Origin of the sequence: Streptomyces albus subsp. chlorinus (genome assembly GCF_013302895.1) — a bacterium.
GTDB classification, from domain to species: Bacteria; Actinomycetota; Actinomycetes; order Streptomycetales; family Streptomycetaceae; genus Streptomyces; species Streptomyces chlorinus.
In genome coordinates this window covers 4,544,336-4,598,615 of sequence record NZ_VJOK01000001.1, presented here as the reverse complement: position 1 = coordinate 4,598,615, position 54,280 = coordinate 4,544,336, and the positions used below count along the sequence as shown (strand labels likewise).

The window sequence follows — 54,280 nt, the reverse complement described above, 5'->3', positions numbered from 1 at the left end:
TGGTGGCTCCCGAAGTCATCGAGGAGAACGGCCGCCCGATCGACATCCAGCTCTCCTCCCTCCATCTTCTGACACCGGACGGGCAACCCACAGCCTTGGGCATGCTCACGATCGGGCTCGATCCGGGGAGTTTCATCCCCGGCGCATACCTCCAGTTCGTCCGCTACCAAGGCACCGATCTGGACGCCGCCATCGCGGACGAGCAGGAGTTGCGACAGAATCTGGTGGGCCTGGCATCCCGGCTCGAACCGCTGCTGCGGAGCAATCTGCGTACCCGTCTCGTCGAGGACGGGTTCCGCGAGACCCCACAGCCGGACTATCCGCTGGAGGCCCTGCGCGAGGTCTGTATGAATGCGCTGATGCACCGCAACTACGAGACCTCTCACGCCCCCGTCCGTATCGCCTGGTTCGACGACAGGATCGAGGTGACCAATCCTGGCGGGCCCTTCGGGCAGGTACGGGAAGACAACTTCGACCGTGTCACCGACTACCGCAACCCCTCCCTCGCAGCCGCGATGAAGGGGCTCGGATATGTGAACCGATTCGGCCGCGGCGTCGGACGGATCCAGGCCTCTCTCCAGCGCAACGGCAACCCGCCCGCCGAGTTCCAGGTGGACGACTGGTCCTGGGCAGTCACCATGCGGAGGGACGCATGACCTCGATCGCGCTGTTCAACAACAAAGGCGGAGTCGGGAAGACCACACTGGCCTACCACCTGGCGCACATGATCCGCCGCATGGGGTACAGCGTGCTGGCCATCGATCTGGATCCGCAGGCCAATCTCACCTCCATGTGCCTGGAGGAGACCGAGATCGAGGAACTGTGGGAGAACCCCTCCGAACTCATCAACCAAGGCGCGGCACTCCAGGGGCTGCCTGGTACAGGGAGAGTGCGCAGCGGCCAGACGATCGCTGACGCCGTGCGCCCGATCCTGGAGGGAACCGGCGACATCGCGGCGATCGAGCCCGCCTGCTTGCAGCCTGGTCTCTGGCTGCTGCCGGGCAGCCTCGACCTGAGCCGTTTCGAGGACAAGCTGTCCAACGAATGGTCGCGCGCGTACGCGGGGGACGTCGCCGCGATCCGCACGTCCACCGCGTTCCACCGGATCGTCGAGCAGGCGAGGGTGTCCGTCGAAGCGGATGTGGTCCTCATCGATGTCGGGCCGAACCTCGGTGCCATCAACCGCGCCGCACTCATCACGGGCGACACAGTGCTGATGCCGCTCGCTGCGGACCTCTTCTCGTTGAAGGGCTTGAGCAACCTGGGGCCGACACTGCGGGAATGGCGCCGGGACTGGCAGAGCCTGGTGCTGCCGAGGGTGCCCGCCGGTATCTCGGCGCCGCAGGCGGAGATGCGGCCACTCGGCTATGTGATCATGCAGCCCGAGATGCGGCTCGACCGGCCCGTCAAAGCATACGAGCGGTGGCTCGAACGCATCCCTTGGGTGTACTCCGCCATGGTTCTGGGCGAGTCCCCACCCTCCCGTGACGACAGCAGTCACCGCATCGCGACCCTGCGCAACTACAGGAGTCTGATGCCACTGGCGCACGACGCGCGCAAACCGATGTTCGACCTGAGACCTGCGGACGGCGCTCTGGGCAGCACCCAGCAGTACGTCAAGACCTGCTACCGGGAATTCCGCGGGCTGGCCGAGGCAGTACTCGCAAGAGTCGACGCTCGGTCATGAGAGGGATTGTCACGGTACGACGACGTCGGCCCCCGGCGCATGTCGGGCGGTGTACGGGGCGCCCTAAGATGCCCGCATGAGCTTTGGGCAGGGGGGACCGGAGTGGGGTTCCCAGGGCGGACCCGGCTGGAACGCCGGGGGTTCCACAGGGCCGACACCGGACTGGGCGGCACTGGCCGAACAGGCCGAGCGCCGGCGCGCCCGGCGCCGCCGCTGGCTGATGGCGGGCGGCGGCGCGCTGGCCACGGCCGCGGTCGCGGGCATCGTCGCGGTGGCCGTCGTCAACGAGGACGGCTCGCAGGGCGCCTCGGACAAGCCGTCGAACTCCCTCCCGCCGTCCGAGAGCATCCCGGACGGCAGCAGCAAGCCGCCGGAGCCCACCTTCAAGGACGACCCGCCGCCTCCGCCGCCGCCGAAGGACTTCATCTCCGACGCCAAGCGCGACAAGGCCCCGCTCAGCGCTGCCACGCTCTTCCCGAACAAGAAGGTCACGATCAACGGCCGCGCCTACAAGCTGGCCAGGACCGACACCAGCAAGAACTGCGCCGAGGCCGCCCACGCGGGCCTGGGCCCGGTGCTGACCCGCAACGGCTGCGACACCCTCTACCGCGCCACCTACACCCGCGACGGGCTCGCGGTGACGGTGGGCATCGCCGTGTTCGAGAACACCAGGACGGCGAGCAGGGTCAAGGAGGGCTACCAGCCCAACCTCGTCGCCCTCCCCGGCGGCGGCGTCCCCGATTTCTGCCGCACCGTCACCTGCCGCACCACGGCCAACTCCCTGGGCCGGTACGCCTACTTCACCATCGCGGGCCGCACCGACGGCCAGGCCTCCGGCGCCGGTGACAAACAGGCCCAGCAGACCGCACTCGACGGCTCCAACTACGCCTACGCCCGCGTCCTGCAGCGTGGCCGCGCCCAGTCATCGCAGGCCGCGAAGGAGCCGGCGGACGGCTGACCGCGGCGGCAGCGGGGGGTGAGCAGCAGCCCGGCAGCGGCGGCAGCGGCGGGTCAGCAGCAGCCCGGCAGCGGCGGCAGCGTGCGCTTGTTGCGGGAGGCACGGTTGCGGGCCGCCAGTTCCTCGTCCGGCGGGTAGGCGACCTGCTCCAGGGTGAGCCCGTGCGGCCGCACCACGTGCACGGCCGAGTCCCGCACCCGCGCGGCCAGCACCTTCGCGGGCCACTCGGGCGGGCGGTGGCCGTCGCCGACGAAGAGCATGGCGCCCACCAGGGAGCGGACCATGTTGTGGCAGAACGCGTCCGCCTGCACCGTCGCCTCCAGGATCCCGTCCTCGCGGCGCACCCACTCCAGCCGCTGGAGCGTACGGATCGTCGTGGCGCCCTCGCGCTTCTTGCAGTACGCGGCGAAGTCGTGCTCCCCCAGCAGGCCCCGCGCGGCCTCGTTCATGGCGTCCACGTCCAGCGGCCAGTTGTGCCACAGCACATGGCCGCGCAGCAGCGGATCGGCGCCGCCGGGATGGTCGGTGACCCGGTAGGAGTAGCGGCGCCAGACGGCCGAGAACCGGGCGTCGAAGTGCGGGGGCGCCTCGCTGAGCCGCAGGACGCGGACGTCCATGGGAAGCCGCCCGGCGAGGCGGCGCAGCAGGTGCGCGCGGTGCTCGGCCCACACCTCGTCCGGCAGGTCCACGTGCGCCACCTGACCACGCGCGTGCACGCCCGCGTCGGTCCGCCCCGCCACGGTCAGCTCCGGCGTCTCGTCCCGCCGCAGGACGACGCGCAGCGCGTCCTCGATCTCACCCTGGACCGTGCGCTGCCCTTCCTTCTGCCGGGCCCACCCGGAAAACTCCCGCCCGTCATAGGCCACATCCAGCCGAATCCGCACCACGGCGACACCTCTCCAGAAGGTTGTGGGCAAGCGTGCCGCTGGGCGGCACCGGGGGCATCTCCCGGCCGGAGGCCGGGGGAGGGCACGACCGGCCCGCCCGCAAACGACAACAGAACGGGCCCACCCCGAAGGGCGGGCCCGCTCATGCCGGGTCAGTCTTCCTTGGACTCGCCCTCGGCGCCCTCGGCGGACTCCGCGGACTCGGCCTTGGTGGCGGCCTCGTCCTTGGCAGCACGCTTGGTGGCGGCCTCCGCCTCGCCGACCGCGGCCTGCTGCACCGTCAGCGGCTCGACCAGCTCGATGACCGCCATCGGGGCGTTGTCGCCACGACGCGGACCGATCTTGGTGATGCGGGTGTAGCCACCGGGACGGTTCTCGTACCGCGGGCCGATCTCGGTGAAGAGGGTGTGCACGACGCTCTTGTCGAGGATCGTGCGCATGACCTGGCGACGGTTGTGCAGGTCGCCCTTCTTCGCCTTGGTGATCAGGCGCTCGGCGACCGGACGCAGGCGGCGGGCCTTCGCCTCGGTCGTCGTGATGCGGCCGTGCTCGAACAGCGCGGTCGCCAGGTTGCCCAGCATCGCCTTCTGGTGCGCGGCGCTGCCGCCCAGACGGGGACCCTTGGTGGGCTTCGGCATGGTGCTCCTCCTTCGTTGTCACTGCACCGGCCGTATCAGGCACCGGCGGCAGTCCCGGCCGTGTCAGGTACCGGGGGTACGGCCCCGCGCCCTTGCGGCACGGGGGTGCGCCCCGTCAGGGGCGCGGGACGGAACCGATCTTCGGCTCCGCCGCGTGGGCGCGCCCCGGCCGGAGCCGGGCCCGCGGTCACCACACAGCTGTCGGTACCGAGCTCTCAGTACTGCTCGGTCTCGACGAACCCGGCGTCCGTGTCGTCGTCGGCGCCGAAGGCGTCCGCGGCGGCGGTCGGGTCGAATCCGGGAGGCGAGTCCTTCAGCGCCAGGCCCATGCCGGCCAGCTTCGCCTTGACCTCGTCGATCGACTTGGCACCGAAGTTGCGGATGTCCAGCAGGTCCGCCTCGGAACGGGCCACCAGCTCGCCCACCGAGTGGATGCCCTCACGCTTGAGGCAGTTGTAGGAGCGGACCGTCAGCTCCAGCTCCTCGATCGGCAGGGCCAGGTCGGCGGCCAGCGCCGCGTCCGTCGGGGACGGGCCCATGTCGATGCCCTCGGCGTCGACGTTCAGCTCGCGGGCCAGACCGAACAGCTCGACCAGGGTCTTGCCGGCCGACGCCATGGCGTCACGCGGCCGCATGGCCTGCTTGGTCTCGACGTCGACGATCAGCTTGTCGAAGTCGGTGCGCTGCTCGACACGGGTGGCCTCGACCTTGTAGGTCACCTTGAGGACGGGCGAGTAGATGGAGTCGACCGGGATACGGCCGATCTCCTGGCCCACCTGCTTGTTCTGCACGGCGGAGACGTAGCCGCGACCGCGCTCGACGGTCAGCTCCATCTCCAGCTTGCCCTTGGCGTTGAGCGTGGCCAGGACCAGGTCCGGGTTGTGCACCTCGACACCGGCCGGCGGCGCGATGTCCGCGGCGGTGACCAGGCCCGGGCCCTGCTTGCGCAGGTACATCACGACCGGCTCGTCGTGCTCGGAGGAGACGACGAGGGACTTGATGTTGAGGATCAGGTCGGTGACGTCCTCCTTGACGCCCGGCACGGTGGAGAACTCGTGCAGAACGCCGTCGATCCGGATGCTGGTCACAGCAGCGCCGGGGATCGAGGAGAGGAGCGTGCGACGAAGGGAGTTACCGAGGGTGTAGCCGAAGCCCGGCTCCAGCGGCTCGATCACGAACCGTGAGCGGAACTCGTCGACGACCTCTTCGGTCAGAGAGGGACGCTGAGCGATCAGCATGGGATGTGTGCCTCCAGTTTTCGGCAACCGCTATTTGATGCCGGTACTGCAAGGGTACGGGCGGTCCGGCCGGAACACCGCCGGGACCGCCCGCCCCTCCTTCTGCGAGCCGCGCCCGGATCACTCCGGGCACGCCCCGACGCCCACCCGAATTACTTCGAGTACAGCTCGACGATCAGCTGCTCCTGCACCTGGGTGTCGATCACCTGGCGCTCGGGCAGCGAGTGGACAAGGATCCGCAGCTTCGACGGGATGGCCTCCAGCCACGCCGGAACCGTCTTCTCGCCGGCCTCCGCGGCCGCCACCTGGAAGGGGGTCAGGCTGCGGGAGGACTCGCGGACCTCGATGATGTCGTTGACGGACACCCGCGCGGAGGGGATGTCGGTCTTCCGGCCGTTCAGCGTGATGTGGCCGTGCTTGACCAGCTGGCGGGCGTGGTCGCGGGACTTGGCGAAGCCGGCCCGGTACACGACGTTGTCGAGCCGGGTCTCCAGGATGCGGAGCAGGTTGTCACCCGTCTTGCCCGACATCCGGTTGGCCTCGTTGTAGTACCCGCGGAACTGCTTCTCCAGGACGCCGTAGATACGAGCGGCCTTCTGCTTCTCACGCTTCTGCAGCAGGTACTCGGAGTCCTTGGTGCGCCCGCGTCCGTGCTCACCCGGGGGGTAAGGACGGATCTCGATCGGGCACTTCGCGCTCTCGCACTTAGCTCCCTTGAGGAAGAGCTTCTGCTTCTCCCGACGGCAACGCTTGCAGTCGGCCCCGGTGTAACGCGCCATAGTTCTGGTGATCTCCTACTTCAGTTCTCAGACCCGGCGACGCTTCGGCGGGCGGCAGCCGTTGTGCGGGGTGGGGGTGACGTCCTGGATGGAGCCGACCTCCAGCCCGGTGGCCTGGAGGGAGCGGATCGCGGTCTCACGGCCGGAGCCGGGACCCTTGACGAAGACGTCGACCTTCCGCATGCCGTGCTCCTGCGCGCGGCGCGCCGCGTTCTCGGCGGCCATCTGCGCGGCGAACGGCGTCGACTTGCGCGAGCCCTTGAAGCCGACGTGGCCGGCCGAGGCCCAGGAGATCACGTTGCCGGTGGGGTCGGTGATCGAGACGATGGTGTTGTTGAACGTGCTCTTGATGTGAGCGTGCCCGTGGGCGACGTTCTTCTTCTCCTTGCGGCGCACCTTCTTGGCGCCGGCCGTACGGCCCTTCGGAGGCATATGGAAACTCCCGTGAGGTGGTCGGTCCTACAACGCGGACCGCTTGCAGCGTGTCCGGTGCGGACTACTTCTTGCCCGGCTTCTTCTTGCCGGCGATGGCGCGACGCGGGCCCTTACGGGTGCGGGCGTTGGTCTTGGTGCGCTGGCCGTGGACCGGGAGACCGCGCCGGTGGCGCAGACCCTCGTAGCAGCCGATCTCCACCTTGCGGCGGATGTCGGCCTGGATCTCACGGCGGAGGTCACCCTCGACGCGCAGGTTGTTGTCCACGTACTCGCGGAGCTTGACCAGCTCGTCCTCGGCCAGGTCCCGGACGCGGGTGTCCGGGTTGACCCCGGTCTCGCGCAGGGTCTGCTGGGCAAGGGTGCGGCCGATGCCGAAGACGTAGGTGAGGGCGACCTCGACGCGCTTCTCGCGCGGGAGGTCGACGCCAGCGAGGCGTGCCATGGATGTGGCTCCTGAGGATTTCGTCGGAGGTCTGCAGCAGTGCCGTTCCCGTCCCTGGCCTCTTCGGCCGGGAGGTTCCCGCTCGAAGAGCTCGGGGAGGGTCCCCGGCCTCCGACCGGGGGTGTCGGCACCGTCGGCGGTGCCGGGCCCTGCTTATGTGACTGTTGCTCGCGTCGCGCGAAGGAACTGCGAAAGGCAGGTCGTGTACGTCAGCCCTGGCGCTGCTTGTGGCGCAGGTTCTCGCAAATGACCATGACCCGGCCGTGGCGGCGGATCACCTTGCACTTGTCGCAGATCTTCTTGACGCTCGGCTTGACCTTCATGGTGTTGAGGTTCTCCGGGTCAGGCCGTTTCCCCACGGGCCCCTCGGGGTGCGGGAAGCCGGCACGATCTGTCGATCTACTTGTAGCGGTAGACGATCCGTCCGCGCGTCAGGTCGTAGGGAGACAGCTCCACCACGACCCTGTCGTCGGGAAGGATACGGATGTAGTGCATCCGCATCTTGCCGCTGATGTGCGCGAGGACCTGGTGCCCGTTCTGGAGCTCCACCTTGAACATCGCGTTCGGGAGAGACTCGACGACGGTGCCCTCGATCTCGATGGCCCCTTGTTTTTTGGCCATGCTTGAGCGCTTCACCTTCCGGGATCGGCTACCTGGGAGGCCCTGACTTCCCGACTGGCATACGGGTACACCGGGGCCGACGAGCCAGTCTACGACACACCGCCCCGCATGGCGAATCAGGGAGTATCCCCTGCGAAAGAGATCTTTACTCCCCCGCGGCATCCCGGCGAGCGGAACAGCGGAGCACAGCGGCACGGAAGAGGAGCGGAAAGCCTCAGCCCAGCGGGTCCGGCGCCGCCTCCACGCCCAGCTCGGCCAGCTTCGCGCGGCCCCCGTCGCGGGCCGTCAGCACCAGCGGCCCCTGCTCCGTCAGGGCGACGGAGTGCTCCCAGTGGGAGGACCAGGTGCCGTCGTTCGTCTTGACCGTCCACTCGTCCGAAAGGACGTGCGTCTTCGCCGTGCCCAGGCTCACCATCGGTTCGATGGCCAGGCACATCCCGGGCACCAGCTTGGGCCCCCGCCCCCGCCGCCGCTCGACGTAGTTCAGCAGGTGGGGCTCCATGTGCATCTGGGAGCCGATGCCGTGGCCGCCGTAGTCCTCGATGATCCCGTACCTGCCGCCCGAGGGGCGCGGCTGCCGCCGGATGTAGCTCTCGATCGCCTTGGAGATGTCGACCAGCCGGTTGCCCTTGCGCATGGCGGCGATCCCCGCCCACATGGACTCCTCGGTCACCCGGCTCAGCTCGCGCAGCTCAGCCGAGTGGCCCTCCCCCACGAAGACGGTCAGCGCGGCGTCGCCGTGCCAGCCGTCCACGATGGCGCCGGCGTCGATGGAGAGCAGGTCACCCGCCTTGAGGACGGTCTCCTTGCTGGGGATGCCGTGGACGACGACGTCGTTGACGGAGGTGCAGATGTTGCCGGGGAAGCCGCCGTAGCCCAGGAAATTCGGCTTCGCACCGTGATCGGCCAGCACCTTGGCCGCGACCTCGTCCAGGTCCTTGGTCGTCGCCCCGGGGACGGCCGCTGCCGCGCAGGCCTCGTGCATGGCGGCGACGACCAGCCCCGCCTCGCGCATCTTCGCGATCTGGTCCGGGGTCTTGATCTCCACCATGACGGCTTCCGCCTTCCCTGACCGGCGACCCTCGCCGGTAACGCACCGACTGCTGTTACTGCCCCCTCAAGTCTGCCAGCCCCGCCCCGGGGCCGGAGGCCGCGCCCGGGTGCCGGGGACGAGGGCCGCGCCCGGGGCGGGGGCGGACCCGGGGCGCGATGAGGGGGCCGGGCATCAGCCCGGCCCCCATGATCTTCCGGCCGCGACGGCGTGCGGCCACGGCACCACGGGTCGGGCCGCGTCGGTGGCGACGCGGCACGAGGGACCCGTCGTCAGTCGCGCCGCAGCGCGCTCATCGCCCGCTGCGTCACCTCGTCGACAGCGCCCAGCGCGGAGATGGTGGTCACCAGTCCCTGCGCCTTGTAGTGGTCGATGATCGGCTCGGTCTCGCTGTGGTAGACCTCCAGCCGCTTGCGGACGGTCTCCTCGCGGTCGTCCTCACGCTGGTACAGCTCGCCGCCGCACACGTCGCAGACGCCCGGGGTCTTGGGGGCCTTGTACTCGACGTGGAAAACGTGGCTGCTGTCGTTCCGGCAGATGCGCCGTCCGGCGATCCGCCGGACGACCTCGTCCTCGGGGACCTCCAGGTCGAGAACCGCGTCCAGCTTCTGGCCGGTCTCTTCCAGGTGGGCGTCCAGTGCCTGCGCCTGCGCGATGTTCCGCGGGAAGCCGTCGAGCAGGAAGCCGCCGCTCGCGTCCGGCTCCGCCATACGGCTCTTGGCCATCCCGATGGTGATCTCGTCCGGCACGAGCTGGCCGGCGCTCATGTACTCCTTGGCCTGCTGGCCGAGCGCGGTGCCCTGGCTCATGTTGGCGCGGAAGAGGTCACCCGTGGCGATGTGCGGAACGGCGAGGTTCTTGGCGAGGAAAGCCGCCTGTGTTCCCTTGCCCGCACCAGGGGGTCCGACGAGGACGATACGCATCAGCGGAGGAACCCTTCGTAATGGCGCTGCTGAAGCTGGCTCTCGATCTGCTTCACGGTCTCGAGACCGACGCCCACGATGATCAGGATGCTCGTTCCGCCGAACGGGAAGTTCTGGTTGGCGTTGAACATGATCAGCGCGACGGTCGGCACCAGTGCGATCAGACCCAGGTACAGAGAGCCGGGCCACGTGATGCGGTTCAGCACGTAGCTCAGGTACTCCGCGGTGGGACGACCAGCCCGGATGCCCGGGATGAAGCCACCATACTTCTTCATGTTGTCGGCCACTTCTTCGGGGTTGAAGGAGATGGCCACATAGAAGAAGGCGAAGAAGACGATCAGCAGGAAATAGGTCGCGATGTAGAGAGGGTGGTCACCCTTGACGAAATGCGCCTGAATCCACTGCGCCCAGCCCGCTTGCGAGCCGCTGAACTGCACGATCAGCGCCGGAATGTAGAGCAGCGACGACGCGAAGATGACGGGAATCACACCCGCCTGGTTGACCTTCAGCGGAATGTAGGTCGAGGTTCCGCCGTAACTCCGGCGTCCGATCATCCGCTTCGCGTACTGCACCGGAATACGGCGCTGTGCCTGCTCCACGAAGACCACGAGGGCGACCATCGCCAGGCCGCAGACGATCACGGCGCCGAACTCGATCCAGCCGTCGGCCAGCTTGCCCTGCTTCTTGATGGCCCACAGCGCACCGGGGAAACCAGCCGCGATGGAGACGAACATCAGGATGGACATGCCGTTGCCGATGCCGCGGTCGGTGATCAGCTCACCGAGCCACATGATCAGACAGGTGCCGGCGGTCATGGTGATGACCATCACGATGGTCTTGAAGATCGACTGGTCGGGGATGATCTGGCTGGCGACGCTGCAGTTCTGGAAGAGGGTGCCGCTGCGTGCGGTGGCGACCAGGCCGGTGGCCTGGAGGATCGCGAGCGCGACGGTCAGATAGCGCGTGTACTGGGTGATCTTCGCCTGTCCGGCCTGCCCCTCCTTCTTCAGCGCCTCCAGTCGCGGAATGACCACGACCAGCAGCTGCAGGATGATGCTCGCCGTGATGTACGGCATGATCCCGAGCGCGAAGATGGTGATCTGGAGCAGCGCGCCGCCGCTGAACATGTTGACCAGGCCGAAGAGGCCCTGCGCGCCCTTGGCCTCGTCCATACAGGCTTGGACGTTCTCATAGCTGACGCCCGGCACCGGGACGTGCGCTCCGATACGGAAGAGCACCATGATGCCGAGCGTGAAGAGCAGCTTCTTGCGCAGGTCGGGCGTCTGGAACGCCCGGGCGAACGCGGTGAGCACGGTGCCTCCTGCGCCCCCCGCGGTCTACTGGCGCGAGAGGTGACGGTCTTGAGGTTCGACAGATATCAACAGTGGATGCCACCTTACCGGCGACTCCACCACCTAGAAACGACCAACCGGGCAAACGACCAGCCGGGGATGCCCCATTGGGACATCCCCGGCCTGTCGTTCACCTGGCCAACGAACTCAGAGGAGTTCGGTGACGGTGCCGCCGGCGGCGGTGATCTTCTCCTTGGCGGAGCCGGAGACCTTGTCGACGGTCACCGTCAGCGCCACCGAGATGTCACCGGAGCCGAGCACCTTGACCAGCTCGTTCTTGCGCACAGCGCCCTTGGCGACCAGGTCGGCCACCGTGACCTCGCCACCCTCGGGGTAGAGCGCGGCCAGCTTGTCCAGGTTCACCACCTGGAACTGCTTGTGCGCCGGGTTGTTGAAGCCCTTCAGCTTGGGCAGCCGCATGTGCAGCGGCATCTGCCCGCCCTCGAAGCGCTCCGGAACCTGGTACCGGGCCTTGGTGCCCTTGGTGCCACGGCCGGCCGTCTTGCCCTTGGAGGCCTCACCGCGACCCACACGGGTCTTGGCGGTCTTGGCGCCCGGGGCCGGACGGAGGTTGTGGACCTTCAGGGGGTTGGCCGAGGACTCAGCCATCTCAGTCGACCTCCTCGACCGTCACGAGGTGGCGCACGGTGTGCACCTGACCGCGCACGACGGCGCTGTCCTCGCGGACGGTCACATCGTTGACGCGCTTGAGACCCAGGGTCCGCAGCGTGTCACGGTGGTTCTGCTTGGTCCCGATGACGGAACGGGTCTGCGTGATCTTCAGGCGAGCCATTACGCGCTCACCCCTGCACGCGCCCGCAGCAGAGCGGCGGGAGCCACGTCCTCGAGCGGCAGACCACGGCGGGCCGCGATCTCCTCCGGGCGCTGGAGCCCGCGGAGCGCCGCCACCGTGGCGTGCACGATGTTGATCGGGTTCGACGAGCCGAGCGACTTGCTCAGCACGTCGTGGATGCCCGCGCACTCCAGCACGGCACGCACCGGGCCACCGGCGATCACACCGGTACCGGGCGAGGCCGGCTTGAGCAGCACGACACCCGCGGCCTCCTCACCCTGGATCGGGTGCGGAATGGTGCCCTGGATGCGCGGGACCTTGAAGAAGTGCTTCTTGGCCTCCTCCACACCCTTGGCGATGGCGGCCGGCACCTCCTTGGCCTTGCCGTATCCGACACCCACGGTGCCGTCGCCGTCGCCCACCACGACCAGCGCGGTGAAGCTGAAGCGACGACCACCCTTCACAACCTTGGCGACACGGTTGATCGCGACGACGCGCTCAACGTACGCGGTCTTCTCGGCGGCAGCGCCGCCGTCCCGGCCCTTACGGTCCCGCCGCTCGCCGCCACCGGCGCCGCCACCGCGGCGCTGGGGTCCAGCCATTGGAATTACCTCTCTCGTTTAACGTCCGCTTGCAGGACCGTTCTCAGAACTTGAGCCCGGCCTCGCGGGCGGCGTCGGCCAGAGCGGCAATCCGCCCTGCGTACTTGTTGCCACCGCGGTCGAACACGACAGCCTCGATGCCCGCGGCCTTGGCTCGCTCGGCGACCAGGGCGCCGACCCGCTGGGCCTGCGCGCTCTTGTCGCCCTCGCCACCGCGCACGGAGCTGTCCAGGTGGGACGCCGAGGCCAGCGTGTGGCCGACGGTGTCGTCGATCACCTGGGCGGTGATGCCGCGGTTGGTGCGCGTCACCACAAGACGGGGGCGCTCGGGGGTGCCCGAGACCTTCTTGCGGATGCGGATGTGACGGCGCTTGGCGGCGGCGCGCTTGTAGGCGTCGCCCTTAGCGATCTTCACGCCGTATGCCATGGCTTACTTACCAGCCTTTCCGACCTTGCGGCGGATGACCTCGCCCGCGTACTTCACGCCCTTGGCCTTGTAGGGGTCGGGCCTCCGCAGCTTGCGGATCTTCGCGGCGACCTCGCCGACCCGCTGCTTGTCGATGCCCTCGACCGTGAACTTGGTCGGGGACTCGACCTTGAAGGAGATGCCCTCGGGGGCCTCCACCAGGATCGGGTGGCTGTAGCCCAGGGAGAACTCCAGGTTGGAGCCCTTGGCCTGGACGCGGTAGCCGACACCGCTGATCTCGAGGTCCTTGCTGAATCCCTGGGTCACGCCAGTGATCATGTTCGCCACCAGCGTGCGGGACAGACCGTGCAGGGCCTTGTTCCGGCTCTCGTCGTTGGGGCGGGAGACGACGAGAACGCCGTCCTCGCCCTTGGCGATCTCGATGGGCGCGGCAACGGTGTGCGAAAGGGAACCCTTGGGGCCCTTCACCGCGACCGTCTGGCCATCGATGGTGACGTCCACACCGGCGGGAACCTGGATGGGGAGCTTGCCGATACGCGACATTGCTTTACCTCCGTTCCCTTCCGTTACCAGACGTAGGCGAGGACTTCCCCGCCCACGCCCTTCTTCTGCGCCTGCTTGTCGGTGAGCAGACCGTGCGACGTGGAGATGATCGCCACGCCGAGGCCGCCGAGCACCTTCGGCAGGTTGGTGGACTTTGCGTAGACCCGCAGACCCGGCTTCGAGATCCGCTTGATGCCGGCGATCGAGCGCTCGCGGTTCGGGCCGAACTTCAGCTCGAGGACGAGGTTCTTGCCGACCTTGGCGTCCTCGGTCCTCCAGCCGGTGATGTAGCCCTCCTGCTGGAGGATCTCCGCGATGTGCGACTTGATCTTGCTGTGCGGCATCTCCACGGTGTCGTGGTACGCCGAGTTCGCGTTCCGCAGACGCGTGAGCATGTCTGCGATCGGATCGGTCATGGTCATGTGATGGCCTTCGGCCTCTCTCGCCGGGGTTTCCCTGTATGCGTCGTCCCTCTCCCCGTCCGCCGGCCTGATGGCCGACGACGGGACGGGTGCGTCGCGGGGGACCTACGGCGTAGTAAGCGACTTTTCAGCTTACCGAGAGATCCCGGACTCCCTCGATAAGGGTTACCAGGAGCTCTTGGTCACGCCCGGCAGCTCGCCACGGTGCGCCATCTCACGAAGGCACACGCGGCACAGGCCGAACTTGCGGTAGACGGAGTGGGGACGGCCGCAGCGCTGGCAGCGCGTGTAGGCACGCACCGAGAACTTCGGCTTGCGGCTGGCCTTGGAGATCAGAGCCTTCTTCGCCATGGTCAGTTCTCCTTGAACGGGAAGCCGAGGTGACGAAGCAGGGCGCGGCCCTCGTCGTCGTTGGTCGCCGTGGTGACCACGGTGATGTCCATGCCCCGGACCCGGTCGATCTTGTCCTGGTCGATCTCGTGGAACATGACCTGCTCCGTGAGACCGAAGGTGTAGTTGCCCCGTCCGTCGAACTGCTTGGGCGACAGACCGCGGAAGTCGCGGATGCGCGGCAGCGCGAGGGACAGCAGGCGGTCCAGGAACTCCCACATCCGGTCGCCGCGCAGCGTCACGTGGGCGCCGATCGGCTGACCCTCGCGCAGCTTGAACTGCGCGATGGACTTGCGGGCCTTGGTGACGGCCGGCTTCTGGCCGGTGATCGTGGCGAGGTCCTTGATGGCACCCTCGATCAGCTTGGAGTCGCGGGCGGCGTCGCCCACACCCATGTTGACCACGATCTTGGTCAGACCGGGGATCCGCATGACGTTGTCGTAGGAGAACTCCTCCTGGAGCTTCCCCTGGATCTCTTCCCGGTAGCGCTGCTTCAGGCGGGGGGCCTGAGTGGTGGTGGCAGTCATCAGATGTCCTCACCGGTCCGCTTGGCAACGCGGATCTTGTTGCCGTCCTCGTCGAAGCGGTACCCGACGCGGGTGGTGACCTTCTTGCCGTCCTTCTCCACGACCAGCTGCACATTGCTGACATGGATCGGGGCCTCGGTCGTCACGATGCCGCCGGTCTTCGAACCGCGAGCCGTCTGACCGGCCTTGGTGTGCTTCTTGACCCGGTTGACACCCTCGACCAGGACGCGGTCCTCGCGCGGCATGGCCTTGATGACCTTGCCCTGCTTGCCCTTGTCCTTGCCGGTGATGACCTGAACCAGGTCGCCCTTCTTGATCTTCATGGTCACAGCACCTCCGGCGCGAGCGAGATGATCTTCATGAACTTCTTCTCGCGCAGCTCGCGGCCCACCGGACCGAAGATACGGGTGCCGCGAGGGTCACCGTCGTTCTTGAGGATGACGGCGGCGTTCTCGTCGAACCGGATGTACGAACCGTCCGGGCGGCGGCGCTCCTTGACGGTGCGCACGATGACGGCCTTGACGATGTCGCCCTTCTTCACGTTCCCGCCCGGGATCGCGTCCTTGACGGTAGCGACAATGACGTCACCGATGCCCGCGTAGCGCCGGCCCGAGCCACCGAGAACACGGATGGTGAGGATCTCCTTGGCACCCGTGTTGTCGGCGACGCGAAGCCGGGACTCCTGCTGGATCACGTCTATCTCCTGTATGTCTGCCGGTTCCCGGCAGGGGCTCCCTCAGCGGGCGGCCCCTGCCGAGCCTGGCGGAACGAACCTTGAAGCCCGGGTGGGCTTCAAGGAGTTACTTGGCCTTCTCGAGGATCTCGACGATGCGCCAGCGCTTGGTGGCGGACAGCGGCCGGGTCTCCATCAGGAGGACGCGGTCGCCGACACCGGCAGCGTTCTGCTCGTCGTGCGCCTTGAGCTTGTTGGTACGGCGGATGACCTTGCCGTACAGCGCGTGCTTGACGCGGTCCTCGACAGCGACGACGACGGTCTTGTCCATCTTGTCGCTGACGACCAGGCCCTCGCGGGTCTTGCGGAAGCCGCGCTGCGTCTTGTTCTCAGTCACGTTCGTCTCGCTCATCAGGCGCTCTCCACCGTCTCGATGCCCAGCTCGCGCTCACGCATCAGGGTGTAGATCCGGGCGATGTCCTTGCGGACGGCCTTGAGCCGGCCGTGGTTCTCGAGCTGCCCGGTCGCCGCCTGGAAGCGGAGGTTGAACAGCTCTTCCTTGGCTTCGCGGAGCTTGGAGACAAGCTCCTCGTCGCCCAGCTCGCGCAGCTCGGACGCCTTGGTTCCGGCCGCCATCACGCGTCACCTGCCTCGCGCCGCACGATGCGGCACTTCATCGGAAGCTTGTGAGCAGCGCGGGTGAGCGCCTCACGAGCAATCTTCTCGTTCGGGTAGGACAGCTCGAACATCACGCGCCCCGGCTTGACGTTCGCGACCCACCACTCCGGCGAACCCTTACCGGAACCCATGCGGGTCTCGGCGGGCTTCTTGGTCAGCGGGCGGTCCGGGTAGATGTTGATCCACACCTTGCCACCGCGCTTGATGTGACGCGTCATGGAGATACGAGCTGCCTCGATCTGCCGGTTGGTCACATAGGCGCCGGTGACGGCCTGGATCCCGTACTCGCCGAAGGCGACCTCGGTACCACCCTTGGCCATACCCGTGCGCTTCGGGTGGTGCTGCTTACGGTGCTTGACCCTGCGCGGGATCAGCATGGGTCAGCTCTCCTTTCCAGAAGCGCTCGGCTCGGCAGCAGCACCGGCGGGCGCGACGGACTCCGCCTTGGGAGCCTCGGCGCCGCCCTGGCCGCCCTGCTGCTGCGGCTTGCGGCCACGACGCTCGCCGCCCCGGCCACGGGGACGGTCGTTGCCGCCACGCGACGGGCGGTTGCCCGCACGGGCCGCGGCGTTCTCGGCGCGCACCTCAGCGATGTTCTTGACGTCGCCCTTGTAGATCCACACCTTCACACCGATGCGGCCGAAGGTCGTCCGGGCCTCGAAGAAGCCGTAGTCGACGTTGGCGCGCAGGGTGTGCAGCGGCACGCGACCCTCGCGGTAGAACTCCGAGCGCGACATCTCGGCACCGCCGAGGCGGCCGCCGCACTGGATCTTGATGCCCTTGGCACCGGCCTTCATCGCCGTCTGCATGCTCTTGCGCATGGCGCGGCGGAAGGAGACCCGGGAGGACAGCTGCTCGGCGACCGCCTGGGCCACGAGCTGCGCGTCCGTCTCGGGGTTCTTCACCTCGAGGATGTTGAACTGGATCTGCTTGCCGGTCAGCTTCTCCAGGTTGCCGCGCAGCCGGTCGGCCTCGGCGCCGCGGCGGCCGATGACGATGCCCGGGCGGGCGGTGTGGACGTCGACGCGGACGCGGTCACGCGTGCGCTCGATCTCCACCTTGGAGATGCCGGCCCGCTCCATGCCCTGGGTGAGCATGCGGCGGATGGCGACGTCTTCCTTGACGTAGTCCTTGTAGAGCTTGTCGGCATACCAGCGCGACTTGAAGTCGGTGGTGACGCCGAGCCGGAACCCGTGCGGGTTTACCTTCTGGCCCATTACCGGGTTCCTTCCTTGCTGCTCACGACCACGGTGATGTGGCTCGTCCGCTTACGGATCCGGTAGGCGCGGCCCTGCGCGCGCGGCCGGAACCGCTTCAGGGTCGGGCCCTCGTCGACGTATGCCTCGGAGATGTAGAGGCTGTCGACGTCGGTGTGGTCGTAGTTGTGCGCGGCGTTGGCAATGGCGCTGTCCAGCACCTTGCCCACCGGCACGCTCGCGGCCTGCGGGGCGAAACGCAGGACCGCCTGAGCCTCCGTGGCGTTCATGCCACGGACAAGGTCCACCACCCGGCGGGCCTTCATGGGCGTGACGCGCACGTAGCGCGCGGAGGCCCTGGCTTCCATGGTTGTCCCTTCGGTGTCAGTCATTGGTCAACACACCCGCTCAGCGGCGACGCGACTTGCGGTCTTCCTTCACGTGGCCACGGAAGGTGCGGGTCGGCGCGAACTCGCCGAGCTTGTGGCCGACCATCGACTCGGTGACGAACACCGGGACGTGCTTGCGGCCGTCGTGCACCGCGATCGTGTGGCCCAGCATGGCCGGGACGATCATCGAGCGGCGGGACCAGGTCTTGATGACGTTCTTGGTGCCGGCTTCGTTCTGCGCGTCCACCTTCTTGGCGAGGTGGTCGTCGACGAAGGGCCCCTTCTTGAGACTGCGCGGCATCTAAAACCCGCCTCCTAGCGCTTCTTGTTCGTCTTGCGGCGGCGGACGATGTACTTGTTGCTGGCCTTCTTCGGCGAGCGCGTACGGCCCTCCTTCTGACCCCACGGGGAGACCGGGTGGCGGCCACCGGAGGTACGGCCCTCACCACCACCGTGCGGGTGGTCGATCGGGTTCATGACCACACCGCGGACGGTCGGGCGGACGCCCTTCCAGCGCATGCGGCCGGCCTTGCCCCAGTTGATGTTCGACTGCTCGGCGTTGCCGACCTCGCCGACGGTGGCGCGGCAGCGGACGTCGACCAGCCGGATCTCGCCGGAGGGCATACGGAGGTGGGCCATGCGGCCCTCCTTCGCCAGCAGCTGCACCGAAGCACCGGCGGAGCGGGCGAACTTGGCGCCGCCGCCCGGCTTCAGCTCGATAGCGTGGATCGTCGTACCGACCGGGATGAAGCGCAGCGGCAGGTTGTTGCCCGGCTTGATGTCGGCGCCCTGGCCGTTCTCGATCCGGTCGCCCTGCTGGACGCCGCGGGGGGCGAGGATGTAGCGCTTCTCGCCGTCCGCGTAGTGCAGCAGCGCGATGCGCGCGGTGCGGTTCGGGTCGTACTCGATGTGCGCGACCTTCGCGGGCACGCCGTCCTTGTCGTGCCGACGGAAGTCGATGACACGGTAGGCGCGCTTGTGGCCACCGCCCTGGTGGCGGGCGGTCACACGGCCGGCGTTGTTACGGCCACCCTTGCTGTGCAGCGGGCGGACCAGCGACTTCTCCGGCGTGGACCGCGTGATCTCGACGAAGTCGGCGACGCTGGCGCCACGACGGCCAGGAGTCGTCGGCTTGTACTTGCGGATACCCATTTCTCAGTCCTCGGAATGTTCCGGACTTCAGAACAACCCCGCCCCCGTCAGGAGGCCGGGCCGCCGAAGATGTCGATTCGGTCGCCCTCGACAAGGGTCACGATGGCGCGCTTGGTGTCGGCGCGCTTGCCGTAACCGGTGCGGGTGCGCTTGCGCTTGCCCTGACGGTTGATCGTGTTGACCCCGGCGACCTTGACCGAGAAGACCTCTTCCACGGCCTGCTTGATCTGGGTCTTGTTCGCACGCGGGTCGACGATGAACGTGTACTTGTTCTCGTCCAGCAGCGCGTAGCTCTTCTCCGAGACGACCGGCCGGATCAGCAGGTCGCGCGGGTCCGAGAAGACCTTGCTCGGGTCGGCGGGCGCGATCGGGCCCGGGCCCTCGGCAGCCCGGCGGGCGGCCTTGGCGACGCGGGCGGCCTTCGCGGCCTTCGCTGCCTTGGAGGCGATGCTCGGGTGTCGCGTAGCCATCAGGCGTCGCTCCCTTCGGTGTGGGCCTTCGGGCCAGCAACGAAGGACTCCAGCGCGGCCTTGGTGAAGACCACGTCGTCGGAGACGAGCACGTCGTAGGTGTTGAGCTGGCCCGGCTCCAGGATGTGGACCTGGGGCAGGTTGCGGGCGGACAGCCAGGTCTGCTCGTCACTGCGCTCGGCGACGAGCAGCACGTGCTTGCGCTCGCTGACCTTGCCCAGCAGCGCCTTGGCCGCCTTGGTGGAGACCTCGCCGTCGACCACGCCGGACACGACGTGGACGCGGCCGTGGCGGGCCCGGTCGGAGAGGGCACCGCGCAGCGCGGCGGCCTTCATCTTCTTCGGGGTCCGCTGCGAGTAGTCGCGCGGCACGGGGCCGTGCACGACGCCACCGCCGGCGAACTGCGGAGCGCGGACCGAACCCTGACGGGCGCGGCCGGTGCCCTTCTGGCGGTACGGCTTCTTGCCGCCGCCGCGGACCTCACCGCGGGTCTTGGTCTTGTGCGTGCCCTGGCGGGCAGCGGCCAGCTGGGCGACGACGACCTGGTGGATCAGCGGAACGCTGACCTGCGCGTCGAAGATCTCCGCGGGGAGCTCGACGGTCCCGGTCTTCTCGCCGGCCGGCGAAAGGATGTCAATGGTGCTCATCGGTTCCTCAGGCCCCCTTGGCCGCGGTACGGACCAGGACGAGGCCGCCGTTCGGACCGGGGACTGCGCCCTTGATGAGCAGCAGGCCCTTCTCCGCGTCAACGGCGTGGACGGTCAGGTTCTGGGTGGTGACCCGCTCGTTGCCCATCCGGCCGGCCATGCGGGTGCCCTTGAAGACACGGCCCGGGGTGGCGCAGCCACCGATGGCGCCCGGCTTGCGGTGCACGCGGTGGGCACCGTGCGAAGCCTTGCCGCCGTGGAAGCCGTGGCGCTTCATGCCGCCGGCGAAGCCCTTGCCCTTCGACTTGCCGGTCACATCCACCTTGACGCCGGCCTCGAAGGTGTCCGCGCCCAGCTCCTGGCCGAGCGTGTACTCGGAGGCGTCGGCGGTGCGGATCTCCACCAGGTGGCGGCGGGGGGTGACGTCGGCCTTGGCGAAGTGGCCCTTGAGGGGCTTGTTCACCTTGCGCGGGTCGATCTCGCCGAAGGCGATCTGGACGGCCTCGTAGCCGTCCCTGTCTGCGGTGCGGACCTGGGTCACCACGTTCGGCCCGGTCTTGACGACGGTCACGGGAACGACACGGTTGTTCTCGTCCCAGACCTGGGTCATGCCGAGCTTCTCGCCCAGGACGCCCTTGATCTGCTTAGCCATCTTCTTCCCGCACCCCTCAGAGCTTGATCTCGATGTCGACGCCGGCCGGGAGGTCCAGGCGCATCAGCGAGTCAACGGTCTTGGGCGTCGGGTCGAGGATGTCGATCAGACGCTTGTGGGTGCGCATCTCGAAGTGCTCGCGCGAGTCCTTGTACTTGTGCGGCGACTTGATGACGCAGTACACGTTCTTCTCTGTGGGCAGCGGCACCGGGCCGGCGACCGACGCGCCAGTACGGGTCACCGTCTCGACGATCTTCTTCGCCGAGTTGTCGATGACCTCGTGGTCGTAGGCCTTGAGCCTGATGCGGATCTTCTGTCCCGCCATGGCTACTTCGTAGTCCTGTCTCTCGTCACGCTCTGGAACCCATGGGCTCCGCCCCTTCACCCGCCGACCCACGCGGTCGGGCGTGTCGGCTTCCTTCTCGTACGTGTCCGCACGAGCACCCCTCGGAGCCGTACCGGCCGGAAGGCCGTACGGTTCCTCGGAGAAGCCGCAGGGAAGCAGCGTTCCGTTTGAGGAGGAAGCCGGGGGAGAAACCCACCGGGTGCCTGGTTGGAAGCCCCTCCTACGCTTCCCGGAAGATTCCCGTACTTCCGCCCCTGATGAGGGGCGACGAATACGTTGGGACTCGCTTCCGGTCCTCCCGGCGGGAGGCGCGCAGCATCGGCACTCAACCGAGCAACCTGGACAGTGTGCCATAGCCGGATTGGCGCGCGCCAATCCGGGCATTATCACGGGTCGGGCCCGTGCCCGCGCCCCTCCCACCCGGGGACGCGTCCCGCGCCTCCGTCCCACTGAGCGGCGGCGATGACCTTGCGTGATCATGCGATCACGTGCGTACGTTTGTCGTCCGTCGCTGTCGGGGACATGCCGGGACGAAGGGGTGGGGGATGGAGCTCCTGGAGGAGATCGCCGAGACACGTGCCGGAACGGGTGACCCCGCCGCACTGGTGGGCGAGTTCCGCCGCACCGCCGTGCTGGTGCCCACTGTAGAGGAGGGCCGGCTGCTGTCGGCGGTCCACGGCGGCGTCCGGTGGATCTTCGCCTTCACCCACGAGGCGGCCCTGGCCCGGTTCGCACTGGCCCGCGGGAGCCGTCCCGACGCGGAGTGGGCGTATGTGTCCGTGCTGGGGGCGCGGCTGCTCGACGCCGTCGTCCCACAGTTGGGCGAGCCGGCCGGGGTCGCCGTGAACGCCGCCGACGAGGACGGCTCCATGCTGTTCCCGCCCGCGCCGGGCGTCGTCCCCGACGAGGTGGCCGTCGGCGGTGGCGGGGCGGAGGTCGCCTGATGGGCGGCCCGAAGAGCGATGACGGCGTCAACTGGAACAAGGAGTCCCTCGGCCTGATCGAAAAGGGGCTCAAGGGCGCCATCGACGAGCTGAAGCAGTCCGGCAGCGGCGCCACGGACGCCCTCCAGGGCGCGGGCTTCGAGGGGCTCTCCCTGACCGGCATGGAGATGGGCCACCACGGGCTGTCGGTGGACTTCGAGGACTTCTGCGAGAAGTGGGAGTGGGGCGTGCGCGCCCTGGTCCAGAACGCCAACGCGCTGGCGAAGAAGCTGGGGCTGTCGGCGGGGATGTCGTACGAGGAGGACCAGTACGCGGCGGGCGCCCTCAAGGTCGGCCTCAACTCCCTCACCGGCAATCCGCACGCCACCGAGGAGGAGGTCGCCAAGAAGGACTGGGGCGGCCTCGTGTTCCCGTACAAGCCGGACTACAGCGCCGAGTCCTTCGAGAAGGCGGGCCAGGACATCGAGCAGGACTGGCAGGACACCGCCCGGGAGGTGACGACCAAGGGCCGGGGCGGCATGTACGTGGACGCCCTCCAGCAGGCCACGGGCGTCAGTGACGAGCAGGTCGCGGCCAAGCAGGACGAGTACTTCGGCCCCTCTCCGGAGGAGCGGGCGGCGGCGCGGCAGGGGCAGCAGGGCCAGCAGCAGGGGCAGCCGGGCCAGCGGCAGGGGGGCGAAGGCTGATGAGCTGGCGGGACTTCGTACCGGACTCCATCGAGGAGAAGGGTGAGGACCTCGTCGAGGGCACGGGGGACGTCGTCGAAGGCGTCGGCGACTGGAGCGCCGACCGCATGGACGACGTCGGCTGGGAGAGCGGCGCCGACTGGACCCGCGACACATCCCGCTCGGTCGCCAACCGGCTCGGCGCGGAGACCGCCGAGCTCCAGCTCGACGAGACGGAGGACCCCAAGCGGCTGGTCTACGGCAGCCCCGGCAAGATCCGCTCCACGGCGAAGCACCTCAGGGACTTCAACACGGCGTTCACGAACGTCGCCAACGGGCTCAAGGGGCTGCCGAAAGGGTCGCTGAAGGGCAAGGCCGCCGATGCCTTCTGGGAGAAGGTCGGCATGGAACCGGCCAAGTGGACGAAGGCTGCCGACGCCTGCGAGAAGGCGGCCGGCGCGCTGGAGTCCTTCGCCTCGACGGTCGAGTGGGCGCAGGGGCAGGCGCGCGAGGCGGTCACCAAGTACAAGGACGACAAGAAGGAGGAGGCCGAGGAGCAGCTGACGGAGGCCCGCTCCCAGCGCAACACGGCCGCCGGTGTCGCCCGGACAGCGGTCAAGGCCGCCCGCGACGCGGCCCCGCCCAAGCCGGACTACTGGGACCAGGCCGGCGACGGCCTCACCGGGCTGGAGCTGGACGCCGTCCACGTCTCCGGCGGCATCGTCAAGGGCACCGGCGGCCTCGTCAACTTCGTCCGCAGCGTCAACCCCACCGACCCCTACAACCTCACCCACCCGGCGGAGTACGTCACCAGCCTCAACTCCACCGTCACCGGCCTCATGCGCACCGCCAACGACCCGGTGGGCACCGGCAAGGCCATGCTGGACGCCTTCAAGAAGGATCCCGCCGAGGGCGTCGGCCGCCTCATCCCCGAGCTGCTGGGCACCAAGGGCGCGGGGATGGCGACGAAGGGGGTGCGGGCGGGGAGGGTGGCGAAGGAGGCGGCGGGGGCCCGCCGGGCGCTCGGCGACAAGACCCCGGAGCAGGCGGCCCGCACCGGGAAGGAGACTCCGTCGGGGCGGACCGACCCGGTGGACCTGGCCACCGGCAGGATGTACCTCCCGCAGACCGATCTGTCCCTGCCCGGCACGCTCCCGCTGGTGTTCACGCGCCGTGTGGAGTCCGGCTACCGGCTCGGCCACTGGTTCGGCCCGTCGTGGTCCTCGACGCTGGACCAGCGGCTGGAGGTGGACGCGGAGGGTGTCGTCTTCGTCGCGGAGGACGGCCGCCTGCTCACGTACTCGCACCCGGCGCCCGGCGTGCCGACACTGCCCGCGGCGGGCGCGTCCCGCATGCCGCTGGAGCGCACAGAGGACGGCGGCTACACCCTCACCGATCCCGGGACGGGATGGGTACGCCACTTCGCGCCGCCCGGAGGCGGTCCGGACCCGGCGGAGGACGGGGCCGCCCGGATCGAGCAGATCACCGACCGCAACGGCAACAGCATCACGTTCGAGTACGACGCGGGCATGGGCGCGCCTGTGCGCCTCGTCCACAGCGGCGGCTACGTGGTGCGGTTCACGGTCGAGGGCGGCCGGGTGACGGCACTGGTCCTGGCCGGTACGGACGCCGACGTCACTGTGATGCGGTACGGCTACACGGACGGGAACCTGACAGAGGTCGTCAACTCGTCGGGCCTGCCGCTGCGGTTCGAGTACGACGACGAGTTACGCGTGGTGTCCTGGACCGACACCAACGGCCGCCGCTACGACTACGTCTACGACAATCTGCACCGGTGCATCGCCGAAGGGGGCACCGAGGGCCATGTGCAGGTCCGTATCGACTACGACGGCGTGGACGGGGCGACCGGGTACAAGGTCACGACGCTGACGAGCGCCGACGGGCACGCCACACGCACCCTGTTCGACCAGCGGGGACTGGCCGTGGGGGAGGTGGACCCGCTGGGCCACAGCACGCGCACGCGGCGGGACGCCTGCAACCGTCCGCTGTCCCACACCGACCCCCTCGGCCGCACCACGACGTTCGCTTACGACGAGGCGGGCCGCATCAGGGAGGTCACCCGTCCCGACGGCACCACCGTGGCGATCACCCGCAACGCGCTCGGCCTCCCCACCGGGACGAGGGACCCGGACGGCGCGGTCTGGCGTCAGGAGTGGGACGAGTGGGGCAACCGCCTCGCCCTGACCGACCCGGCCGGCCACACGACGCGCTTCACCTACGACGGCCGGGGCCATCTGGCGTCGGTGACGGATCCGCTCGGCGCGACGACCCGGGTGCGCTGTGACGGGGCCGGGCTCCCGGTGGAGATCACCGACCCCCTGGGCGGGGTGACGCGGTACGAACGGGACGCGTTCGGCCGCCCTGTCCGCGTGGTGGACCCGTTGGGCGCGGCGACCGGGCTGACCTGGACGCCCGAGGGCCGCCTGTCGTCGCGCACCGCCCCGGACGGTGCGACGGAGACGTGGGAGTGGGACGGCGAGGGCAACTGCACCCGCCATGTGGACGCCGCGGGCGGCGAGACCCGCTACGAGTACACCCACTTCGACATGCTGACGGCTCGTACGGGCCCGGACGGTGTGCGCTACGAGTTCGCGTACGACGCCGAACTGCGCATGACGCGGGTGACCAACCCGCAGGGCCTCACCTGGGACTACACCTACGACCCGGCGGGCCGCCTGGTCGCGGAGACGGACTTCGACGACCGCACCCAGCGCTACGAGCTGGACCCGGCGGGCCAGTTGGTCCGCCGGGTGACACCGCTCGGCGACGAGATCACCTACCAGCGGGACGCGCTCGGCCGCACGGTGCGCAAGGACGCGGCCGGCGCGGTGACGACGTACGCCTACGACGCGGCGGGCCGCCTGCTGGAAGCGGTCGGCCCGGACACGCAGGTGCGCTACCAGCGCGACAAGCTGGGCCGCGTCAAGACGGAGCTGGTGGGCGGCAGGGTGCTGACGCACACATACGACGCCCTGGGCCGCCGCATCCGACGGGTGACTCCGACGGGTGCCGTCTCCACGAGCACGTACGACGCGGCGGGCAACCGCACGTCGCTGACGGCGTCCGGTCACACGCTGGACTTCACCCACGACGCGGCCGGCCGCGAGACGGAACGCCGCATCGGCGACGCGGGCCTCACGCTCTCGCAGGTGTGGGACCCGGCGGGCCGCCTCCTGGGGCAGGCCGTCACCGCCGGGGAGACCATCCAGCGACGTTCGTACACATACCGACCGGACGGTTACCTCACCGAGGTGGAGGACGGCCTCTCCGGCCGGACGGTCTTCGACCTGGACGCGATCGGCCGCGTCACCGCCGTCCACGCCCGCGGCTGGAGCGAGCGCTACGCCTACGACGAGGCGGGCAACCAGACGGAAGCGTCCTGGCCCACCACCCACGCCGCCCCGGAGGCGATCGGCCCGCGCACGTACGAGGGCACGCGCATCACCGCCGCCGGCAAGGTGCGCTACGAACACGACGCGGCGGGCCGCATCACCCTCCGCCAGAAGACCCGCCTCTCGAAGAAGCCGGACACCTGGCGCTACACCTGGGACGCGGAGGACCGCCTCACCCAGGCCGTCACCCCTGGGGGTCCCCCCGGGGCCGAAGGCTCTGGGGGAGGCACGGTCTGGCGCTACGAGTACGACCCCCTGGGCCGCCGGATCGCCAAACACCGCATGGCGGGCGAGGACAAGGCGGAAACGGTCGTCTTCACCTGGGACGGCCCCACCCTCATCGAGCAGACCACGCTCTCCCCGGACCTCCCCCACCCGGTCACCCTCACCTGGGACCACAAGGGCTTCACCCCCCTCACCCAGACGGAACGCCTCACCGACGAGACCACCCAGCAGGAAATAGACTCCCGCTTCTACGCGATGGTCACCGACCTGGTCGGCACCCCCACGGAACTGGTCTCCGAAGACGGCGAGATCGCATGGCGCACCCAATCCACCCTCTGGGGCACCACAACGTGGCACACAGCCAGCACCGCCTACACCCCCCTCCGCTTCCCGGGCCAGTACTACGACCCGGAAACGGGCCTGCACTACAACTGCTTCCGCCACTACGACCCAGAAACCGCCCGCTACACCACACCCGACCCCCTGGGACTGCTGCCGGCCCCGAACCCGGTGCGATACGTTGCGAACCCGTCCGCCTGGTACGACCCCCTGGGCCTCGCGCCCGACTATCCGGACCGCCCCGGGTTCGTCGAACGGCTCAAGGACAAGTTCCGCCCCCCGGGCTACCGAGCCGACCAGATCATGCGCTCTCAGCGCGAACCCATGCGGCTCGGTGACCTGGACGGGATCGGGACACCCGATGTGGGTGACCCGTTGAAGCTGGGAGTGATGCGGAGCATGGACGACGAGACGCTGCTGCGTGCCATCAACGACCCTGACGGCATCGGCCACGTGGTGACGATCGGCGACGGCGAGGTCATTCAGGGAAACCACCGCATCGCCGAGGCGTTGGAACGGATGCGGGACCCCGGCAACCCCAACATCACCCCCGACACGATCGTGCGGATTCTGGGGCGAGGAGGAAGTTCGTGAGGCGTTTCGGCTTGCTCGCGGGCCGACGGGACCGAGTCACCTCGCCGTTCGGCTGGCCCGTGCCGGGGGAGGTGCGCCGCGCGGACACCCGCACGCTGCGGCGGCTCGTCGCCGAGGCGGAGAACGCCGGTTTCAGCCGCACAGGCAGGCGCATCGACACGAGCGCGGACGACAACACCCGGTACCTTCTCGTGCCCGTCCTCCCCGAGAGCGTCCCCTCTCAGAGCTGGATCTGCATTCTGCTCGCCTACGAACCGGACGCCTTCGGCGGAAAGCGCTCACCGCTGCGGCGTGTCCCGCACCGCCTGGACGTGGCACCGCGTACGTACGGCAGACTGCGGCCGCTCCCCCGCAGACAGAAGAACCAACTCCTGCACGCCTTGATCTGGGCCCTTCCGGCCGCCACCGAATCCCCCGAGTCCTGACCGACCGCCCCCGCCCCACGACGAGGAGGGCTGGAAGCGTCACCGCCGAAGGAGGTGACGCTCCCGCAGGTGGTGCCCCGGCCTGACCGAAGCGGGGGCACGGGAGAGGCCCACCTCAGTCAGTGACAACGTACGAACGCGCCGAAGGCCGTGAGGTGTTGGAGACCGGGCTGGGCGAGGAACCCGCTGTGCTGGATGCTGTGGACCGCGTACCAGGTGGCGGCCGGGTCGGTCGCCGTGATGACGCAGGCCAGGTCCAGGCCCGACCGTTGACGCCGTAGCAGAAGGACGGCGGCGAGCGGGTCGAGAACGGCCGGCGCGGACCAGTAGAGGTTGAGCCAGGCAGGGGCCCAGTCGTACGGGTGCAGGCCATGGCGCACCAGTCCGACGATGTGCGAGACGGCCCCTACGCCGAGCAGGCCCGCGCCGATAAGGGTCGGAGAAGACGTCACCGCCCAAGGGGGTGACGTTGTCGGCGGGGTGCCCCGGCGGCGCCCCCGCCTGGTCGGCGGGGGCCCTCCTCTGATCACGTCAGCGGGTCGCGGCGTACGTCACGAAGGCAGCCCAGGTGGACGCGGTGACAGCGAGCTGCGGACCCGGCTTGTTCTTGGAGTCACGGACGTGCACCGTGCCGGGCGTGGCAGCGACCTCGACGCACTCCGGGCCTTCATTGCTGCTGTAACTGCTCTTGACCCACTCCAACGCGGCGGTGCCGCCTCCGGCGGCCGGCCTCAGCGTCATACCTCCTCCACCATCCCGGACGAGAGGAAATCGGCCCACGTGTCGGCCGCGAACGCGAGTCGAGGCCCCGTCACGTTCTTGGAGTCGCGGACGTGCACCGCGCCGGGCGTGGCAGCGACCTCGACGCACGCCGGGCCTTCATTGCTGCTGTAGCTGCTCTTCGTCCACTCCAGCGCAGCGCTGTCTTCAACGGTGTGCTTCAAAGTCATGTTTCCGCCAGTACCTTCTCGATGAGGGCCAACGACTCACGCGGTGTGAGTGCCTGGGACCGGATGATCCCATAGCGCATCTCCAGTACTTGAACCTGTTTAGGGTCCCAGACCAGGCGGTTGCCAACCTGGGACTCCCAGTGGCCAACGGCCTCGCCGGACTGGAGCTTGAGGACTTGGAAGTGCCCACCCATGCCTGCATGCTCCTCACACGCCGTCGGCATCACCTGGATGACCACGTGACGCAACTGCGCAATCTCCAGCAGGTGTTCGAGTTGCCGTCGATGCACCATTGTGCCGCCGATCGGCCTGCGTAGCGTCACTTCTTCCTGCACGAATGTCATCATGGGCGCCGGACGACGCTCGAAGATCTCCTGGCGCCCCACCCGACCGGCCACGTACCGGTCGATCTCTTCCTCGCTGAAGGCGGGGCGCCGCATGGCATACAGCGCACGCGCGTACTCCTCCGTCTGCAAGAGCCCATCGATGTTGTGGTCACCGTAGGCGCCACGCTCGACAGCCTTCGCCTCCAGCTTCGCCAGGTCCCGAACCTTCTTCGGGTACCTGGCTTGCTTGACGTCCTCCTTCATCGCGGAGATCTTGCCGCCCGCGCCCAGCACGGGATCGGCATTGTCGAGGAACTCCGCGCTGGCGAGGCGCTTTCCGCGCTCGACGGCGGACACCATCTCCTCGCCGTACCCGATGGCACTGCCCAGCTCGACCTGGGTCATTCCGGCCGCCTCGCGCCACAGCCGGATCTGCCGGCTGACCGCCCGCATCACCGCGCTGGAGTCGTCCTCGACGCCCTGCCCGTCCCACTCGTCACCGTCGTTCTCAGCCATGCGTACCGCCTTTGTCGCATTCCGTACGCAGCACCGTACGGACACGTACAAGCCGCATGTCACAGAATCCGCAAAAGCACTCCGGTTACGCCGTACTGCCCGTACTCTTTGCCCCCGCACCCCGGACGGTTGCGGATCGTTGGAGTCCGACGCCTACCCAGTGCGCACATGGGCGACCACGCTGGGTGACGTGAGCCAGAAGATCACCGAAACCCGACCAGACATCTGCCCGTCCAGCAGCACACCGCTGCTGGCGGTACTGCTGTCGTCCACCCGGCGCGGAGCGCGTCTCGCGCGGCTGATGACCGTTGCCGAGCTGGCCTCGCGCGGGCTGCCGACACAGACCGCCGCACACGTCGTGGCCGAACTGGCCTCCAACGCGGCGCTGCACGGACATGTACCGGGCCGCAGCTTCCGGCTGCGGCTGGTCCTGCCCGCACCCGGCGTACTGCGGATCGAGGTGACGGACGCCCTCGGCGAGAGGGCACCGGACACGGACACCGGACCGCGACAGCCGCCCGTGGACGACGAGTCGGAGACGGGCCGCGGGCTCGTCCTCGTCGAGGCGCTGTCCGAACGGTGGGGCGTCCGGCAGGGGCCGTTTCCCTGCAAGACGGTGTGGGCCGACATCGCGCTGGCGCCACGCGCGGAGTCCACCGCCGGGTTGCGGCGCACATCGCGGTAGCGCTGGGTGCGGACGCCCGACGGGCCGCCGAGGCCGATCGTCCCGTCAGGGCATGGGTGGCTTCTTGGAGGTCCGGGGTCTTCGAGGTCCGGGGTCTTCGAGGTCCGGGAGCGGCCAGGCTCCGGCATGAACCGCGCTTCGAGTCAACAACCGGCACCCAGGCGCCACCCTCACCCCCGCCCCGGTCCTCACTCACCCAGCCCCACCACACACCACCCCCACCCGGCGGCCTCCTCCAGGACCCGCCCCCAGTCCTCCACCAGGGTGGCGAACTCCGCGAAATCCACGATCCATGCCCCGTCCGGGACGGCCTCGACATGGGCCGTGTACGTCTCGCGGAGTCCGCCGAGGCAAGGGCGCAGCCGCTGCCACCGTTCCGCCAGGTCGTGGACGGTGTCCGGGGTCAGGGCGAGCAGCACCCTGGAGGGGGCTTCCCCGGCCCCGGGAGCGAGGAAGCCGGCGTCGACGTGCTCCCGCTCCCCCGTCGTCCCCTGCCACACGACCCTGCCCAGCAGCGCGTCCACCTCGGCGCGGAGGGCCGGCTCCGCGTGCGCCCGGCAGGACTCCCAGCGCTCGCAGGCCCAGAAGTGCGGCTTGTACGAGCCGAGGGTCCCCCGGAACTCGTAGACGGCGAACCGTCCCTCGTGCGGGCCCCGCGGCCAGGTCCACGCGCCCTCGGGCGGGTCCGGGGTCTCCAGGCCCCACAGCCCCGTCTCGTCCGCGTACCAGGCCGCGCGCAGCCGTGCCACCCGCTCGCCCGGCGGGAAGCGGCCCAGCCAGGCCCAGTCGGCGGCCAGCAGGCTGAGGTCCACACCCATGGGACGCCGCTCAGCTACGGGCCACCGCGTGCGGGGCCCGCTCCTCGGACGAGCCCGGCACCGGCTCGCCCGCGTCGGCGCCCAGCGCCACGATCCGGTTGCCGGCGTCCACGTGCACCACGCGCGGCACCATCGAGCGCGCCTCCCGCTCGTCCACCTGGGCGTAGCTGATCACGATCACCAGGTCCCCGGGGTGGACGAGATGGGCCGCCGCCCCGTTGATGCCGAGGACCCCGCTCCCCCGCTCCCCCTCGATGACATAGGTCTCCAGCCGGGCCCCGTTGGTCACATCCACGAGGTGCACCAACTCCCCCGGCAGCAGGTCCGCCGCCTCCATCAGCGCGGCGTCGATGGTCACCGATCCCACGTAGTGCAGGTCGGCCTGGGTGACCGTGGCGCGGTGGATCTTGGACTTGAACATGGTGCGCAAGCGCATCGCAGCGTCACTCCGTACGGATGAGAAGGGTCGCGCCCCGCGAGCGGCGGGTGCGCGCCGGCACAGCCATGGTAGGGCCGAGGGGTGACACAGAGAGAGGGCCCGTACGGCGTGATGCCGTACGGGCCCTCTCGAAGCCGGCGCCCCGCGAAGGGACTCAGGCTGGCGAGGTCACTTGATGATCTTGGTGACCTGGCCGGCGCCCACGGTCCGGCCACCCTCACGGATGGCGAACTTGAGGCCCTCCTCCATGGCGACGGGCTGGATGAGCTGAACAGTCATCTCGGTGTTGTCGCCGGGCATGACCATCTCGGTGCCCTCGGGCAGCGAGACGACGCCGGTGACGTCCGTCGTACGGAAGTAGAACTGCGGGCGGTAGTTGTTGAAGAACGGGGTGTGGCGACCACCCTCGTCCTTCGACAGGATGTAGGCCTGGGCCTCGAACTCGGTGTGCGGGGTGACCGAGCCCGGCTTGATGATGACCTGGCCGCGCTCGACGTCCTCGCGCTTGATGCCGCGGAGCAGCAGACCGACGTTCTCACCGGCCTGGCCCTCGTCAAGGAGCTTGCGGAACATCTCGATACCGGTGACGGTGGTCGAGGTCTTCTCTTCCTTGATGCCGATGATGTCGACGTTCTCGTTGACCTTCAGCACACCGCGCTCGATACGGCCGGTGACGACCGTACCGCGACCGGTGATGGTGAAAACGTCCTCGATCGGCATGAGGAACGGCTTGTCGGTGTCGCGCTCCGGAGCCGGGATCGCCTCGTCCACGGCGTTCATCAGCTCGACAACGGACTCCGCCCACTTCTCGTCGCCCTCGAGGGCCTTGAGCGCGGAGACCTTGACGACCGGAACCTCGTCGCCCGGGAACTCGTACTCGGAGAGCAGCTCACGGACCTCGAGCTCGACGAGCTCCATGATCTCCTCGTCGTCCACCATGTCGGCCTTGTTCAGGGCGACGACGATGTACGGAACGCCGACCTGGCGGGCCAGGAGCACGTGCTCCTTGGTCTGCGGCATCGGGCCGTCGGTGGCGGCGACCACGAGGATGGCGCCGTCCATCTGGGCGGCACCGGTGATCATGTTCTTGATGTAGTCCGCGTGACCCGGGCAGTCGACGTGGGCGTAGTGACGGTTCTCCGTCTGGTATTCGACGTGCGCGATGGAGATGGTGATACCGCGCTGACGCTCCTCGGGCGCCTTGTCGATGTTCTCGAACGCCGACGCCTCGTTCAGGTCCGGGAACTTGTCGTGCAGCACCTTGGTGATCGCCGCGGTAAGAGTGGTCTTGCCGTGGTCGATGTGACCGATGGTGCCGATGTTGACGTGCGGCTTAGTCCGCTCGAACTTCGCCTTCGCCACTGGGGTCCTCCTGTGGACTGGTGCTGTACACCCTCCACATTTTGCGGAGGGTCTCAGGTGGTCTGCCGAACCGGTCAGGACCCCGAGGGGGATGCCCTTGACCTGTTCGCTTGGGTGGGCCGGCGGACGGGACACCCCCGGCACAGCCGCACCGGTGACCGCATGGTCCGGCGTGAACCGGACCATGCTGCCAACCGGGCGATTGATACCGGAGTGCCCCGAATGCCTTCGCTCCAGCCTAAGGGGTGAGCGCGGGTACCCCGCTCGCCCCCGGACGAGTGCCTGGTCTCAGCCTTACTCGCCCTTGGCCTTCGCGATGATCTCCTCGGCGACGCTCTTCGGAACCTCGCCGTAAGAGTCGAACTGCATGGAGAAGTTGGCGCGACCGGAGGTCTTGCTGCGCAGGTCCCCGATGTAACCGAACATCTCCGACAGCGGGACCAGAGCCGTCACGAGCTTGGCGCCCGCACGGTCGTCCATGGACTGGATCTGTCCGCGCCGGGAGTTCAGGTCGCCGATCACATCGCCCATGTACTCCTCGGGCGTGGTGACCTCGACCTTCATCAGCGGCTCCAGCAGGGCCGGGCTGGCCTTGCGGGCGGCCTCCTTGAAGGCCATGGAACCGGCGATCTTGAAGGCCATCTCGGACGAGTCCACGTCGTGGTAGGCGCCGTCGAGCAGCGTCACCTTGACACCCGTGAGCGGGTAGCCCGCCAGGATGCCGAACTCCATGGCCTCCTGGCAGCCCGCGTCCACGGACGGGATGTACTCCCGCGGGATACGGCCACCGGTGACCTTGTTCTCGAACTCGTAGCCGTCGCCCTCAAGCGGCTCGACATCGATGATCACGCGGCCGAACTGACCGGAACCACCCGTCTGCTTCTTGTGGGTGTAGTCGACCTTCTCGACCTTCTTGCGCAGCGTCTCACGGTAGGCGACCTGCGGCTTGCCGATGTTGGCCTCGACGCGGAACTCACGCTTCATCCGGTCGACCATCACATCGAGCTGAAGCTCGCCCATGCCGGCGATGATGGTCTGGCCGGTCTCCTCGTCGCTCTTGACCTGGAAGGTGGGGTCTTCCTCGGACAGCCGCTGGATCGCGACGCTGAGCTTCTCCTGGTCGGCCTTCGACTTGGGCTCGATGGCGACCTCGATGACCGGGGTCGGGAACTCCATCGACTCCAGGATCACCGGGTCCGACGCGTCGCAGAGGGTCTCACCGGTGGTGGTCTGCTTCAGACCCATGACGGCGACGATGTCGCCGGCACCCACCGACTCGATCTCCTCACGCTTGTTCGCGTGCATCCGGTAGATCTTGCCGATCCGCTCCTTGCGGCCCTTCACCGGGTTCAGCACCTGGGCGCCGGTGTACATCCGGCCGGAGTAGACCCGGATGAAGGTGAGCTTGCCGAGGTGCGGGTCGCTGGCGATCTTGAATGCCAGCGCCGACATCGGCTCCTCCTCGGAGGGCTTGCGCGCGATGACCTTCTCGGCGTCCTTCGGGTCCTGGCCCTCGATCGCCTCGACGTCGAGCGGCGCCGGCAGGTACCGGCAGATCGCGTCGAGCAGCGGCTGCACGCCCTTGTTCTTGAACGCGGTACCGCAGAAGACCGGGGTGACCGTGGTGGTGCCGCCCTCGGCGCCGGTGGAGGCGAGGGTGATACGGCGGATCGCCGCGATGAGCTGCTCCTCGGAGGGCTCCTGGCCCTCCAGGTACAGCTCCATCATCTCCTCGTCGTTCTCCGCGACGGCCTCCAGCAGCTTGCCGCGCCACTCCTCGGCCGCCTCGGCGTGGGTGTCCGGGATGTCGACGGTGTCGTACATCTCGCCCATCTTCGCCTCGGGCGACCAGACGAGGGCCTTCATCGCCACCAGGTCGACGACGCCCTTGAAGTCGGCCTCCGCACCGATCGGGAGCTGCATGACCAGCGGAATCGCGCCCAGGCGGTCGCTGATCATGTCGACGCAGCGGTGGAACTCGGCGCCGGTGCGGTCCAGCTTGTTGACGAAGCAGATGCGCGGTACGCCATACCGGTCGGCCTGCCGCCAGACGTTCTCCGACTGGGGCTCGACGCCGGCCACGCCGTCGAACACCGTCACCGCGCCGTCGAGCACGCGCAGGGAGCGCTCCACCTCGGAGGTGAAGTCGACGTGACCCGGGGTGTCGATGATGTTGATGGTGTAGTCGACGCCGTTGAGCGGCCAGTGAGTGGTCGTCGCGGCCGACGTGATGGTGATGCCGCGCTCCTGCTCCTGCTCCATCCAGTCCATCGTGGCGGCGCCGTCGTGGACCTCACCGATCTTGTAGCTGCGACCGGTGTAGAAGAGGATCCGCTCGGTCGTCGTCGTCTTGCCCGCGTCGATGTGGGCCATGATCCCGATGTTGCGGACCTTGGCCAGGTCAAGTGAAGTGGTAGCCATAAGGCTTCAGTCTTCTCTCGGTCTCGATGGGGAAAGCGACTACCAGCGGTAGTGCGCGAAGGCCTTGTTGGACTCGGCCATCTTGTGGGTGTCCTCGCGCTTCTTGACGGCGGCGCCGAGCCCGTTGGAGGCGTCGAGCAGCTCGTTCATCAGGCGCTCGGTCATGGTCTTCTCGCGGCGGGCGCGGGCGTAGCCCACGATCCAGCGCAGCGCGAGCGTGGAGGAACGGCCGGGGCGGACCTCGACCGGAACCTGGTAGGTGGCGCCACCGACACGGCGGGAGCGGACCTCGAGGGTCGGCTTGACGTTCTCCAGCGCGCGCTTGAGCGTGATGACCGGGTCGTTGCCGGTCTTCTCGCGCAGCCCCTCCATGGCGCCGTAGACGATGCGCTCGGCGGTGGAGCGCTTGCCGTTCAGCAGCACCTTGTTGATGAGGGAGGTCACCAGAGGAGAACCGTAGACCGGGTCGATGATGACCGGGCGCTTCGGGGCAGGGCCCTTACGAGGCATTGCTTACTTCTCCTTCTTGGCGCCGTAGCGGCTGCGAGCCTGCTTGCGGTTCTTGACGCCCTGCGTGTCGAGGGAGCCCCGGATGATCTTGTAGCGAACACCCGGCAGGTCCTTCACACGGCCACCGCGCACGAGCACGATGGAGTGCTCCTGCAGGTTGTGACCCTCACCCGGAATGTAGGCGGTCACCTCGATCCCGCTGGTCAGGCGCACACGGGCGACCTTGCGCAGGGCCGAGTTCGGCTTCTTCGGGGTGGTCGTGAACACGCGCGTGCAGACGCCGCGGCGCTGGGGGGAACCCTCGAGTGCGGGCGTCTTGTTCTTCTCGACCTTGTCCTGCCGGCCCTTGCGGACCAGCTGCTGGATCGTAGGCACCGTTTCTCCGGTTTCTGTGTGCCAGTCTCGGTAAAGCTAACCCGGGCCACGCCCGACCCACGAGGTCGGGTGTGTCGAAGACTGCGGGCCCCCGCTGAGGGAGATCCCTGCTGCGGGCGGAAAACTTCTCCATGCCGAGAAGCTCGCAGATCCCGGTGTCACCGGCTGCGCGGACCGTGACCGCTCTCGCGGGGGACAACAGCGCAGGGGACACCCCAGGCACAGAGAACGAGGGTACCGACCTCACCGGCTGCGGTCAAAACGCTGAAGACCCGCCACCATAGCGTCCCCGACCTGGGAGAAGAAGAGCGCCGTACGGCAACCGGAGTACAGCTCTCCAGCAGGCCCGCGCGGCACCCCGGCCCCGGCCCCCTCCGGACCCTTCCGCCGAGCGCTCACGACCGCCCGTAGCGCGTACGGAAGCCGCTCGGCCACTCGGTCAGGACGACGCCACGACCACCGCGAGGATGAACGCCAGAACGGCCCCGATGGCCAGCCAGCCCAGCACCAGCCCCGCCGTCGCGAAGCCCGCGCCGTCCTCCCCGCTCCGGCGGATCTGCGACTTCGCCACATGCCCGAGGATCACCGCGGGGATCGCCGTGATCCCGTACATCGGCGTCAGGATTCCGCAGATCAGCGCGCCGACAGCCGTCCCGTTCGTCTTCGGGGGCGGCGTCGGCAGAAACGTGCGCGGCACCGGCTGGTAGGCCGGCGGCGCCTGCTGCGCCGGCGGCATCGGGACGGGGCCCTGCGGCAGGTCCGCGAGGAGTACGTTCAGCTCGGCGTAGGTCTGCGCGTGCGTGGCCCGCGTCAGCCGCTGCTCGTACTCGGCCTGGCCGAGCCGGCCCTCGCTGAAGCCGGCCTTGAGGACGTCGATCGCCCGCTCCCGGTCCGCGTGCGAGGCCCGCATCGCGCCCACCTGCTGTTCACCCCGGCTCGGTACCCCCTCGGGATTCCACGGTCCGAACGCCACTGTCCCCCACCTCCCAGCTCGCTTGCCGTTCCTCCATCATCCATGACGCGGGCCGCGCCGGGCCCGGTTCACCCGCCCCGGAACACGCCACGGGGCGGCCACCGTCGCGGTGACCGCCCCGTGCACGTCCGCCGTCAGGCGCCAGGCCCTCAGGCGTTGTACGGACCGTAGTCGTAGTCCTCCAGCGGGACCGCCTGGCCGGAGCCGGTGCCGAAGGGCGAGTAGTCGATGTCGTCGTAACCGACGGCCGAGTACATCGCGGCCTTCGCCTCCTCGGTGGGCTCCACCCGGATGTTGCGGTAGCGGGACAGGCCCGTACCGGCCGGGATGAGCTTACCGATGATGACGTTCTCCTTGAGGCCGATCAGGGAGTCCGACTTGGCGTTGATCGCCGCGTCGGTCAGGACCCTGGTCGTCTCCTGGAAGGACGCCGCCGACAGCCACGACTCGGTGGCCAGCGACGCCTTGGTGATGCCCATGAGCTGCGGACGGCCGGAGGCCGGCTGGCCGCCCTCCTGCACCACGCGCCGGTTCTCCGACTCGAACTTGGTGCGCTCCACCAGCTCGCCGGGCAGCAGCTCGGCGTCGCCCGACTCGATGATCGTCACGCGGCGCAGCATCTGCCGGATGATGATCTCGATGTGCTTGTCGTGGATCGACACGCCCTGGTTGTTGTAGACCTTCTGGACCTCGCCCACCAGGTGCACCTGCACCGCGCGCTGGCCCAGGATGCGGAGCACGTCGTGCGGGTTCTCCGTACCGACGGTCAGCTTCTGGCCGACGGCGACGTGGTCGCCCTCGCTCACCAGCAGGCGGGCGCGCTTGGAGACGCTGTAGGAGGTCTCGTCCGAGCCGTCGTCCGGGGTGACGATGACCTTCTTGGTCTTCTCCGTCTCCTCGATACGGACCCGGCCTGCCGACTCGGAGATCGGCGCCACGCCCTTGGGCGTACGGGCCTCGAACAGCTCGACCACACGCGGCAGACCCTGCGTGATGTCGTCACCGGCCACACCACCGGTGTGGAAGGTACGCATCGTCAGCTGGGTGCCGGGCTCACCGATCGACTGGGCGGCGATGATTCCGACGGCCTCGCCGATGTCGACCAGCTTGCCGGTGGCCAGCGAGCGTCCGTAGCACATGGCGCAGGTGCCCACCTGCGACTCGCAGGTGAGGATGGAGCGCGTCTTGACGGTCTCCACACCGTGCCGGACCAGCTCGTCGATGAGCACGTCGCCCAGGTCGGTACCGGCCGGGGCCAGCACCATGCCGTCGACGACGATGTCCTCGGCGAGGCAGCGCGCGTACACGCTGGTCTCGACGTCCTCCGCCTTGCGCAGCACGCCGTCGGCGCCCTTGGAGGCGATCCTCAGCTTGAGGCCGCGGTCGGTGCCGCAGTCCTCCTCGCGGATGATCACGTCCTGCGAGACGTCGACCAGACGACGGGTGAGGTAACCCGAGTCCGCGGTACGCAGGGCGGTGTCGGCGAGACCCTTGCGGGCACCGTGCGTGGAGATGAAGTACTCCAGCACGGAGAGACCCTCGCGGAAGGACGCCTTGATGGGCCGCGGGATGGTCTCGTTCTTCGCGTTCGACACCAGACCGCGCATACCGGCGATCTGACGCATCTGCATCATGTTCCCTCGGGCGCCCGAGTCCACCATCATGAAGATCGGGTTCGTCTTCGGGAAGTTCTCGTTCATCGCCTCGGAGACGTCGTTCGTCGCCTTGGTCCAGATGGCGATGAGCTCCTGCGTGCGCTCGTCCTTGGTGATCAGACCGCGCTCGTACTGCTTCTGGACCTTCTCGTCCTGCGCCTCGTAACCGGCGATGATCTGAGGCTTGGCGTCCGGGACGACGACGTCCGAGATCGCGATGGTCACACCCGAGCGGGTCGCCCAGTAGTAACCGGCCGACTTCAGGTTGTCCAGCGCCGCGGCCACCGTCACCTTGGGGTAGCGCTCGGCCAGGTCGTTGACGATCTGGGAGAGCTGCTTCTTGCCCACGGTGTAGTCGACGAACGGGTACTCCTCGGGCAGCAGCTCGTTGAAGAGCGCGCGGCCCAGCGAGGTGCGCAGCCGGAACGGGTCACCGGGCTGCCACTCCGGCTCCCCCTCCTCCGGCGCCGGCGGGGTCCAGCCCAGCGGCGGGACCGTACCGGCCGGGAAGCGGATGTCGACCTTCGCCTGGAGCGACAGCTCCCCGGCGTCGAACGCCATGATCGCTTCCGCGGTGGAGTTGAACGACCGGCCGTCGCCCTTGGTCTCCCGCTGCTCCTCGTCCGTGGTGAGGAAGAACAGGCCCAGGACCATGTCCTGCGTCGGCATCGTCACCGGCCGGCCGTCGGCCGGCTTGAGGATGTTGTTCGAGGACAGCATCAGGATGCGGGCCTCGGCCTGCGCCTCCGCGGACAGCGGCAGGTGCACGGCCATCTGGTCGCCGTCGAAGTCCGCGTTGAACGCGGTGCACACGAGCGGGTGGATCTGAATGGCCTTGCCCTCGACCAGCTGCGGCTCGAAGGCCTGGATGCCGAGGCGGTGCAGCGTCGGCGCGCGGTTCAGCAGCACCGGGTGCTCGGCGATGACCTCTTCGAGGACGTCGTACACCACGGTGCGGCCGCGCTCGACCATGCGCTTGGCGCTCTTGATGTTCTGCGCGTGGTTCAGGTCGACCAGGCGCTTCATCACGAACGGCTTGAACAGCTCCAGCGCCATCGCCTTGGGCAGACCGCACTGGTGCAGCTTCAGCTGCGGGCCGACGACGATCACGGAACGGGCCGAGTAGTCGACGCGCTTGCCCAGCAGGTTCTGCCGGAAGCGGCCCTGCTTGCCCTTGAGCATGTCGGACAGCGACTTGAGCGGACGGTTGCCGGGACCGGTGACCGGACGGCCGCGGCGGCCGTTGTCGAACAGCGCGTCCACGGCCTCCTGGAGCATCCGCTTCTCGTTGTTCACGATGATCTCGGGCGCACCGAGGTCGAGCAGCCGCTTCAGACGGTTGTTCCGGTTGATGACACGCCGGTACAGGTCGTTCAGGTCGGAGGTCGCGAAGCGGCCGCCGTCCAGCTGCACCATCGGACGCAGGTCCGGCGGGATGACCGGCACGCAGTCGAGCACCATGCCCTTGGGGCTGTTGCTGGTCTGCAGGAACGCGGAGACGACCTTCAGCCGCTTCAGCGCACGGGTCTTCTTCTGGCCCTTGCCGGTGCGGATGACCTCGCGGAGCTTCTCCGCCTCCTCCTCCAGGTCGAAGGTCTCCAGGCGCTTCTGCAGGGCAGCGGCGCCCATGGAGCCGTCGAAGTAGGTCCCGAAGCGGTCGCGCAGCTCGCGGTAGAGCAGCTCGTCGCCCTCCAGGTCCTGCACCTTGAGGTTCTTGAAGCGGTTCCACACCTCGTCGAGGCGGTCCAGCTCGCGCTGGGCGCGGTCGCGGATCTGCTTCATCTCGCGCTCGGCGCCCTCGCGCACCTTGCGGCGCACATCCGCCTTGGCGCCCTCGGCCTCCAGCTCGGCCAGGTCGCTCTCCTGCTTCTTGGCGCGGGCCTCCAGATCGGCGTCGCGGCGCTGCTCGATCTGCTGGCGCTCCACGCCGACGTGCGCCTCCAGGGAGGGCAGGTCGCGCTGGCGGCGCTCCTCGTCGACGTACGTGATCATGTACGCCGCGAAGTAGATGACCTTCTCCAGGTCCTTCGGCGCCAGGTCGAGCAGGTAGCCCAGCCGGGAGGGGACGCCCTTGAAGTACCAGATGTGGGTGACGGGCGCGGCCAGCTCGATGTGGCCCATCCGCTCACGGCGCACCTTGGCGCGGGTCACCTCGACACCGCAGCGCTCACAGATGATGCCCTTGAAGCGGACGCGCTTGTACTTGCCGCAGTAGCACTCCCAGTCCCGGGTCGGGCCGAAGATCTTCTCGCAGAAGAGTCCGTCCTTCTCGGGCTTGAGGGTGCGGTAGTTGATGGTCTCCGGCTTCTTGACCTCGCCGTGCGACCACTGGCGGATGTCGTCAGCGGTGGCAAGGCCGATTCGCAGTTCGTCGAAGAAGTTGACGTCGAGCACTCTCGTCAATCCCTCTCAGGGTCGTATGTCAATGGTCTGAACGGGGTCGCGGGGAGGGCCGGGACGCGGGGTCAGCGCCCCGGCCGACTCCGTCAGACCTCTTCGACGCTGCTCGGCTCGCGCCGGGACAGGTCGATTCCGAGCTCCTCCGCGGCGCGGAAGACGTCCTCGTCGGTGTCGCGCATCTCGATGGACATGCCGTCCGAGGACAGCACCTCCACGTTGAGGCAGAGCGACTGCATCTCCTTGATGAGCACCTTGAAGGACTCGGGGATCCCCGGCTCGGGGATGTTCTCGCCCTTGACGATGGCCTCGTAGACCTTCACGCGTCCGGTGACGTCGTCGGACTTGATGGTGAGCAGCTCCTGCAGCGCGTACGCGGCGCCGTACGCCTCCAGGGCCCACACCTCCATCTCACCGAAGCGCTGGCCACCGAACTGGGCCTTACCACCCAGCGGCTGCTGGGTGATCATGCTGTACGGGCCGGTCGAGCGGGCGTGCAGCTTGTCGTCGACCAGGTGGTGCAGCTTGAGGATGTACATGTACCCGACCGAGATCGGGTCCGGGAACGGCTCGCCGGAGCGGCCGTCGAACAGCCGGGCCTTGCCGGAGGGCTGCACCATGCGGTCGCCGTCCCGGTTCGGCAGCGTGGCCTCGAACAGACCCGCGATCTCGTCCTCGCGGGCACCGTCGAAGACCGGCGTCGCCACATTGGTCCGCGGGGCGACCTCGTCGGCGCCGATCGCCTTGAGGCGCTGCATCCACTCCTCGGAGCCCTCGACCTTCCAGCCCTGGGAGGCCAGCCAGCCCAGGTGGATCTCCAGGACCTGGCCGGGGTTCATCCGGGAGGGGACACCCAGCGGGTTGAGGATGATGTCGACCGGGGTGCCGTCCTCCAGGAACGGCATGTCCTCGACCGGCAGGATCTTGGAGATGACGCCCTTGTTGCCGTGGCGGCCGGCGAGCTTGTCACCGTCGGTGATCTTGCGCTTCTGCGCCACGTAGACGCGCACCAGCTGGTTGACGCCCGGGGGCAGCTCGTCGCCCTCCTCGCGGTCGAAGACGCGGACGCCGATGACCTTGCCGGTCTCGCCGTGCGGCACCTTCAGCGAGGTGTCACGGACCTCGCGCGCCTTCTCACCGAAGATCGCGCGCAGCAGCCGCTCCTCGGGGGTCAGCTCGGTCTCGCCCTTCGGGGTGACCTTGCCGACCAGGATGTCGCCCGCCTCGACCTCGGCGCCGATGCGGATGATGCCGCGCTCGTCGAGGTCGGCCAGGACCTCCTCGGAGACGTTCGGGATGTCCCGGGTGATCTCCTCCGGGCCCAGCTTGGTGTCGCGGGCGTCGACCTCGTGCTCCTCGATGTGGATCGAGGAGAGGACATCGTCCTGCACCAGACGCTGGGAGAGGATGATCGCGTCCTCGTAGTTGTAGCCCTCCCACGGCATGAAGGCCACGAGCAGGTTCTTGCCGAGCGCCATCTCACCCTCGTCGGTGGACGGGCCGTCGGCCAGCACCTGGCCCTCGATGACGCGGGCGCCCTCGTCCACGAGCACCTTCTGGTTGAAGGAGGTGCCCTGGTTGGAGCGGGTGAACTTGGCGACACGGTAGGTGGTGTACGTGCCGTCGTCGTTGGCCACCGTGATGTAGTCGGCGGAGACCTCCTGGACGACACCGTCCTTCTCGGCCTTGATGACGTCGCCGGCGTCGACCGCGCAGCGGTACTCCATGCCGGTGCCGACCAGCGGCGCCTCGGCCTTGATGAGCGGCACGGCCTGCCGCATCATGTTCGACCCCATCAGGGCGCGGTTGGCGTCGTCGTGCTCCAGGAAGGGGATCATGGCGGTCGCGACCGACACCATCTGGCGCGGCGAGACGTCCATGTAGTCCACGTCGTCGCCCGGGATCAGGTCGACCTCGCCGCCGCGGCGGCGGACCAGCACCCGGTCCTCGGCGAACCGCATCTCGTCGGTGAGCGGCGCGTTCGCCTGGGCGATCACGAAGCGGTCCTCTTCGTCCGCCGTGAGGTAGTGCACCTCGTCGGTGACGGTGCCGTCGACGACCTTGCGGTACGGCGTCTCGACGAAGCCGAAGGGGTTGACGCGGCCGTAGGAGGCGAGCGAGCCGATCAGACCGATGTTCGGGCCTTCCGGCGTCTCGATCGGGCACATCCGGCCGTAGTGCGAGGGGTGCACGTCACGGACCTCGAAGCCGGCCCGCTCACGGCTCAGACCACCCGGGCCCAGCGCGTTGAGGCGGCGCTTGTGGGTGAGACCCGAGATCGGGTTCGTCTGGTCCATGAACTGGGAGAGCTGGCTGGTGCCGAAGAACTCCTTGATGGAGGCGACGACCGGCCGGATGTTGATCAGCGTCTGCGGCGTGATCGCCTCGACGTCCTGCGTGGTCATCCGCTCGCGGACGACCCGCTCCATACGCGCCAGACCGGTACGGACCTGGTTCTGGATCAGCTCGCCGACGTTGCGCAGACGGCGGTTGCCGAAGTGGTCGATGTCGTCGGTCTCGATGACGATCGTGTCGCCCTCGGCGGAGGTCGACTCGGTCTCGCCCGCGTGCAGCTTCACCAGGTACTTGATCGTGGCGATGATGTCGGCGGTGGTGAGCACGCCGGAGTCCAGCGGCTCGTGGCCGCCGAGCTTCTTGTTGATCTTGTACCGGCCGACCTTGGCCAGGTCGTAGCGCTTCGGGTTGAAGTAGAGGTTCTCCAGCAGCGTCTGCGCGGCCTCGCGGGTCGGGGGCTCGCCCGGACGCAGCTTGCGGTAGATGTCCAGCAGCGCGTCGTCCTGACCCTGGGTGTGGTCCTTCTCCAGGGTGGCGCGCATCGACTCGTACTGGCCGAACTCCTCGAGGATCTGCTCGTTCGTCCACCCGAGCGCCTTGAGCAGCACGGTCACCGACTGCTTGCGCTTGCGGTCGATACGGACACCGACCATGTCGCGCTTGTCGATCTCCATCTCCAGCCAGGCACCGCGGGAGGGGATGACCTTGGCGGAGTAGATGTCCTTGTCGGACGTCTTGTCGATGGAGGAGTCGAAGTAGACACCCGGCGAGCGCACGAGCTGCGTGACGACGACACGCTCGGTGCCGTTGATCACGAAGGTGCCCTTGTCGGTCATGAGCGGGAAGTCGCCCATGAAGACCGTCTGGGACTTGATCTCGCCGGTCTCGTTGTTGGTGAACTCGGCGGTGACGAAGAGGGGAGCGGCGTAGGTGAAGTCACGCTCCTTGCACTCGTCGATCGAGTTCTTGGGGGGCTCGAAGCGGTGGTCGCGGAAGGTCAGCGACATCGACCCGGAGAAGTCCTCGATCGGGGAGATCTCCTCGAAGATCTCTTCCAGACCGGACTTGGTGGGGACGTCCTGTCCACTCTCCAGCGCGGCCTCGACGCGTTCCTTCCAGGCGTCGTTGCCGAGCAGCCAGTCGAAGCTCTCGGTCTGGAGCGCGAGCAGGTTCGGAACCTCGAGGGGCTCCTTGATCTTCGCAAAAGAGATACGCAGCGGGGCAGTGCTGGCGCCGTTGTTCGAATTGGCAGTCGAGGCAGTGCGCGAGGCGGCCAAGAGGGGGTCCTTCCGAGGGCTCGGACTCTCTACACGCATACCGGCGCCCCTGGTGACGGGCAGGGGGCAGCTAATAGGCAGCGCAAAGGGTCAGTGTAGCCACAAGACCCACTGATGTCCAGAAAGGATGACGGGAAACCGGCTCACGCCCCGGTCTCCACCTCCTGCGATTGTTCTTCTCGTTCCGCCCCCGTCCCCGGCGGCCTCGATTCGCCGGGACGGACCCGCTCGGCTGCGGTGCTTCCTGTCTGCCGCAACACTTCCCGCTTCGCCCTCGATCCATGCCTCGGATACCGGATCGATGTGACGACGCGTCCCGAGAATTGCGCGCTGTGTGCCGTTCGTCAAGGCCCCCAGGAGCAACGAAGATCACCATACCCGGCGTCGCCCCCTGGTGAGGCGACCGTCCAGCAACGCGGAAGGGCGACCACCCGTCTGGGTGATCGCCCTTCCGTTGCCCGCCTACCCCAGCGGGGTGGCGGACGGTGTAACGCGATGACTCGGCGAGCCGGTGGCCCGGTAAGTCAGGGTCACTTGACCTCGACGGAGGCGCCGGCGCCCTCGAGGGACTCCTTGGCCTTGTCGGCGGCGTCCTTGGCGACCTTCTCGAGGACCGGCTTCGGGGTGCTGTCCACCAGCTCCTTGGCCTCCTTCAGACCCAGGGAGGTCAGCTCGCGCACGACCTTGATGACCTGGATCTTCTTGTCGCCGGCGCCGGTGAGGATGACGTCGAACTCGTCCTTCTCCGGCTCGGCCTCGGCGGCGGCGCCGCCACCACCCGGGGCCTGGACGACGGCGGCGGCCGGGGCAGCGGCCTCGACGTCGAACTTCTCCTCGAACTTCTTCACGAAGTCCGACAGCTCGATGAGGGTCATCTCCTCGAACTGGGCAAGCAGTTCGTCCTGGCTGAGCTTCGCCATGGTTGCGGATCCTTCCACTTAAGTCGGCTGGTGCCGTATCGATGTGTCGGCGGGCTCACGGCCCGCTGCGACCGAGTGCGGTGAGTCACCGGTGCGGCGCCCAGGGCGCCGAAGCGGTTACTCGGCCTCGGCCTCGGCGGGAGCCGTGGTGTCGGCACCGCCCTGCTCTTCGACCTTGCTGCGAAGCGCGTCCGCGGTGCGGACGAACTTCGAGAGCGGGGCCTGGAAGGTCGCCGCGGCCTTGGCCATGGACGCCTTCATGCCACCGGCCAGCTTGGCGAGCAGCACCTCGCGGGACTCGAGGTCCGCGAGCTTGTTGAGGTCGTCGGCGCCGTACAGCGCGCCGTCGACGATGCCGCCCTTGATCACGAGGGCGGGGTTCTCCTTGGCGAAGTCACGAAGACCCTTCGCCGCCTCGACCGGGTCACCGGTCACGAAGGCGACAGCCGAAGAGCCCGTGAGGAACTCGTCCAGCTCGTCGATCCCGGCCTCCTTGGCCGCGATCTTGGTCAGCGTGTTCTTCACCACTCGGTACTGAGCGTTCTCACCGAGCGCACGGCGCAGCTCCTTGAGCTGGGCCACGGAGAGTCCGGTGTACGCGGTGACCACAGCGGCGTTCGAGTCACGGAACTTGCCCGTGATCTCGTCGACGGCTGCGATCTTGTCAGGCGCGACCTGTTCCCTCGCCATGAGCCTCGGCCTCCTTCCGGGTGATGAGGACCGCTCGGAAGGGGCTGAACACAACGAACGCCCCAGCGCAGGCGCATGGGGCGTGACTCGACCGGCGTGCACACAGCACGACGGGAGTGGCTTCCTCAATCACCTGCGCGGGTCGCCCGCAGCGAGCGGATCCTTCGGCCGCCGGCGCTCTGTACGCGCACGACGACGACCAGCGGTCTTTGGCTTCGGGTCGAGAGTACGCGAACGGGCCCGGAAGCGCCAAATCCGCCCCCGGGCCCGCCGGCGCCCGAGGTCAGCCCAGGCCGCCCGCGCCCGAGCCCAGCTCGGTGGAGTCCAGGGTCTGCGAGGCCGGCGGAGGGCTCACGTCCACCTTGGTGCCGTAGTCCGAGTAGTAGACCGTGTTCTCCGTGCTCGACTTGGTGCCCTTGGCGACCTCGCACTTCTTGACGAGCAGGTCGCCCTCACCGATCCACAGATCGATCTTCTCCGACTCCATGCCGTTCTGCTTGAACTGCTGCTCCAGCGCCTGCTTCTCGGACTCCTTGAGGTCCTTGGACTGCATGCGCACCAGCTCGGAGAGGGTGAGGGTGCCGGTGTAGCGGGTCGCCTTCTGGCCGCGCACGGTCTCGGTACCGGCCGACTTCACCTTGCCGCTGGCCAGCAGGAGCTGCACCGAACGCGCCGGGTTGTTGTTCTGCAGCTGGTCCTTGAGCAGGGCACCGGTGGCGTTCTTCTTGGCCATGGCCTCGTAGTCGACCTTGAGCCACTGCTTGCCCTGCACCGGCTGCGCCATCTTCGAGTACATGGCGTCGGACAGATAGCGGGCCTCGGTCGGGGTGCCGTTGGTGGTGATGTCCGCCTGGCCCTGCATCCCACCGGACGACCAGTCGAAGCTGCCCTTCATCTTGCTGGTGACGGGCTTGCCCTCCAGCGTCATCGTCTGGACGCCGTCGGCGACCGCGGAGTTCTGCTTGTCGGTGGCCGTCGACGCCTTCTTCAGGGCCGCCAGGGCACCCTGTACGGGCGAGCCGCCGCCCTTCGCGTCGTCACCGCCCCCGTCGGCCTTCTCGCTGCCGCAGGCCGTCAGACCGGCTATCAGCGCCGCACCCGCAGCGACGGCCGCCATCCGGGTCTTCCGCATGGGACTCCCCCTCGTGTTTCGGCGCGGGCGTGAGTGGCCCGCTCTTTTACCGGCACCTTATGCAAGAGCGAGGACGCCGGCGGCGGCGGGACGGGTTCCACCCCCGCAGAGCCGGGTCCTCCGGTGCGGCGCCGGCCGGGGCCGGAGCGCACAACAGCGGCGGCCGGTGCCCGCTCCCTGGTGGAGCGGGCACCGGCCGCCGGGCGCCTGCGGGCCGGTCGCGGATCAGACCGCGGCCGGGTCCTCCTCGGCGAGGAGGTTGCGGGTGCGGTTCGGGTCGACCGGGACGCCGGGGCCCATCGTGGTGGTGAAGGTGGCCTTCTTGATGTACCGGCCCTTCGCCGCGGCGGGCTTCAGCCTGGTGATCTCCTCAAGGGCGGCGGCGTAGTTCTCCACGAGCTGCTGCTCGCCGAAGGACGCCTTGCCGATGATGAAGTGCAGGTTGGCGTGCTTGTCGACGCGGAACTCGATCTTGCCGCCCTTGATGTCGTTCACGGCCTTCGCCACATCGGGGGTGACGGTGCCGGTCTTCGGGTTCGGCATCAGACCACGCGGACCGAGCACGCGGCCGAGGCGGCCGACCTTGCCCATCAGGTCCGGGGTGGCGACGACGGCGTCGAAGTCGAGGCGGCCGCCGGCCACCTCTTCGATCAGTTCGTCGGAGCCGACGATGTCGGCACCCGCGGCCTCCGCAGCCGCAGCACGGTCGCCGGTCGCGAAGACCAGGACCCGGGCGGTCTTACCGGTGCCGTGCGGGAGGTTGACGGTGCCGCGGACCATCTGGTCGGCCTTGCGCGGGTCGACACCCAGACGCATGGCGACCTCGACGGTCGAGTCGAACTTCTTCGTCGCGGTCTCCTTGGCGAGGCGGACGGCCTCCAGCGGCGCGTACAGCCGCGCCCTGTCGATCTTCGCTTCCGCCTCGCGGAGGTTCTTGCTGCGCTTCACTGCTGCTCCTGGTGGTGTGGAGTCGTGGTGCGGGCCAGCGCCTGGCCCTCCCACGGTGGTTCGGTGCGGTGCCGGGGGCGTCAGCCCTCGACGGTCACACCCATGGAACGGGCGGTACCGGCGATGATCTTCTCCGCCTGGTCCAGGTCGTTCGCGTTGAGGTCGGGCATCTTGGTGGTGGCGATCTCGCGCACCTGGTCGCGGGTGATCTTGGCGACCTTGACGGTGTGCGGGGTGCCGGAGCCCTTCTCCACGCCCGCGGCCTTGAGGATCATCTTGGCGGCCGGCGGCGTCTTGGTGATGAAGGTGAAGGAGCGGTCCTCGTAGACCGTGATCTCCACCGGGATGACCCAGCCGCGCTGCGACTCGGTCGCGGCGTTGTAGGCCTTGCAGAACTCCATGATGTTGACGCCGTGCTGACCCAGCGCCGGGCCGACGGGCGGAGCCGGGTTGGCGGCGCCGGCCTGGATCTGGAGCTTGATCAGCCCCGCGACCTTCTTCTTCTTGGGAGGCATGTTCTCTCCGGGTCCTGGTGAGTTGCGACTCTCCCCCACCCTTCACCCGGGCGGAGGCATACCGCACAACGATAGCCCGTACCGTTCCGCGGCTTGAAACCGAGCAGGTCAGGAAGGGCCTGAGCCCTTCCTGACCTGTCCGGAAGCTGGGGTCGCCCGCCGCCCTCGCCCCGTGGGCGGAGCGGACGCGGCGGGGTCAGTTCTTCTGGATCTGGTCGAAGCTCAGCTCGACCGGGGTCTCGCGGCCGAAGATCTCGACGAGGCCCTTGACCTTCTTCGAGTCGGCGTTGATCTCGTTGATGGTCGCCTGGAGGGTGGCGAAGGGGCCGTCGGTGACGGTGACCGAGTCGCCGACCTCGAAGTCGAGCACCTGGACCTCGACCTTGCGGCCGGGACCGCCGGCGGGCTTGCCCTCCTCGTCGGCCGCGGCGGCCTTGGCGGCCTTCTCCTCGGCCTCGGGGGCGAGCATCTTGACGATCTCGTCGAGGGTGAGCGGGTACGGGTCGTAGGCGTTGCCGACGAAACCGGTGACACCGGGGGTGTTGCGCACGACGCCCCAGGACTCGTTCGTCAGGTCCATCCGCACCAGCACGTAACCGGGCAGCTTGTTCTGCCGGACGTTCTTGCGCTCGCCGTTCTTGATCTGGACGATCTCTTCCTCGGGGACCTCGGCCTGGTAGATGAAGTCCTCGACGTTCAGCGAGACGGCGCGCTGCTCCAGGTTGGCCTTCACGCGCTTCTCGTAGCCCGCGTAGGTGTGGATCACGTACCACTCGCCGGGCAGGTGGCGCAGTTCCTCGCGGAGCTGGGCGACGGGGTCGACCTGCTCCTCCTCGCCCCCGGCGGCCTCCTCGCCGCCAGCCTCTCCGCCCTCGGCGTCCGTGTCCTCGGCGGCCTCGACAGCCTCGGCCGCGTCGTCCTCGACGGCCTCCTCGGCGTCGGCCTCGTCGCGGACAGCGGCCTCCTCGGCGGGCTCACCGGCAGCGGCCTCGGCGGCTTCCGCCCGGTCGACGCTGCTGTCCGCTGCCTCGACGATGTCGCGCGCCGTGTCGTCACCCTGTTCGGGCTCGACGGCATCGTTCATGTTCGGCTCAGACACGGTGGCTGCTTCTTCCTGGCTTCAAGGGGTCGAACATGCGGAAAGCCCCGCGGAGGGGGCTTCGCGCGGGCGGGTCAGCCGAAGACGTATTTCATGACTTCGGTCAACCCATAGTCAATCACGAACACCAAGGCGATGATGATGACGACGAAGACGATCACCACGCTCGTGTACGTGGAGAGCTGCTGCCGCGTCGGCCAGACGACCTTGCGGAGCTCCGCGATGATCTGGCGGTAGAACAGGGCGAGCCGGGCCAGAGGTCCCTTCTTCGCCCGCTTTCCGCCCTTACGGGGCTTCCGCTTGCCCTCGGACGACCCTCCGGGCTCGGGGACCTCGGTGGTATCCGTGATCTCCGTCACTCGTCCTCACCTGATCCGGGTCGTTGCCCTGCGGCGTCCGGCCCGGCCGCACGGCGGTGCAATTCAGTGCTTGTAGTACGTACGCACGCACACACCTTGGCGACGTGTGTGTAGCAGGGCCGGAGGGACTCGAACCCCCAACCGCTGGTTTTGGAGACCAGTGCTCTACCAATTGAGCTACGACCCTTTGGTTCTCCCTCAACCTACCGCATCCACGCCGTCGCATGGGGTGCGCGTCGGACACGCGCTGTGAGTGGTGGTCGAAGGCCAACGACGTGTGAGTGTACGTGCTCGACGGCCCAGCGTCGAACACGAACGGCTCCGACGGCCGTGAACCCCCGTGCCCCGGGCGTACCGGGTCTGCGAACATGCCCTGTATGACCGCAGCGACTCCCCCTGCACAGTCCCCGTCCGAGCGCCGCCTGTCGGCCCGTATCAGCGCGATCTCCGAGTCCGCGACGCTGGCCGTGGACGCCAAGGCCAAGGCGCTGAAGGCCGCCGGGCGCCCCGTGATCGGCTTCGGCGCCGGTGAGCCGGACTTCCCCACGCCCGACTACATCGTCGAGGCCGCCGTGGCCGCCGCGCGCGACCCGAAGAACCACCGCTACTCCCCCGCGGGCGGACTGCCCGAACTGAAGTCCGCCATCGCCGACAAGACCCTCCGCGACTCCGGCTACCGGATCGAGGCGTCCCAGGTGCTGGTCACCAACGGCGGCAAGCAGGCCATCTACGAGGCGTTCGCCGCCCTCCTCGACCCGGGCGACGAGGTCATCGTGCCCGCTCCGTACTGGACCACCTACCCGGAGTCGATCCGGCTGGCGGGCGGTGTCCCCGTCGAGGTGACCGCGGACGAGACGACCGGATACCGGGTGACGGTCGAGCAGTTGGAGGCCGCGCGCACCGAGAAGACGAAGGTGCTGCTGTTCGTCTCCCCCTCCAACCCGACCGGCGCCGTCTACCCGCGCGCCCAGGTGGAGGAGATCGGCCGCTGGGCGCTGGAGAAGGGGCTGTGGGTGCTCACCGACGAGATCTACGAGCACCTGGTCTACGGCGACGCCGAGTTCACCTCGCTGCCGGTGGTGGTGCCCGAGCTGCGCGACACGTGCGTGATCGTCAACGGTGTTGCCAAGACATACGCCATGACCGGCTGGCGCGTGGGCTGGGTCATCGGCCCGCAGGACGTGGTGAAGGCCGCGACGAACCTCCAGTCGCACGCCACTTCCAACGTCAGCAACGTCTCGCAGGCAGCCGCGCTGGCCGCCGTCTCCGGTGATCTGGACGCCGTCGCCGAGATGCGCGAGGCCTTCGACCGGCGCCGCCGCACCATCGTGCGGATGCTCAACGAGATCGACGGCGTGGTGTGCCCGGAGCCCGAGGGCGCCTTCTACGCCTACCCGTCGGTGAAGCGGCTGCTGGGCAAGGACATCCGCGGCAAGCGGCCTGCCACCAGCGTCGAGCTGGCCGCGCTGATCCTGGAGGAGGTCGAGGTCGCGGTCGTCCCGGGCGAGGCCTTCGGCACCCCCGGCTACCTGCGGCTGTCCTACGCACTGGGCGACGAGGACCTGGTGGAGGGCGTCTCCCGCATCCAGAAGCTGCTGGCCGAGGCGCGGGACTGAGACGGCCGGACGAGCGGACGTACGAGCGGGCCCCGGGTGCCGTCCCGGGGCCCGCTCACGCTTTCGGGCCATCCCCTTCCCGGGAACCGGCTACCTGCCCGGCGCCCCCATGCGGCAGGATCTTGGGATGTTGCACTCTTCCGGGGAGCGGGACCTGCGCACACTGCCGAAGGCCCATCTGCACCTGCACTTCACGGGGTCGATGCGCCCCTCCACCCTGCTCGAACTGGCCGACAAGTACGGCGTGCACCTGCCGGACGCGCTCAGCGGCGGCGAGCCCCCGAAGCTGCGGGCCACGGACGAGCGCGGCTGGTTCCGCTTCCAGCGGCTGTACGACATCGCGCGGTCCTGTCTGCGGGAGCCGGAGGACATCCAGCGGCTGGTGCGGGAGGCCGCCCAGGAGGACGTGCGGGACGGCTCGCGCTGGCTGGAGATCCAGGTCGACCCGACCTCGTACGCGCCCCGGCTCGGCGGGCTGACGCCCGCGCTGGAGATCATCCTCGACGCGGTCGAGACGGCTTCCCGCGACACCGGTCTCGGCATGCGCGTGGTGGTGGCGGCGAACCGGATGAAGCACCCGCTGGACGCCCGTACCCTCGCGCGGCTCGCGGTGCGCTACAAGGACCGGGGCATCGTCGGCTTCGGCCTCTCCAACGACGAACGGCGCGGCTTCGCGAGGGATTTCGACCGCGCCTTCACCATCGCGCGGGAGGGCGGGCTGCTCGCGGCGCCGCACGGGGGCGAGCTGTCGGGGCCGGGCAGCGTACGCGACTGCCTGGACGATCTGCGCGCCTCCCGGATCGGCCACGGCGTGCGCGCCGCCGAGGACCACTGGCTGCTGGCCCGGCTGGCCGAACGGCGGGTCACCTGCGAGGTCTGCCCCGCCTCGAACGTGGCACTGGGCGTCTACGACAAGCCCGAGGACGTGCCGGTGCGGACGCTGTGGGAGGCGGGGGTGCCGATGGCGCTGGGCGCCGACGACCCGCTGCTGTTCGGCTCCCGGCTGGCCGCGCAGTACGAGCTGGTGCGCCGGGCGCACGGCTTCTCGGACGCCGAACTGGCCGAGCTGGCGCGCCAGTCCGTACGCGGCGCCTCGATGCCGCAGCACGTGCGGGACGAGATCCTGGCCGACATCGACACCTGGCTGGCGGCCGAGCCCGCTCAGCGCTGACCCCCGGCACCGTTCGGCGCTGACGCCCCCTGGCACCGCTCGGCGCTGACCCCCGGCATCGCTTTGCGGCCGGCCCGCTCAGCGCCCGTCCGCACCACCGCCGGCGGTCGGGGCCAGCCCGTGCAGGAGGGTGCGCACCAGGCCCCGTACGAAGGCGTCCAGGGGCTGTTCGGGGCGCTCGCCGCCCGCGAAGTCGTAGAGGAACGCGCGCTGTGAGCAGGCGCCCAGCAGGAGGGCGGCGGCGGCGTCCACATCGGCGTCCGCCCGCACCGCACCGCGGGCCTGCTCGTGCCGCAGGTACGCGGCGAGGGCGCGCAGCGGCGTACGGGGGCCCGCGCCCAGCTCCCGCACGCCCTCGAAGTGGCGCCGTTTGAGCGCGGGCTCCGCGAAGAGGGCCGCCGCGATGGGCACGCTCTGCTCGTAGAAGAGGGCGGCGTGTTCGGTGACCTGGAGAAGGTTGCGCTCCAGCCCGCGGTCGCCGGGGTCCCGGGCCAGCTCGCTCAGCAGCGGGTTGAGGCGGGGCAGCCGGTCGAAGAGGACCCTCACGAAGATCTCCTCCTTGCCGGAGAAGTGCTTGTAGAGGGCCGCCTCCGAGCAGCCGGCCTCCCGGGCGATCTCCTTGGTGGTGGTGCGGGCGAGACCGAGGGTGCGCAGCAGGTGGTGGGCGGCGTCGAGGATCCGTTCGCGGGTCGGCCGGCCCGGCCTGGCCGACGACCGGGCAGACGATCGGGTTGACGGGTGAGTGGCCATTCACCCAACCTAAAGGTACTACAGGTGGGTGAGCACTCACCCACCTCCCGATACGAAGGAGCGCGGCAGCATGCGGTACACCGTTTTCGGGGCCACCGGAGGCACCGGGCGGCAGCTGGTTCGGCAGGCCCTGGAGACGGGGCACGAGGTGACGGCCGTGGTGCGGAACCCGGACCGGCTGCCGGTCCGCCACGCGTCGCTGGAGGTCGCCACCGCCGACGTGGAGGACTCCGAGGCCCTGCGTCCCCTGGTCGCGGGCTCCGACGCCGCGCTCTCGGCCCTCGGCGCCCCCGCCAACGCCGGGGCGGGCATCGCCTCCTCGGGAACGCGCGCCATCCTGCGGGCCCTGGAGGCGGAGGGCGTCCCCCGGTACCTGGCGGTCAGCGCCGCCCCCGTCGGCGAGCAGCCGGCCGACGAGGGCCTGTTCCACCGCGCCGTCGTCCTGCCCCTGGTACGCCGCGCGTACCGGGAGGTCTACGCGGACCTGGCCGTGATGGAGGAGGAGATCCGCGCCGGCGCGCCCGCCTGGACGCTGGTGCGCCCGCCCCGCCTCACGGA

At 68.7% G+C, this 54,280-nt stretch carries 64 protein-coding genes and 1 tRNA gene (1 of these 65 only partly in view); 11 read left to right on the top strand and 54 right to left on the bottom strand.

Going from position 1 to position 54,280, the window contains the following annotated elements; translation table 11 throughout:
• The 3 genes from FM076_RS20150 to FM076_RS20140 all read left to right on the top strand — a co-directional run.
• Positions 1-656, top strand: partial view of an ATP-binding protein gene (locus tag FM076_RS20150; protein WP_173872381.1) — the 3' portion only. Its footprint begins 550 nt before the window's first position; 656 of the gene's 1,206 nt are visible here — the last part of the coding sequence; its start codon lies beyond the left edge, outside the window; it ends in the stop codon at positions 654-656.
• Positions 653-1,687, top strand: a complete 1,035-nt coding sequence (locus tag FM076_RS20145; protein ID WP_173872380.1) for a ParA family protein — start codon at positions 653-655, stop codon at positions 1,685-1,687. Before FM076_RS20150 ends, FM076_RS20145 begins: the two co-directional genes overlap by 4 nt.
• Positions 1,688-1,763: 76 nt before the next feature.
• The gene (locus tag FM076_RS20140) at positions 1,764-2,645 is read left to right on the top strand and encodes a hypothetical protein (protein WP_173872379.1); all 882 of its coding nucleotides are present in this window, start codon (positions 1,764-1,766) and stop codon (positions 2,643-2,645) included.
• A 53-nt stretch (positions 2,646-2,698) separates the two neighbouring features.
• Here the strand turns inward: FM076_RS20140 and truA are convergent, their stop codons facing one another.
• The 32 genes from truA to rpsJ all read right to left on the bottom strand — a co-directional run bounded on the left by truA (position 2,699) and on the right by rpsJ (position 20,897).
• Positions 2,699-3,529, bottom strand: a complete 831-nt coding sequence (gene truA, locus FM076_RS20135; protein WP_173874880.1) for a tRNA pseudouridine(38-40) synthase TruA — start codon at positions 3,527-3,529, stop codon at positions 2,699-2,701.
• 155 nt (positions 3,530-3,684) lie between these two features.
• Positions 3,685-4,170, bottom strand: coding sequence for a 50S ribosomal protein L17 (gene rplQ, locus FM076_RS20130; protein WP_173872378.1), 486 nt, complete (start codon positions 4,168-4,170; stop codon positions 3,685-3,687).
• A gap of 215 nt (positions 4,171-4,385) precedes the next feature.
• Positions 4,386-5,408 (bottom strand): DNA-directed RNA polymerase subunit alpha, encoded by a 1,023-nt coding sequence (locus FM076_RS20125; protein WP_173872377.1) that lies wholly within the window; start codon positions 5,406-5,408, stop codon positions 4,386-4,388.
• A 152-nt stretch (positions 5,409-5,560) separates the two neighbouring features.
• The gene (rpsD, locus tag FM076_RS20120; RefSeq protein ID WP_173872376.1) at positions 5,561-6,187 is read right to left on the bottom strand and encodes a 30S ribosomal protein S4; all 627 of its coding nucleotides are present in this window, start codon (positions 6,185-6,187) and stop codon (positions 5,561-5,563) included.
• A 27-nt stretch (positions 6,188-6,214) separates the two neighbouring features.
• Positions 6,215-6,619 (bottom strand): 30S ribosomal protein S11, encoded by a 405-nt coding sequence (rpsK, locus tag FM076_RS20115; RefSeq protein ID WP_016473404.1) that lies wholly within the window; start codon positions 6,617-6,619, stop codon positions 6,215-6,217.
• A 64-nt stretch (positions 6,620-6,683) separates the two neighbouring features.
• Complete coding sequence (gene rpsM / locus FM076_RS20110; RefSeq protein WP_173872375.1) at positions 6,684-7,064, bottom strand: 30S ribosomal protein S13; 381 nt, start codon at positions 7,062-7,064, stop codon at positions 6,684-6,686.
• Positions 7,065-7,273: 209 nt separating this feature from the next.
• Positions 7,274-7,387 (bottom strand): 50S ribosomal protein L36, encoded by a 114-nt coding sequence (rpmJ, locus tag FM076_RS20105; RefSeq protein ID WP_009740505.1) that lies wholly within the window; start codon positions 7,385-7,387, stop codon positions 7,274-7,276.
• Positions 7,388-7,463: 76 nt separating this feature from the next.
• Entirely contained in the window at positions 7,464-7,685 is a 222-nt protein-coding gene (gene infA / locus FM076_RS20100) for a translation initiation factor IF-1 (protein ID WP_003948620.1), read from the bottom strand.
• Between the two features lie 214 nt (positions 7,686-7,899).
• Positions 7,900-8,736 carry a type I methionyl aminopeptidase gene (gene map / locus FM076_RS20095; protein WP_173872374.1) on the bottom strand — a complete coding sequence of 279 codons (837 nt, stop codon included), beginning with the start codon at positions 8,734-8,736 and terminating at the stop codon, positions 7,900-7,902.
• A gap of 272 nt (positions 8,737-9,008) precedes the next feature.
• The gene (locus FM076_RS20090) at positions 9,009-9,659 is read right to left on the bottom strand and encodes an adenylate kinase (RefSeq protein ID WP_173872373.1); all 651 of its coding nucleotides are present in this window, start codon (positions 9,657-9,659) and stop codon (positions 9,009-9,011) included.
• Positions 9,659-10,972, bottom strand: coding sequence for a preprotein translocase subunit SecY (gene secY / locus FM076_RS20085; protein WP_173872372.1), 1,314 nt, complete (start codon positions 10,970-10,972; stop codon positions 9,659-9,661). Before secY ends, FM076_RS20090 begins: the two co-directional genes overlap by 1 nt.
• A 186-nt stretch (positions 10,973-11,158) precedes the next feature.
• A complete protein-coding gene (gene rplO / locus FM076_RS20080) occupies positions 11,159-11,620 on the bottom strand; it encodes a 50S ribosomal protein L15 (protein WP_016473409.1) in 462 nt (153 codons plus the stop codon).
• A 1-nt stretch (position 11,621) separates the two neighbouring features.
• Positions 11,622-11,804, bottom strand: a complete 183-nt coding sequence (rpmD, locus tag FM076_RS20075) for a 50S ribosomal protein L30 (protein WP_173872371.1) — start codon at positions 11,802-11,804, stop codon at positions 11,622-11,624.
• Positions 11,804-12,406, bottom strand: coding sequence for a 30S ribosomal protein S5 (rpsE, locus tag FM076_RS20070; RefSeq protein WP_016473411.1), 603 nt, complete (start codon positions 12,404-12,406; stop codon positions 11,804-11,806). The genes rpmD and rpsE overlap by 1 nt, the downstream gene beginning before the upstream one ends.
• 43 nt (positions 12,407-12,449) lie before the next feature.
• Positions 12,450-12,833, bottom strand: coding sequence for a 50S ribosomal protein L18 (gene rplR / locus FM076_RS20065; RefSeq protein ID WP_173872370.1), 384 nt, complete (start codon positions 12,831-12,833; stop codon positions 12,450-12,452).
• 3 nt (positions 12,834-12,836) lie between these two features.
• Positions 12,837-13,376: a 50S ribosomal protein L6 gene (gene rplF / locus FM076_RS20060; protein ID WP_173872369.1), complete on the bottom strand. Its 540-nt coding sequence runs from the start codon at positions 13,374-13,376 to the stop codon at positions 12,837-12,839.
• A 23-nt stretch (positions 13,377-13,399) separates the two neighbouring features.
• Positions 13,400-13,798, bottom strand: a complete 399-nt coding sequence (rpsH, locus tag FM076_RS20055; RefSeq protein WP_016473414.1) for a 30S ribosomal protein S8 — start codon at positions 13,796-13,798, stop codon at positions 13,400-13,402.
• Between the two features lie 165 nt (positions 13,799-13,963).
• Complete coding sequence (locus FM076_RS20050) at positions 13,964-14,149, bottom strand: type Z 30S ribosomal protein S14 (protein ID WP_016473415.1); 186 nt, start codon at positions 14,147-14,149, stop codon at positions 13,964-13,966.
• A 2-nt stretch (positions 14,150-14,151) separates the two neighbouring features.
• Positions 14,152-14,715: a 50S ribosomal protein L5 gene (rplE, locus tag FM076_RS20045; RefSeq protein ID WP_173872368.1), complete on the bottom strand. Its 564-nt coding sequence runs from the start codon at positions 14,713-14,715 to the stop codon at positions 14,152-14,154.
• Positions 14,715-15,038, bottom strand: a complete 324-nt coding sequence (gene rplX / locus FM076_RS20040) for a 50S ribosomal protein L24 (RefSeq protein ID WP_173872367.1) — start codon at positions 15,036-15,038, stop codon at positions 14,715-14,717. The genes rplE and rplX overlap by 1 nt, the downstream gene beginning before the upstream one ends.
• 2 nt (positions 15,039-15,040) lie before the next feature.
• The gene (rplN, locus tag FM076_RS20035) at positions 15,041-15,409 is read right to left on the bottom strand and encodes a 50S ribosomal protein L14 (protein WP_016473418.1); all 369 of its coding nucleotides are present in this window, start codon (positions 15,407-15,409) and stop codon (positions 15,041-15,043) included.
• A 106-nt stretch (positions 15,410-15,515) separates the two neighbouring features.
• Positions 15,516-15,800: a 30S ribosomal protein S17 gene (rpsQ, locus tag FM076_RS20030; RefSeq protein ID WP_016473419.1), complete on the bottom strand. Its 285-nt coding sequence runs from the start codon at positions 15,798-15,800 to the stop codon at positions 15,516-15,518.
• The gene (gene rpmC, locus FM076_RS20025) at positions 15,800-16,024 is read right to left on the bottom strand and encodes a 50S ribosomal protein L29 (RefSeq protein WP_016473420.1); all 225 of its coding nucleotides are present in this window, start codon (positions 16,022-16,024) and stop codon (positions 15,800-15,802) included. The genes rpsQ and rpmC overlap by 1 nt, the downstream gene beginning before the upstream one ends.
• On the bottom strand, positions 16,024-16,443 hold the full coding sequence (gene rplP, locus FM076_RS20020) for a 50S ribosomal protein L16 (RefSeq protein ID WP_099883477.1): 420 nt from the start codon (positions 16,441-16,443) through the stop codon (positions 16,024-16,026). The genes rpmC and rplP overlap by 1 nt, the downstream gene beginning before the upstream one ends.
• A 3-nt stretch (positions 16,444-16,446) precedes the next feature.
• Positions 16,447-17,283: a 30S ribosomal protein S3 gene (gene rpsC / locus FM076_RS20015; protein ID WP_173872366.1), complete on the bottom strand. Its 837-nt coding sequence runs from the start codon at positions 17,281-17,283 to the stop codon at positions 16,447-16,449.
• Positions 17,283-17,630 (bottom strand): 50S ribosomal protein L22, encoded by a 348-nt coding sequence (rplV, locus tag FM076_RS20010; RefSeq protein WP_099883475.1) that lies wholly within the window; start codon positions 17,628-17,630, stop codon positions 17,283-17,285. The genes rpsC and rplV overlap by 1 nt, the downstream gene beginning before the upstream one ends.
• A 40-nt stretch (positions 17,631-17,670) precedes the next feature.
• Positions 17,671-17,952: a 30S ribosomal protein S19 gene (gene rpsS, locus FM076_RS20005; RefSeq protein WP_016473424.1), complete on the bottom strand. Its 282-nt coding sequence runs from the start codon at positions 17,950-17,952 to the stop codon at positions 17,671-17,673.
• A gap of 14 nt (positions 17,953-17,966) precedes the next feature.
• Positions 17,967-18,803, bottom strand: coding sequence for a 50S ribosomal protein L2 (rplB, locus tag FM076_RS20000; RefSeq protein WP_173872365.1), 837 nt, complete (start codon positions 18,801-18,803; stop codon positions 17,967-17,969).
• Positions 18,804-18,850: 47 nt separating this feature from the next.
• Positions 18,851-19,273, bottom strand: coding sequence for a 50S ribosomal protein L23 (gene rplW / locus FM076_RS19995; protein WP_016473426.1), 423 nt, complete (start codon positions 19,271-19,273; stop codon positions 18,851-18,853).
• Positions 19,273-19,920, bottom strand: a complete 648-nt coding sequence (rplD, locus tag FM076_RS19990) for a 50S ribosomal protein L4 (RefSeq protein WP_173872364.1) — start codon at positions 19,918-19,920, stop codon at positions 19,273-19,275. The genes rplW and rplD overlap by 1 nt, the downstream gene beginning before the upstream one ends.
• A gap of 7 nt (positions 19,921-19,927) precedes the next feature.
• Positions 19,928-20,572: a 50S ribosomal protein L3 gene (gene rplC, locus FM076_RS19985; protein WP_173872363.1), complete on the bottom strand. Its 645-nt coding sequence runs from the start codon at positions 20,570-20,572 to the stop codon at positions 19,928-19,930.
• Positions 20,573-20,588: 16 nt separating this feature from the next.
• Complete coding sequence (rpsJ, locus tag FM076_RS19980) at positions 20,589-20,897, bottom strand: 30S ribosomal protein S10 (RefSeq protein ID WP_016473429.1); 309 nt, start codon at positions 20,895-20,897, stop codon at positions 20,589-20,591.
• A gap of 566 nt (positions 20,898-21,463) precedes the next feature.
• Between rpsJ and FM076_RS19975 the strand changes: the two genes are divergently transcribed.
• From FM076_RS19975 to FM076_RS19960, 4 genes are read left to right on the top strand one after another with little or no spacing between them, the layout of a single operon-like run.
• Positions 21,464-21,862, top strand: coding sequence for an SseB family protein (locus FM076_RS19975; RefSeq protein WP_173872362.1), 399 nt, complete (start codon positions 21,464-21,466; stop codon positions 21,860-21,862).
• Positions 21,862-22,548 carry a hypothetical protein gene (locus FM076_RS19970; RefSeq protein WP_173872361.1) on the top strand — a complete coding sequence of 229 codons (687 nt, stop codon included), beginning with the start codon at positions 21,862-21,864 and terminating at the stop codon, positions 22,546-22,548. Before FM076_RS19975 ends, FM076_RS19970 begins: the two co-directional genes overlap by 1 nt.
• Positions 22,548-27,098, top strand: a complete 4,551-nt coding sequence (locus FM076_RS19965) for a putative T7SS-secreted protein (RefSeq protein WP_243274575.1) — start codon at positions 22,548-22,550, stop codon at positions 27,096-27,098. Before FM076_RS19970 ends, FM076_RS19965 begins: the two co-directional genes overlap by 1 nt.
• Positions 27,095-27,523: a hypothetical protein gene (locus FM076_RS19960; RefSeq protein WP_173872360.1), complete on the top strand. Its 429-nt coding sequence runs from the start codon at positions 27,095-27,097 to the stop codon at positions 27,521-27,523. Before FM076_RS19965 ends, FM076_RS19960 begins: the two co-directional genes overlap by 4 nt.
• A gap of 119 nt (positions 27,524-27,642) precedes the next feature.
• Here FM076_RS19960 and FM076_RS19955 read toward each other — a convergent pair whose 3' ends face one another.
• From FM076_RS19955 to FM076_RS19940, 4 genes are all read right to left on the bottom strand, one after another.
• Positions 27,643-27,975: a hypothetical protein gene (locus FM076_RS19955; protein ID WP_173872359.1), complete on the bottom strand. Its 333-nt coding sequence runs from the start codon at positions 27,973-27,975 to the stop codon at positions 27,643-27,645.
• Positions 27,976-28,054: 79 nt separating this feature from the next.
• Positions 28,055-28,264, bottom strand: coding sequence for a DUF397 domain-containing protein (locus FM076_RS19950; protein ID WP_173872358.1), 210 nt, complete (start codon positions 28,262-28,264; stop codon positions 28,055-28,057).
• Positions 28,261-28,473, bottom strand: coding sequence for a DUF397 domain-containing protein (locus tag FM076_RS19945; protein ID WP_173872357.1), 213 nt, complete (start codon positions 28,471-28,473; stop codon positions 28,261-28,263). Before FM076_RS19945 ends, FM076_RS19950 begins: the two co-directional genes overlap by 4 nt.
• Positions 28,470-29,315 carry a helix-turn-helix domain-containing protein gene (locus FM076_RS19940; RefSeq protein ID WP_173872356.1) on the bottom strand — a complete coding sequence of 282 codons (846 nt, stop codon included), beginning with the start codon at positions 29,313-29,315 and terminating at the stop codon, positions 28,470-28,472. The genes FM076_RS19945 and FM076_RS19940 overlap by 4 nt, the downstream gene beginning before the upstream one ends.
• A 190-nt stretch (positions 29,316-29,505) precedes the next feature.
• On the opposite strand from FM076_RS19940, the gene FM076_RS19935 reads away from it, so the two are divergent.
• Positions 29,506-30,000, top strand: coding sequence for an ATP-binding protein (locus FM076_RS19935; protein ID WP_428814936.1), 495 nt, complete (start codon positions 29,506-29,508; stop codon positions 29,998-30,000).
• A 188-nt stretch (positions 30,001-30,188) separates the two neighbouring features.
• Here the strand turns inward: FM076_RS19935 and FM076_RS19930 are convergent, their stop codons facing one another.
• The 17 genes from FM076_RS19930 to FM076_RS19850 all read right to left on the bottom strand — a co-directional run bounded on the left by FM076_RS19930 (position 30,189) and on the right by FM076_RS19850 (position 50,372).
• Positions 30,189-30,818, bottom strand: a complete 630-nt coding sequence (locus tag FM076_RS19930; protein ID WP_173872355.1) for a hypothetical protein — start codon at positions 30,816-30,818, stop codon at positions 30,189-30,191.
• A gap of 10 nt (positions 30,819-30,828) precedes the next feature.
• A complete protein-coding gene (panD, locus tag FM076_RS19925; RefSeq protein ID WP_173872354.1) occupies positions 30,829-31,254 on the bottom strand; it encodes an aspartate 1-decarboxylase in 426 nt (141 codons plus the stop codon).
• Positions 31,255-31,425: 171 nt separating this feature from the next.
• Complete coding sequence (gene tuf, locus FM076_RS19920; RefSeq protein WP_173872353.1) at positions 31,426-32,619, bottom strand: elongation factor Tu; 1,194 nt, start codon at positions 32,617-32,619, stop codon at positions 31,426-31,428.
• A gap of 294 nt (positions 32,620-32,913) precedes the next feature.
• Positions 32,914-35,040, bottom strand: coding sequence for an elongation factor G (gene fusA / locus FM076_RS19915; RefSeq protein WP_173872352.1), 2,127 nt, complete (start codon positions 35,038-35,040; stop codon positions 32,914-32,916).
• A gap of 39 nt (positions 35,041-35,079) precedes the next feature.
• Positions 35,080-35,550, bottom strand: a complete 471-nt coding sequence (gene rpsG, locus FM076_RS19910) for a 30S ribosomal protein S7 (protein WP_016473458.1) — start codon at positions 35,548-35,550, stop codon at positions 35,080-35,082.
• A gap of 3 nt (positions 35,551-35,553) precedes the next feature.
• Positions 35,554-35,925, bottom strand: coding sequence for a 30S ribosomal protein S12 (gene rpsL / locus FM076_RS19905; protein WP_003948652.1), 372 nt, complete (start codon positions 35,923-35,925; stop codon positions 35,554-35,556).
• 439 nt (positions 35,926-36,364) lie between these two features.
• Entirely contained in the window at positions 36,365-36,835 is a 471-nt protein-coding gene (locus FM076_RS19900) for a DUF1707 and DUF4190 domain-containing protein (RefSeq protein WP_173874878.1), read from the bottom strand.
• 212 nt (positions 36,836-37,047) lie between these two features.
• Positions 37,048-40,947 (bottom strand): DNA-directed RNA polymerase subunit beta', encoded by a 3,900-nt coding sequence (locus tag FM076_RS19895; protein ID WP_173874877.1) that lies wholly within the window; start codon positions 40,945-40,947, stop codon positions 37,048-37,050.
• Positions 40,948-41,039: 92 nt separating this feature from the next.
• On the bottom strand, positions 41,040-44,522 hold the full coding sequence (gene rpoB, locus FM076_RS19890) for a DNA-directed RNA polymerase subunit beta (protein ID WP_173872351.1): 3,483 nt from the start codon (positions 44,520-44,522) through the stop codon (positions 41,040-41,042).
• A 530-nt stretch (positions 44,523-45,052) separates the two neighbouring features.
• Positions 45,053-45,442, bottom strand: coding sequence for a 50S ribosomal protein L7/L12 (gene rplL, locus FM076_RS19885; protein ID WP_173872350.1), 390 nt, complete (start codon positions 45,440-45,442; stop codon positions 45,053-45,055).
• Between the two features lie 117 nt (positions 45,443-45,559).
• On the bottom strand, positions 45,560-46,132 hold the full coding sequence (gene rplJ / locus FM076_RS19880) for a 50S ribosomal protein L10 (protein WP_173872349.1): 573 nt from the start codon (positions 46,130-46,132) through the stop codon (positions 45,560-45,562).
• Between the two features lie 283 nt (positions 46,133-46,415).
• On the bottom strand, positions 46,416-47,264 hold the full coding sequence (locus FM076_RS19875) for a hypothetical protein (RefSeq protein WP_173872348.1): 849 nt from the start codon (positions 47,262-47,264) through the stop codon (positions 46,416-46,418).
• 225 nt (positions 47,265-47,489) lie between these two features.
• A complete protein-coding gene (gene rplA / locus FM076_RS19870) occupies positions 47,490-48,212 on the bottom strand; it encodes a 50S ribosomal protein L1 (protein ID WP_173872347.1) in 723 nt (240 codons plus the stop codon).
• Between the two features lie 80 nt (positions 48,213-48,292).
• Complete coding sequence (rplK, locus tag FM076_RS19865; RefSeq protein WP_173872346.1) at positions 48,293-48,727, bottom strand: 50S ribosomal protein L11; 435 nt, start codon at positions 48,725-48,727, stop codon at positions 48,293-48,295.
• 196 nt (positions 48,728-48,923) lie between these two features.
• Positions 48,924-49,826, bottom strand: coding sequence for a transcription termination/antitermination protein NusG (nusG, locus tag FM076_RS19860; RefSeq protein ID WP_173872345.1), 903 nt, complete (start codon positions 49,824-49,826; stop codon positions 48,924-48,926).
• Between the two features lie 74 nt (positions 49,827-49,900).
• Positions 49,901-50,185: a preprotein translocase subunit SecE gene (secE, locus tag FM076_RS19855; RefSeq protein WP_173872344.1), complete on the bottom strand. Its 285-nt coding sequence runs from the start codon at positions 50,183-50,185 to the stop codon at positions 49,901-49,903.
• Positions 50,186-50,299: 114 nt separating this feature from the next.
• Positions 50,300-50,372, bottom strand: a tRNA-Trp gene (locus tag FM076_RS19850).
• A 190-nt stretch (positions 50,373-50,562) separates the two neighbouring features.
• Here FM076_RS19850 and FM076_RS19845 point away from each other — a divergent pair.
• Entirely contained in the window at positions 50,563-51,801 is a 1,239-nt protein-coding gene (locus FM076_RS19845; protein WP_173872343.1) for a pyridoxal phosphate-dependent aminotransferase, read from the top strand.
• A 109-nt stretch (positions 51,802-51,910) separates the two neighbouring features.
• Complete coding sequence (locus FM076_RS19840; protein ID WP_173872342.1) at positions 51,911-52,972, top strand: adenosine deaminase; 1,062 nt, start codon at positions 51,911-51,913, stop codon at positions 52,970-52,972.
• A gap of 78 nt (positions 52,973-53,050) precedes the next feature.
• Here FM076_RS19840 and FM076_RS19835 read toward each other — a convergent pair whose 3' ends face one another.
• On the bottom strand, positions 53,051-53,722 hold the full coding sequence (locus FM076_RS19835) for a TetR/AcrR family transcriptional regulator (RefSeq protein ID WP_173872341.1): 672 nt from the start codon (positions 53,720-53,722) through the stop codon (positions 53,051-53,053).
• A gap of 70 nt (positions 53,723-53,792) precedes the next feature.
• On the opposite strand from FM076_RS19835, the gene FM076_RS19830 reads away from it, so the two are divergent.
• A partial coding sequence (locus FM076_RS19830) for an NAD(P)-dependent oxidoreductase (protein WP_173872340.1) occupies positions 53,793-54,280 on the top strand: 488 nt, incomplete at its 3' end.

Bases quoted from the DNA above. Each gene is read 5' to 3' on its own strand.
- rplQ (WP_173872378.1), bottom strand. From the start codon at position 4,170: ATGCCGAAGCCCACCAAGGGTCCCCGTCTGGGCGGCAGCGCCGCGCAC.
- rplE (WP_173872368.1), bottom strand. From the start codon at position 14,715: ATGACTGCCACCACCACTCAGGCCCCCCGCCTGAAGCAGCGCTACCGG.
- FM076_RS19975 (WP_173872362.1), top strand. From the start codon at position 21,464: ATGGAGCTCCTGGAGGAGATCGCCGAGACACGTGCCGGAACGGGTGAC.
- rpmJ (WP_009740505.1), bottom strand. From the start codon at position 7,387: ATGAAGGTCAAGCCGAGCGTCAAGAAGATCTGCGACAAGTGCAAGGTG.
- rplK (WP_173872346.1), bottom strand. From the start codon at position 48,727: ATGCCTCCCAAGAAGAAGAAGGTCGCGGGGCTGATCAAGCTCCAGATC.
- rpsG (WP_016473458.1), bottom strand. From the start codon at position 35,550: ATGCCTCGTAAGGGCCCTGCCCCGAAGCGCCCGGTCATCATCGACCCG.
- FM076_RS20145 (WP_173872380.1), top strand. From the start codon at position 653: ATGACCTCGATCGCGCTGTTCAACAACAAAGGCGGAGTCGGGAAGACC.
- rpsK (WP_016473404.1), bottom strand. From the start codon at position 6,619: ATGCCTCCGAAGGGCCGTACGGCCGGCGCCAAGAAGGTGCGCCGCAAG.
- rpsQ (WP_016473419.1), bottom strand. From the start codon at position 15,800: ATGAGCGAGACGAACGTGACTGAGAACAAGACGCAGCGCGGCTTCCGC.
- rplD (WP_173872364.1), bottom strand. From the start codon at position 19,920: ATGAGCACCATTGACATCCTTTCGCCGGCCGGCGAGAAGACCGGGACC.
- rplW (WP_016473426.1), bottom strand. From the start codon at position 19,273: ATGGCTACGCGACACCCGAGCATCGCCTCCAAGGCAGCGAAGGCCGCG.
- fusA (WP_173872352.1), bottom strand. From the start codon at position 35,040: ATGGCTACCACTTCACTTGACCTGGCCAAGGTCCGCAACATCGGGATC.
- panD (WP_173872354.1), bottom strand. From the start codon at position 31,254: ATGCGCTTGCGCACCATGTTCAAGTCCAAGATCCACCGCGCCACGGTC.
- rpsJ (WP_016473429.1), bottom strand. From the start codon at position 20,897: ATGGCGGGACAGAAGATCCGCATCAGGCTCAAGGCCTACGACCACGAG.
- rpsM (WP_173872375.1), bottom strand. From the start codon at position 7,064: ATGGCACGCCTCGCTGGCGTCGACCTCCCGCGCGAGAAGCGCGTCGAG.
- FM076_RS19875 (WP_173872348.1), bottom strand. From the start codon at position 47,264: ATGCGGAAGACCCGGATGGCGGCCGTCGCTGCGGGTGCGGCGCTGATA.
- rpmC (WP_016473420.1), bottom strand. From the start codon at position 16,024: ATGGCGGCCGGAACCAAGGCGTCCGAGCTGCGCGAGCTGGGCGACGAG.
- rplR (WP_173872370.1), bottom strand. From the start codon at position 12,833: ATGGCATACGGCGTGAAGATCGCTAAGGGCGACGCCTACAAGCGCGCC.
- FM076_RS19930 (WP_173872355.1), bottom strand. From the start codon at position 30,818: ATGGGTGTGGACCTCAGCCTGCTGGCCGCCGACTGGGCCTGGCTGGGC.
- rpsH (WP_016473414.1), bottom strand. From the start codon at position 13,798: ATGACCATGACCGATCCGATCGCAGACATGCTCACGCGTCTGCGGAAC.
- FM076_RS20090 (WP_173872373.1), bottom strand. From the start codon at position 9,659: ATGCGTATCGTCCTCGTCGGACCCCCTGGTGCGGGCAAGGGAACACAG.
- rplX (WP_173872367.1), bottom strand. From the start codon at position 15,038: ATGAAGATCAAGAAGGGCGACCTGGTTCAGGTCATCACCGGCAAGGAC.
- rpsD (WP_173872376.1), bottom strand. From the start codon at position 6,187: ATGGCGCGTTACACCGGGGCCGACTGCAAGCGTTGCCGTCGGGAGAAG.
- rplV (WP_099883475.1), bottom strand. From the start codon at position 17,630: ATGGAAGCCAGGGCCTCCGCGCGCTACGTGCGCGTCACGCCCATGAAG.
- FM076_RS19945 (WP_173872357.1), bottom strand. From the start codon at position 28,473: ATGACTTTGAAGCACACCGTTGAAGACAGCGCTGCGCTGGAGTGGACG.
- rplL (WP_173872350.1), bottom strand. From the start codon at position 45,442: ATGGCGAAGCTCAGCCAGGACGAACTGCTTGCCCAGTTCGAGGAGATG.
- FM076_RS20125 (WP_173872377.1), bottom strand. From the start codon at position 5,408: ATGCTGATCGCTCAGCGTCCCTCTCTGACCGAAGAGGTCGTCGACGAG.
- FM076_RS19950 (WP_173872358.1), bottom strand. From the start codon at position 28,264: ATGACGCTGAGGCCGGCCGCCGGAGGCGGCACCGCCGCGTTGGAGTGG.
- rpmD (WP_173872371.1), bottom strand. From the start codon at position 11,804: ATGGCTCGCCTGAAGATCACGCAGACCCGTTCCGTCATCGGGACCAAG.
- rpsS (WP_016473424.1), bottom strand. From the start codon at position 17,952: ATGCCGCGCAGTCTCAAGAAGGGGCCCTTCGTCGACGACCACCTCGCC.
- rplC (WP_173872363.1), bottom strand. From the start codon at position 20,572: ATGGCTAAGCAGATCAAGGGCGTCCTGGGCGAGAAGCTCGGCATGACC.
- rpsC (WP_173872366.1), bottom strand. From the start codon at position 17,283: ATGGGCCAGAAGGTAAACCCGCACGGGTTCCGGCTCGGCGTCACCACC.
- rplP (WP_099883477.1), bottom strand. From the start codon at position 16,443: ATGCTGATCCCGCGCAGGGTCAAGCACCGTAAGCAGCACCACCCGAAG.
- FM076_RS19940 (WP_173872356.1), bottom strand. From the start codon at position 29,315: ATGGCTGAGAACGACGGTGACGAGTGGGACGGGCAGGGCGTCGAGGAC.
- FM076_RS19845 (WP_173872343.1), top strand. From the start codon at position 50,563: ATGACCGCAGCGACTCCCCCTGCACAGTCCCCGTCCGAGCGCCGCCTG.
- FM076_RS20140 (WP_173872379.1), top strand. From the start codon at position 1,764: ATGAGCTTTGGGCAGGGGGGACCGGAGTGGGGTTCCCAGGGCGGACCC.
- rplJ (WP_173872349.1), bottom strand. From the start codon at position 46,132: ATGGCGAGGGAACAGGTCGCGCCTGACAAGATCGCAGCCGTCGACGAG.
- FM076_RS19900 (WP_173874878.1), bottom strand. From the start codon at position 36,835: ATGCGGGCCTCGCACGCGGACCGGGAGCGGGCGATCGACGTCCTCAAG.
- FM076_RS19965 (WP_243274575.1), top strand. From the start codon at position 22,548: ATGAGCTGGCGGGACTTCGTACCGGACTCCATCGAGGAGAAGGGTGAG.
- rpsE (WP_016473411.1), bottom strand. From the start codon at position 12,406: ATGGCTGGACCCCAGCGCCGCGGTGGCGGCGCCGGTGGCGGCGAGCGG.
- FM076_RS20050 (WP_016473415.1), bottom strand. From the start codon at position 14,149: ATGGCGAAGAAGGCTCTGATCTCCAAGGCCAGCCGCAAGCCGAAGTTC.
- rplF (WP_173872369.1), bottom strand. From the start codon at position 13,376: ATGTCGCGTATCGGCAAGCTCCCCATCCAGGTTCCCGCCGGTGTGGAC.
- infA (WP_003948620.1), bottom strand. From the start codon at position 7,685: ATGGCCAAAAAACAAGGGGCCATCGAGATCGAGGGCACCGTCGTCGAG.
- FM076_RS19970 (WP_173872361.1), top strand. From the start codon at position 21,862: ATGGGCGGCCCGAAGAGCGATGACGGCGTCAACTGGAACAAGGAGTCC.
- rplB (WP_173872365.1), bottom strand. From the start codon at position 18,803: ATGGGTATCCGCAAGTACAAGCCGACGACTCCTGGCCGTCGTGGCGCC.
- rplO (WP_016473409.1), bottom strand. From the start codon at position 11,620: ATGGCTGAGTCCTCGGCCAACCCCCTGAAGGTCCACAACCTCCGTCCG.
- FM076_RS19840 (WP_173872342.1), top strand. From the start codon at position 51,911: ATGCGGCAGGATCTTGGGATGTTGCACTCTTCCGGGGAGCGGGACCTG.
- FM076_RS19835 (WP_173872341.1), bottom strand. From the start codon at position 53,722: ATGGCCACTCACCCGTCAACCCGATCGTCTGCCCGGTCGTCGGCCAGG.
- map (WP_173872374.1), bottom strand. From the start codon at position 8,736: ATGGTGGAGATCAAGACCCCGGACCAGATCGCGAAGATGCGCGAGGCG.